The 43661-nt window shown below is 69.1% G+C and carries 38 protein-coding genes; 13 read left to right on the top strand and 25 right to left on the bottom strand.

Going from position 1 to position 43661, the window contains the following annotated elements; all coding sequences use genetic code 11:
* From ACWELJ_RS15830 to ACWELJ_RS15820, 3 genes are all read right to left on the bottom strand, one after another.
* A partial coding sequence (locus tag ACWELJ_RS15830) for a beta-ketoacyl synthase N-terminal-like domain-containing protein (protein WP_452366862.1) occupies nucleotides 1-1683 on the bottom strand: 1683 nt, incomplete at its 3' end.
* A 136-nt stretch (nucleotides 1684-1819) separates the two neighbouring features.
* Entirely contained in the window at nucleotides 1820-1987 is a 168-nt protein-coding gene (locus ACWELJ_RS15825) for a type II toxin-antitoxin system VapB family antitoxin (RefSeq protein ID WP_357098794.1), read from the bottom strand.
* Nucleotides 1988-2133: 146 nt separating this feature from the next.
* Entirely contained in the window at nucleotides 2134-3108 is a 975-nt protein-coding gene (locus tag ACWELJ_RS15820; RefSeq protein WP_452366861.1) for an NAD(P)H-dependent flavin oxidoreductase, read from the bottom strand.
* Between the two features lie 283 nt (nucleotides 3109-3391).
* Here ACWELJ_RS15820 and fadD5 point away from each other — a divergent pair, with 283 nt between their 5' ends.
* Entirely contained in the window at nucleotides 3392-4957 is a 1566-nt protein-coding gene (gene fadD5, locus ACWELJ_RS15815; RefSeq protein ID WP_452366860.1) for a fatty-acid--CoA ligase FadD5, read from the top strand.
* Nucleotides 4958-4982: 25 nt separating this feature from the next.
* Here the strand turns inward: fadD5 and ACWELJ_RS15810 are convergent, their stop codons facing one another.
* Nucleotides 4983-7424: a lysylphosphatidylglycerol synthase transmembrane domain-containing protein gene (locus tag ACWELJ_RS15810; RefSeq protein WP_452366859.1), complete on the bottom strand. Its 2442-nt coding sequence runs from the start codon at nucleotides 7422-7424 to the stop codon at nucleotides 4983-4985.
* 195 nt (nucleotides 7425-7619) lie between these two features.
* Between ACWELJ_RS15810 and ACWELJ_RS15805 the strand changes: the two genes are divergently transcribed.
* Entirely contained in the window at nucleotides 7620-8246 is a 627-nt protein-coding gene (locus tag ACWELJ_RS15805) for a GDSL-type esterase/lipase family protein (protein ID WP_452366858.1), read from the top strand.
* On the opposite strand, the gene ACWELJ_RS15800 is transcribed toward ACWELJ_RS15805, so the two are convergent.
* Nucleotides 8192-9619, bottom strand: coding sequence for a threonine/serine ThrE exporter family protein (locus ACWELJ_RS15800; protein WP_452366857.1), 1428 nt, complete (start codon nucleotides 9617-9619; stop codon nucleotides 8192-8194). The genes ACWELJ_RS15805 and ACWELJ_RS15800 overlap by 55 nt on opposite strands.
* Nucleotides 9620-9875: 256 nt before the next feature.
* Between ACWELJ_RS15800 and ACWELJ_RS15795 the strand changes: the two genes are divergently transcribed.
* The gene (locus ACWELJ_RS15795) at nucleotides 9876-10796 is read left to right on the top strand and encodes a LysR family transcriptional regulator (RefSeq protein ID WP_452366856.1); all 921 of its coding nucleotides are present in this window, start codon (nucleotides 9876-9878) and stop codon (nucleotides 10794-10796) included.
* 35 nt (nucleotides 10797-10831) lie between these two features.
* Nucleotides 10832-11476 (top strand): class I SAM-dependent methyltransferase, encoded by a 645-nt coding sequence (locus ACWELJ_RS15790; protein WP_452366855.1) that lies wholly within the window; start codon nucleotides 10832-10834, stop codon nucleotides 11474-11476.
* Between the two features lie 10 nt (nucleotides 11477-11486).
* Here the strand turns inward: ACWELJ_RS15790 and ACWELJ_RS15785 are convergent, their stop codons facing one another.
* The 3 genes from ACWELJ_RS15785 to ACWELJ_RS15775 form a co-directional block, all read right to left on the bottom strand.
* Nucleotides 11487-13040: a phytoene desaturase family protein gene (locus tag ACWELJ_RS15785; RefSeq protein WP_452366854.1), complete on the bottom strand. Its 1554-nt coding sequence runs from the start codon at nucleotides 13038-13040 to the stop codon at nucleotides 11487-11489.
* Nucleotides 13041-13160: 120 nt separating this feature from the next.
* Nucleotides 13161-14735, bottom strand: coding sequence for an FAD-binding protein (locus ACWELJ_RS15780; RefSeq protein WP_452366853.1), 1575 nt, complete (start codon nucleotides 14733-14735; stop codon nucleotides 13161-13163).
* A 68-nt stretch (nucleotides 14736-14803) separates the two neighbouring features.
* Nucleotides 14804-15727, bottom strand: a complete 924-nt coding sequence (locus ACWELJ_RS15775; protein WP_452366852.1) for an NADP-dependent oxidoreductase — start codon at nucleotides 15725-15727, stop codon at nucleotides 14804-14806.
* 66 nt (nucleotides 15728-15793) lie between these two features.
* Here ACWELJ_RS15775 and ACWELJ_RS15770 point away from each other — a divergent pair, with 66 nt between their 5' ends.
* Nucleotides 15794-16216 (top strand): winged helix-turn-helix transcriptional regulator, encoded by a 423-nt coding sequence (locus ACWELJ_RS15770; RefSeq protein WP_452366851.1) that lies wholly within the window; start codon nucleotides 15794-15796, stop codon nucleotides 16214-16216.
* Between the two features lie 12 nt (nucleotides 16217-16228).
* On the opposite strand, the gene ACWELJ_RS15765 is transcribed toward ACWELJ_RS15770, so the two are convergent.
* The 10 genes from ACWELJ_RS15765 to rpsF all read right to left on the bottom strand — a co-directional run bounded on the left by ACWELJ_RS15765 (nucleotide 16229) and on the right by rpsF (nucleotide 27496).
* The gene (locus tag ACWELJ_RS15765; protein WP_452366850.1) at nucleotides 16229-16867 is read right to left on the bottom strand and encodes a class I SAM-dependent methyltransferase; all 639 of its coding nucleotides are present in this window, start codon (nucleotides 16865-16867) and stop codon (nucleotides 16229-16231) included.
* A gap of 9 nt (nucleotides 16868-16876) precedes the next feature.
* Complete coding sequence (locus ACWELJ_RS15760) at nucleotides 16877-18802, bottom strand: DUF6301 family protein (protein ID WP_452366849.1); 1926 nt, start codon at nucleotides 18800-18802, stop codon at nucleotides 16877-16879.
* Nucleotides 18803-18918: 116 nt separating this feature from the next.
* Nucleotides 18919-20799 carry a CocE/NonD family hydrolase gene (locus tag ACWELJ_RS15755; RefSeq protein WP_452366866.1) on the bottom strand — a complete coding sequence of 627 codons (1881 nt, stop codon included), beginning with the start codon at nucleotides 20797-20799 and terminating at the stop codon, nucleotides 18919-18921.
* 107 nt (nucleotides 20800-20906) lie between these two features.
* Entirely contained in the window at nucleotides 20907-21041 is a 135-nt protein-coding gene (locus ACWELJ_RS15750; protein ID WP_452366848.1) for a hypothetical protein, read from the bottom strand.
* A gap of 131 nt (nucleotides 21042-21172) precedes the next feature.
* The gene (locus ACWELJ_RS15745) at nucleotides 21173-22537 is read right to left on the bottom strand and encodes an LAGLIDADG family homing endonuclease (protein ID WP_452366847.1); all 1365 of its coding nucleotides are present in this window, start codon (nucleotides 22535-22537) and stop codon (nucleotides 21173-21175) included.
* A gap of 45 nt (nucleotides 22538-22582) precedes the next feature.
* On the bottom strand, nucleotides 22583-25228 hold the full coding sequence (dnaB, locus tag ACWELJ_RS15740; RefSeq protein WP_452366865.1) for a replicative DNA helicase: 2646 nt from the start codon (nucleotides 25226-25228) through the stop codon (nucleotides 22583-22585).
* Between the two features lie 489 nt (nucleotides 25229-25717).
* On the bottom strand, nucleotides 25718-26173 hold the full coding sequence (gene rplI / locus ACWELJ_RS15735) for a 50S ribosomal protein L9 (RefSeq protein WP_379276715.1): 456 nt from the start codon (nucleotides 26171-26173) through the stop codon (nucleotides 25718-25720).
* Between the two features lie 17 nt (nucleotides 26174-26190).
* Complete coding sequence (gene rpsR / locus ACWELJ_RS15730) at nucleotides 26191-26460, bottom strand: 30S ribosomal protein S18 (RefSeq protein ID WP_040814320.1); 270 nt, start codon at nucleotides 26458-26460, stop codon at nucleotides 26191-26193.
* Nucleotides 26461-26544: 84 nt separating this feature from the next.
* Nucleotides 26545-27102 (bottom strand): single-stranded DNA-binding protein, encoded by a 558-nt coding sequence (locus tag ACWELJ_RS15725; protein ID WP_120739211.1) that lies wholly within the window; start codon nucleotides 27100-27102, stop codon nucleotides 26545-26547.
* A gap of 103 nt (nucleotides 27103-27205) precedes the next feature.
* Entirely contained in the window at nucleotides 27206-27496 is a 291-nt protein-coding gene (gene rpsF / locus ACWELJ_RS15720; protein WP_357274669.1) for a 30S ribosomal protein S6, read from the bottom strand.
* 237 nt (nucleotides 27497-27733) lie between these two features.
* Between rpsF and ACWELJ_RS15715 the strand changes: the two genes are divergently transcribed.
* A complete protein-coding gene (locus tag ACWELJ_RS15715) occupies nucleotides 27734-29152 on the top strand; it encodes a hypothetical protein (protein WP_452366846.1) in 1419 nt (472 codons plus the stop codon).
* On the opposite strand, the gene ACWELJ_RS15710 is transcribed toward ACWELJ_RS15715, so the two are convergent.
* A complete protein-coding gene (locus ACWELJ_RS15710; RefSeq protein ID WP_452366845.1) occupies nucleotides 29054-29614 on the bottom strand; it encodes a CGNR zinc finger domain-containing protein in 561 nt (186 codons plus the stop codon). The two genes, ACWELJ_RS15715 and ACWELJ_RS15710, sit on opposite strands and share 99 nt — an antisense overlap.
* Nucleotides 29615-29698: 84 nt before the next feature.
* Between ACWELJ_RS15710 and ACWELJ_RS15705 the strand changes: the two genes are divergently transcribed.
* Nucleotides 29699-30643, top strand: a complete 945-nt coding sequence (locus tag ACWELJ_RS15705) for a DMT family transporter (RefSeq protein WP_452366844.1) — start codon at nucleotides 29699-29701, stop codon at nucleotides 30641-30643.
* Between the two features lie 103 nt (nucleotides 30644-30746).
* Nucleotides 30747-31709 (top strand): DUF389 domain-containing protein, encoded by a 963-nt coding sequence (locus tag ACWELJ_RS15700; RefSeq protein WP_452366843.1) that lies wholly within the window; start codon nucleotides 30747-30749, stop codon nucleotides 31707-31709.
* A 74-nt stretch (nucleotides 31710-31783) separates the two neighbouring features.
* Here the strand turns inward: ACWELJ_RS15700 and ACWELJ_RS15695 are convergent, their stop codons facing one another.
* Entirely contained in the window at nucleotides 31784-32893 is a 1110-nt protein-coding gene (locus tag ACWELJ_RS15695; protein WP_452366842.1) for a DUF475 domain-containing protein, read from the bottom strand.
* A 146-nt stretch (nucleotides 32894-33039) separates the two neighbouring features.
* A complete protein-coding gene (locus ACWELJ_RS15690; RefSeq protein WP_452366841.1) occupies nucleotides 33040-33615 on the bottom strand; it encodes a TerD family protein in 576 nt (191 codons plus the stop codon).
* Between the two features lie 285 nt (nucleotides 33616-33900).
* Between ACWELJ_RS15690 and ACWELJ_RS15685 the strand changes: the two genes are divergently transcribed.
* Genes ACWELJ_RS15685 through ACWELJ_RS15670 form a run of 4 tightly spaced genes read left to right on the top strand, consistent with a single transcriptional unit; the run spans nucleotide 33901 to nucleotide 39816 of the window.
* The gene (locus ACWELJ_RS15685) at nucleotides 33901-35103 is read left to right on the top strand and encodes a hypothetical protein (RefSeq protein WP_452366840.1); all 1203 of its coding nucleotides are present in this window, start codon (nucleotides 33901-33903) and stop codon (nucleotides 35101-35103) included.
* Between the two features lie 40 nt (nucleotides 35104-35143).
* Nucleotides 35144-36355, top strand: a complete 1212-nt coding sequence (locus tag ACWELJ_RS15680) for an HpcH/HpaI aldolase/citrate lyase family protein (RefSeq protein WP_452366864.1) — start codon at nucleotides 35144-35146, stop codon at nucleotides 36353-36355.
* Nucleotides 36352-38988: a phosphoribosyltransferase gene (locus ACWELJ_RS15675; RefSeq protein WP_452366839.1), complete on the top strand. Its 2637-nt coding sequence runs from the start codon at nucleotides 36352-36354 to the stop codon at nucleotides 38986-38988. The genes ACWELJ_RS15680 and ACWELJ_RS15675 overlap by 4 nt, the downstream gene beginning before the upstream one ends.
* A 21-nt stretch (nucleotides 38989-39009) precedes the next feature.
* Nucleotides 39010-39816, top strand: a complete 807-nt coding sequence (locus ACWELJ_RS15670) for an HAD family hydrolase (protein ID WP_452366863.1) — start codon at nucleotides 39010-39012, stop codon at nucleotides 39814-39816.
* 3 nt (nucleotides 39817-39819) lie between these two features.
* Here the strand turns inward: ACWELJ_RS15670 and dhaM are convergent, their stop codons facing one another.
* The 4 genes from dhaM to ACWELJ_RS15650 form a co-directional block, all read right to left on the bottom strand.
* Entirely contained in the window at nucleotides 39820-40545 is a 726-nt protein-coding gene (gene dhaM, locus ACWELJ_RS15665; RefSeq protein WP_452366838.1) for a dihydroxyacetone kinase phosphoryl donor subunit DhaM, read from the bottom strand.
* Nucleotides 40542-41153 carry a dihydroxyacetone kinase subunit DhaL gene (gene dhaL, locus ACWELJ_RS15660; RefSeq protein ID WP_452366837.1) on the bottom strand — a complete coding sequence of 204 codons (612 nt, stop codon included), beginning with the start codon at nucleotides 41151-41153 and terminating at the stop codon, nucleotides 40542-40544. The genes dhaM and dhaL overlap by 4 nt, the downstream gene beginning before the upstream one ends.
* Complete coding sequence (gene dhaK, locus ACWELJ_RS15655) at nucleotides 41153-42154, bottom strand: dihydroxyacetone kinase subunit DhaK (RefSeq protein WP_452366836.1); 1002 nt, start codon at nucleotides 42152-42154, stop codon at nucleotides 41153-41155. The genes dhaL and dhaK overlap by 1 nt, the downstream gene beginning before the upstream one ends.
* A gap of 102 nt (nucleotides 42155-42256) precedes the next feature.
* On the bottom strand, nucleotides 42257-42997 hold the full coding sequence (locus ACWELJ_RS15650) for a hypothetical protein (protein ID WP_452366835.1): 741 nt from the start codon (nucleotides 42995-42997) through the stop codon (nucleotides 42257-42259).
* A 111-nt stretch (nucleotides 42998-43108) separates the two neighbouring features.
* Between ACWELJ_RS15650 and ACWELJ_RS15645 the strand changes: the two genes are divergently transcribed.
* Nucleotides 43109-43661, top strand: a 553-nt coding sequence (locus ACWELJ_RS15645; RefSeq protein ID WP_452366834.1) for a TerD family protein, incomplete at its 3' end; no start/stop codon positions are given.

Below are 43661 nucleotides of genomic sequence, written 5' to 3'. Positions count from 1 at the left end.
TTCGGGCAGCCGGACCTCGACGGTCGAATCGTCGATGATTCCGTCGACGCCCTTGAGCGCCCACAACACCCCGCCGACGCGCTGATGCACCGAGCCGTCCTCGAGCGACAGCGCGCCGCACACGACCGCCGCGGCGACCTCGCCCGCACCGTGCCCGGCGACCCCGTCCGCGTGAATCCCCCACGACTCCAGCAGTTCCGCCAGCGCGTACTGGAATACGAACAGCGAAATCTGCCCGGAGACGACCCCGCCGCGGCCATCCGGGATGTCAGCGGTTCCCGCGTCGTGGCTGCCGCGATGCGAGGGACCGCTGTGGATCCCGCCGCCGGTTTCGGCGCTGGGAAGGTCGCCCGCGCACCATGTCTCGCCGCCTTTCTCGGCACCGGCGAGGTCACCATCGGGACTCGACGCGACGGTATGCGCGGACGGCGGTGAGTGGCCCGACGCCGTGCCCGGGTGGCTCGAGGTCGCCGCCGGACCATGCCCGTTCCGGCCGAATCCATAGCGCGGCGTCCACACTCGCGGGCCACCCACGGCGGCGACCGCGTCGACAGCCGTGGTGAGGGCCGCGGCGAAGACGGGGTAGCGCGCGGCGAGGGCGCGGCCCATGCGCGGATGGTCTCCGGTGCCCGGGAACAGGAAAAGCACGCCGCCGTCGGCATGTTCGAGGATCGGGGTGAAGACATCGGGCCCGGTGCCCGTCGCGAAGGGAGCGGCTGTCACGGAACCAGGACCGGGCAGCGGTGTCCGGGCGAGATCGGGGACGCGACCCGGCGCGGTGGTCGCCTCGATGCGGCGGGCGAGGGCGCGCAACTGGGCGGCGGCCTCGATGCCGTCGCGCGCGATGACGGCGGCGCGGGTGGGTTCGGGTACGAGTCTGGCGGTGGCGGCGGCGAATTCGCGCAGGGAGCGGTAGGAACCGAGCGCGACGGCCCAGCGCAGGGCCAGGTGGCGGATGGTGGCGGCGTCGGGTCCGGCGACCGGGATGAGGACGGGTGGTTCCTCGCCGCGATCGACCCCGGACGGTCGGCCGGAGCGCGCGGGATCGTCGAGGGCGATGTGTGCGTCCACCCCGCGCGCCTCGCGGAAACCGATTCCGGGGCCCCCGATTTCGGCGTAGCGGCGGGTGCGGGTGCGCAACGCGTCACCGGTGCGTTGCAGGACCAGGACGGTGCACACCCCGGCGCCATCGCTCGAGCGGTCGCCGTCGGATCCGGCGCCGGTGGCGCGCCGCAGCGGCAGGCGCAGGTCCGAGATGTCCGGGAGCAGGGTGAGATCCACGCCCCCGGCGAGGACGAACGGCACGGATTCGTCGGCCAGCAGCCGGACGCCCATGTCCACCGCCACCAGCGGCGACGCCCGCTGACTGTCCACGGTCAGACTGGGGCCGCGCAGGTCGAGTGCCCGCGACAGGTGGTGGGCGGTATTGGTGCCGCCGATCGCGCCGAACACCACCGCGGCCTGGGAACCTGTTGCCAGGCAGCCCAATCCGGAGTCGTCGAGGGCTTCGACGGCCGCTTCGAGGGTGGTGCGCTGGCGCGGGGTCAGGCCGACGGCGGCGAGCCGGTCCAGCCCGAACCACGCGTGGTCGAAGTCGGTGCCGGTGGCCCGGCAGCCGACGCCGACGATCGACACCCGCGTCGCCGGGGTCGGATCGGTGGTCGCTCTCGTACTGTGGTGCACAGGAATGCCCTCCCGTGTCCGCGCGCTGTCGGCCGTCGAGGTACTCCGGCGATTCTGCCAAGATTTCCTCGCGGTCTGAAGACCTTTCGTGCAGGCGCGGCCCCGCGACCCGCGCGGGGCTCACCGCCGCCTGTGATTACGAGGCGGTGCGAGAGTGAAAGGGCTGGTCGAAATCCTCGGCCGTGGCGTGGGTACTGAAGAACCGCAGTGCTAGGTTCACCGCGTCCTGTTCGGTGTACACCCCGGAGATGGCCATGGTCCGGCGCAGCGCGTCGTCATCGAGATAGATTCGAGTGATTGCCATTTCAGGCACCTCCGCCGCATCCGTCGTGTACTGAAAGCATGACGGATCCAGCGTCCCGGGATACCCCGAATGACAAGAGCCCCCGGCACGAATGCCAAGGGCCCTTGTCGTAATTGTCTGGGACGTACCGGCTTTCGCCGGAAGGCTCAGCCGAGCATGCCCGCCAGCCGCTGCCCGATCAGCGCCTCGGCCTCGGTGACCATGCGCGACACCAGTTCACCGCAGGTCGGGATGTCGTCGATGAGGCCCTGCACCTGACCGGCCGACCAGATGCCGGCGTCCAGATCGCCCTCCTCGAACACGCGGCGCCCGCGGGCGCCCGCGACCAGGTCCCGGACGTCCTCGAACTTGCCGCCCGCCTTCTCGATCTCGACGACCTTGCGGCTGATCTCGTTGTCCGCGACCCGCGCGGTGTTGTGCATGGTGCGGAAGATGAGCTGGGTGGCCCGCTCGGAGTTGGCGACGATCTGCTCCTTGACCGTCTGGTGGATGGCCGACTCCTGGGTGCACATGAACCGGGTGCCCATGTTCACCCCGTCCGCGCCCAGCGCCAGCGCCGCGACCAGGCCGCGCGCGTCGGCGATGCCGCCGGAGGCGATGACCGGGATATCGAGCGCGCGGGTAGCGGCCGGGATCAGGATCAGGCCGGGCACGTCGTCCTCGCCGGGGTGGCCGGCGCATTCGAAGCCGTCGATGGACACGCCGTCGACGCCGATCTTCTGGGCCTTGAGCGCATGCCGGACGCTGGTGCACTTGTGCAGCACCTTGATCCCGGCTGCCTTGTAGTACGGCAGGAACGGCTCGGGGTTGGACCCGGCGGTCTCCACGATCTTCACGCCGGATTCGATGATGGCCTGCACGTACTCCTGGTACGGCGGCGGGTTGATCGACGGCAGGATGGTGACGTTCACGCCGAAGGGCTTGTCGGTCAGCTCCCGTGCGCGGTCGATCTCGCGGCGCAGGTCATCGGGGGTGGGCTGGGTGAGCGCGGTGATGATGCCGAGGCCGCCGGCCTCGGAGACGGCCGCGGCCAGTTCGGCGCGGCCGACCCACATCATGCCGCCCTGCACGATGGGGTGCTCCACCCCGAAGGTCTCGGTGAATCTGGTCTTCAGTGCCATGGGCGCTGTCCTCTCCCTGCCTCTCGCAACTGACCCGATACTCGCATAGTTGCATATGGAGCGACAACCCTCATGTGAGCCGGAGTTTGCATGAACACAGTGTCGCCACCAGCGGGTCTGTGGATTAGGGCACGAGGGAAGGGGCGTGGGGCGTGCCCGAATACGGCCCCTGAACTGCTGGATGACTGGGTGAGAACCTATCGATGAATCCTTCTCTGTAACCCTTGTCACGTCAGAAAGTTAAGCGGTATTCTCACGGTCGATCAGCGTGAAAGGACACCGCATGACCTTCCAGCCGCTAGACGAGCCGATCCGGTCGGTTCGCAACCACTGGGTGAACCAGATCGCCACGCACGCGGCCATGCGGCCCGGGCACGTGGCCTTCAAGTTCAAGGGCGCGGAGACCACCTGGAAGCAGCTGCACGAGCGGTCGGAGAAGTTCGCCGACGCGCTGTCCCGTCGAGGGGTCGGGTTCGGCGATCGCGTGGTGCTACTGGCGCTGAACTACACCGAGTACATCGAGGCCGTCATGGGCATCAACGCCCTGGGCGCGATCGCGGTGCCGGTGAATTTCCGCCTCACCCCGCCCGAGGTCGCCTACATCGTGGCCGACTCCGGCGCCAAGGCGGTCGTCACCGACTCGGCGCTGCGACCGCTGGCGACGGGCGTGGCCGCACAGATTCCGGACCTGGCCACCGTGGTGGTGATCAACGGGCAGACCGGTGACGGCGTCCTCGGCTACGACGACGCCCTCGCCGAGCCGGGCGAACCCCATGCGCCGCTGGACATTCCGGAGGACACGCCCTGCCTGATCATGTACACCTCGGGCACCACCGGCAGCCCCAAGGGCGCGGTGCTCACCCACGCGAACATGAACGCGCAGGCGCTGACCTGTATCCGGGCTCTGGAGATCACCCCCGAGTCCATCGGCTTCTGCACCTCCCCGCTGTTCCACATCGCCGGATTGGGCAGTCTCACCCCGTATTTCATGCTCGGCGGCACCACCGTGCTGCACCCGCTGGGCGCGTTCGACGCCACCGAATTCCTCGACGCCATCGAGGCCGAGCAGGCCACCACCGCGTTCTGCGTCCCCGTGCAGTGGCAGCTCATCTGCGAGGAGCCCACGGTCAAGCAGCGCAAGCTGGCGCTGCGGGCGCTGTGCTGGGGCGCGGCCCCGGCCTCGGACACCGTGCTGCGGGCCATGGCCGACTGCTTCCCGGACGCCTTCAATGTGGCGGTCTTCGGGCAGACCGAGCTGTCACCCATCACCTGTGTGCTCGAGGGCAAGGACGCGCTGCGCAAGCTCGGCTCGGTCGGCCTGCCCATCCCGACCCTGCAGGTCCGGGTCGTCGACGACGAGATGAACGATGTCACCCCGGGCGAGATCGGCGAGATCGTCTATCGCGGACCGACTCTCATGCAGCGCTACTGGAACAAGCCCGAAGCCACCGCGGAGGCCTTCCATGGCGGCTGGTTCCACTCCGGTGACCTGGTGCGCCGCGACGCGGAAGGCTTCGTCTACGTGGTGGACCGCAAGAAGGACATGATCATCTCCGGCGGCGAGAACATCTACTGCGCCGAGGTCGAGAACGTGCTCTTCGCGCACCCCAAGATCCACGAGGCCGCCGTCGTCGGCCGCGCCCACGAGAAGTGGGGCGAGGTGCCGGTGGCGGTGGTGGCGCTGGCCGCGGGCGTCGACGAGCTGACCCTCGAGGAGCTGGAGCCGTTCCTCAACGAGTCGCTGGCCCGCTACAAGCACCCCAAGCACCTGGTCGTGGTGCCCGAACTGCCCCGCAATGCCAGCGGCAAGGTCGTGAAGGTCGCACTGCGCGAGCAGTATTCGGCCTGACTCGCGACGGTGGTGGTCGCGGGTCTCAGATCATGTCTTTGGCGGTGAGCCAGCGCATGATCGGCCAGCCGCAGAACACCGGCAGCCAGCAGGTCAGCACGCGGTAGAGGAGCACGGCGGGGACCGCGATCCCCGCCGACACCCCGAACGCGGCCAGACCACCGATGAGCGCGGCCTCCACCGCGCCCACACCGCCGGGCGTCGGCGCGGCCGAGGCCAGGGTGCCGCCGATCATGGTGACGATGGTGACGGTCACGAAAGTCGTACTGCCGCCGAAGGCTTCGATGCTGGCCCACAGGGCCAGCGCCATGCCGAGGGTGGTGGTGGCGCAGCCGCCCACGATCATGGCCAGCCGTCCCGGCCGCCGGGCCAGATCCTTGAGCTGGCCGACCACGTCCGCCAGCTGCGGACGCACCTCGTTGAGCAGCCACTTGCGCACCTTGGGGACGAACATGGTCACGCCCAGCAGGCCCAGCAGCGCGCCCGCCACCAGGTACAGCACGGTGGCGCTGGGCACGAAATGCGAGAGGTTCGTGGAGGTTCCGGCCAGCGCGCCGAAGATCAGCAGCAGCACCACGTGGGTCACCACCTGGACGGTCTGCTGCAACGCGACCGCGGCCGTGGCCCGCACCGCGCCCAGCCCGCCCTTCTGCAGGAAGCGCACGCTCAACGCCAGACCGCCCACCCCGGCCGGGGTGGTGGTCGCGGCGAAGGTGTTGGCGATCTGCATGAGCAGCAGGTTGCCGAACTTCACGGCCTCGGAGGCGCACGCCCACAAAGCCATCGCCGCGCCCACATAGGTCAGCGCCGACACGGTCAGGCCGAGCAGCGCCCACCACCAGTTCAGGTTGCCCAGTTCGGAGGCGAAGGTCGGCACCGCGCTGATGTACGGGTAGGCCACGTACACCAGGCCGATCAGCAGGACCAGCTGGATGATCTGGTTGCGCGAGAAGCGGTTGATCTGCGCGGCCTCGATCTTGTCCTGCCCGGTCTGCGCGGCCACCTCCTCGCGGATGGACTTCATCAGCTCGCCCGCGTCGGGCACCGCCTTGCGGACGTGGGTGGGCATGGCGGTCTTGGTGAGTCGCGCCGAGGCGTCGAGCACGGCCTGTTTGTCCAGCACGTCCAGCGCGGTCCGCACCGCCGGGCCGGTGCCGAACAAGGCGGCCGAGCCCAGCAGCAGCTGGGCCACGTCGGAGTCGAAACGCACCTGGTAGGCGCCGAATTCCGATTGCACGAAGCCGCCGAACAGCACGGCGTCGTCGAGGATGCGGATCTCGTCGGTGCGCAGATCGCCGTGCGACATCTGGGCCTGGTGCATGCGGTGCAGCGCCTGCCACACCCGGGTCAGCGCCGGTTCCCCGTCGGCGGCCGCGAGCGGGCGACCCTGGGGCACGGTGTGCGCGTACAGCGTCCAGCCGCGGTCCAGCGCCGCGACGGTGAGCGGTTTGTAGCTGGCCAGGCCCAGATCCGCGATGGCGAAACCCATCAGCGCCTTGTGCTCGACCGCGCGCCGCATGGACGCGAACGGGGCCGGATACTCGCCGCTGCGGATGGTCAGCCAGCGCCGCAACTGCTGCAGCATGCCGCGGCTGCGCTGGTTCGCGCCGTACAGCTCGATGATCAATTCGTCGTCCGGCGAATGGGATTCACCGGTGTCGTCCGCGCCGGCCGGGCCGTTGGGCGAGGCGCTGAGCTCGGGCTGCGGCGTCGTCGACGCCGAGAGCACCAGCGGCCCACGGGCGGCCGGGCGCAGCACGGTGAACGCGGTGACCCGGAAGCCGCGCTGGGCCAGCACCCGCACCGCGGCGGCCAGCGGCACCTCGAGCGCGGGGGTGCCGACCACCAGCACGATCACCGCGCCCACCAGCCAGCCCACCACCAGGCCCAGCGCCGCGCGGGCGGGCACCACCAGCGAGACGAACAGGTGGATCGGCACGAACGCCAGCAGCAGCGTCCACCACCAGCGCCGGGCGCGGGCGGGCAGCCACGGGCTGGCCACGGTGAGCGTCGCGGCCAGCATGGCGATCCAGCGCGGGTCGTCGAGGAACTGCGACAGGAAGGTGTTGACCTGCCCGGCCTCGGACAGATGCCAGCGGGGCGCGGAGAAGCCGCTGCCGGTGGTGGAGAACAGCGCCAGCGCGATCAGGCCCGCGGAGATGAAGCCCGCCAGCAGTTTCCATTGCCGGCGCAGCACCAGCCGCACCAGGATGGCGAAGGGCAGCACCAGCACGGCGATGCCGTAGACGATGTAGACCAGGTTGGACTGTTCCGGGGTCAGGAACCCCACGATGTTGGATACCGACCGCTCCAACGCCTCCCACTGCGGCCGGGTGATCAGCGATCCCGCGATGACCACGGCCACCGACAGCGCGGACAGCACGACGCGCAGAATGTCACTGGTCCGGCGGATCCGCGGCTGCAGCAGGCTGCCGGAGACGGGAATCTCCCGCCCGTCGACTCGCATGTCCTATTCGCGCTTTCGGATCGTGGGAACGGCTGCGGTCCCATGGTCGGCTGACGTCGCTAACCGTAACCCGTGCGTCGGACAGTGCCCGACAAGCCCGGCCCGAACTGCCCGCCGCGCCCGGTTCCGGCATCGGTTTTTCCGGCTTATTCCGAGCATTGGGCGGCGGTTCGACCGGCGTGCGAGGATCGGCCCGTGGTGCTCGATCTGCGTGTCTGTTTTCTGGGGGAGTCTTTCGTGGCGGGGGTCGGTGATCAGAAATGCCTGGGGTGGGCGGGGCGGCTGGCGGCCCGGGCCATCGCGGCCGGCCAGCCGTTGACCTACTACAACCTGGGGATCCGGCGGGAGAACAGCACCGAGCTACGCGGGCGGTGGGAGGCCGAATGCGCGCCCCGGCTGCCCGCGGGCGCGGACTGCCGGGTGGTGATCTCCACCGGCGTCAACGACACCCAGTTCGAGAACGGCCGTCCCCGAGTCGATTCCGCGGAGTCGGTGCGCAACCTGGCCGAGATCCTGCGCCGGGCGCGGGAAAGGGGTTGGCGGGCAATGGTGGTCGCGCCGCCGCCGAACGTCGACGACGAGCACAATGCCCGGCTGCTGGACCTCGACGTCCGCTACGCCGAGCTGTGCGACGAAACGCGGGTCCCGTATCTGCGGGCCCACCAGCCTTTACGGGAGAACCAGATCTGGATGCGCGATATCGCCGCCGGTGACGGCTTCCACCCCAGCGCGACCGGCTACGACGAATTCGCCGCCCTGCTCGCCCCTCACTGGCTGCTCTGGCTCGCCGATCCGGGCTCGGAACTGCCTGTCGTGCGCTGATTCTCGCCGGGGCCCAGCCACTCCTCCACCATGCCCTCGAGCCGCGGCTGCCGGGTGGAGGCCACCAGCCCCGAACCGACCAGCACCCCGAGCGCGATGGCCAGCACCGTCAGCACCGCGGTGACCAGGATGTGCAGGCTGTTGGGGTCGTTGCGGGTGATCAGATCCGACACCCCGCTCAGGCTCATGCCGCCGGGCACCAGCATCCAGAAGGCGGGCAGGAACACCGCCTGGGTCGGCGGCGCGTTGCGGTACCGCTGCACCAGATAGGCGACCGGCACCGCGATCATGCCGCCCAGGAACGAGCCGAGCAGCCCGCCCCCGAGCTGCGTGCCCACCTGCTGGCCCGCGAACGCCGCGTACAGCACGATCAACAGCCAGGGCAGGGATTTGGGTGGCGCGCTGGCCCGCCAGCTGTGCCCCAGCCCGATCAGCAGCACACCGAGTGCCGGTGCCCACCAACCCAATCCGTGGCCGGGGTGCGGCGCGACCGAGGTGGCGCGGTCGCCCAGCAGCTGCAGACCGACCAGCACCCCGAAGGCGAGCAGGATCAGCTTGTTGAAGCTGTAGATGGTGCGGCTGGCCCCCGCGATCATGGAACCGGTGGCCAGCTCGATCGAGCCGGTGGTCAGCATCGCGCCCGGCAGCAGGCTCGACACCGCGGGCACCAGCAGCTGGGACGGATTGCCGCCGCCCAGCGCGTTCGGAAAACCGAAGGACAGCAAGGTGACCACCGCGCCCGCCAGCACCGGCAGGCCCGTCGACACCAGCCGGAACCGGTCGGCCCCCATGATCAGCAGCTGCACCATCAGCCCGAGCACCACGTAGCCGAGCAATGCGGTCGAGGTGGGGTTGAGCATCAGGCCCAGACCCACGGTCAGCACCACATTGCCCAGCAGCAGCCGCCACACCGGCGTCGGCTGCGGGGAGCTGAGGATCTCCGCGAGATCGGCGGTGGCCTCCGCCGGCGGCGGCACCTCCCGCTTGATCCGGTCGATGAGCCGGTAGAGCTCGGCGATCTGATCCAGGCGCAGGGTGTCGGAGCCGGCCTCGAGCAGGTCCACCGCCGAGCCGCGCGAATCCTGCACGCGCACGAACACTCCCGTGGGGAGCACGAAGAAGTGCACCTCGGTGGCGTCGTAGCGGTGGGCCAGATCGTCGAGGATGTCCTGCACCATGGTGGTGGTCTCGCCGGAACGGATGAGCGCGACGCCCAGGTGCCGCAGCAGATCCAGCAGATCGGCCGAGATCGGCGGTTCCTCCGGCGACGGGGCCTGATCGGCGGGCGCGGCGGCGTCGGCGCTGACCCGGCGCAGCCAGCGGTCCATCGAACCGGCGGCCCTGCGGGTGACCCCGTACAGACCGCGCGACACCGCGGCCTGCCCGCGGGTGGCGCGCCGGTGCTGTGGATGGTGCCGGGGCTGACTCGTCGTCCTCGCCTTCCGAGTAGGGCAACGTCGTAGCAATTCGAATCTAGCGCGCCCCAACGCCCGAATCGCCGGACGCGAGCACCATCAGTCCCCGCGCGCCGCCCCTCCCGACACGGAACCGCCGGTAGCATGCCGCCCGAATCCCGCCTTCCAAGCCAGGGGGTATGCCTACCGGTTGCCCTGTTCCTAACCTGGTGGCATGGATATCGACACGCGACTGCTGCGTTACTTCCTGGCAGTCGCGGATGCGGAGAACCTGCCGCGGGCGGCGCAGCGACTGCATGTCGCGCAGCCCGCGCTGGCGACCCAGATCAAACAGCTCGAACAGCAGCTGGGTGTGGAGCTGTTCATCCGGTCCCGGGCGGGCTGGACCCTGACCGCCGCCGGCAAGGTGCTCGCCGAGCGGCTGCCCGCGCTGCTCGCGTCCTGGGACCGGATCCTGCGTGACACCAAGAGCGACTCCAGCCGCGCCTCCCGGGTGCTGCGGCTGGGCTGCGTGAACAGCGCCGCCGACGGCCATATCCCGGAGATCATCCGGGTCTTCCACCGGCTGCACCCGGACTGGCAGGTCGATCTGCATCAGGGCGGTTGGACCGACCCGACCGCCGGCCTCGACGAGGGCGATGTGGATGTCGCCCTGCTGCGCTTGCCCTTTCCCGGCCAGGACGAATACCACCTGCGCGAACTGTTCGCCGAACCGCGCTGGATCGCGCTGCCCGAGGACCATCCGCTCGCGGACCGCCACGACATCGCGTTCCGGGAACTGTGGGACGAACCCTACGTCGCCTCCCCCGCCGAAACCGGTTGGTGGCGCGACTATTGGATGGGCCTGGACTCGCGGCCCGCGGACACCGCCATCATCGGCGCCATCGCCCGCAATACCGACGAATGGCTGCGCGCCATCGCCAACGGCTTCGGGGTCAGCTTCACCCCCGCCTCCACCTCCCGCACCGAATACCCGGGCGTGGTGTTCCGGCCCGTGCACGGCATCGGCCCCACCCGGGTCGCGGTGGTGTGGCCCGACGCCTCCGAAGCCGATCCCGTGCTGCGCTACTTCATTCGCTGCTGCTCCGACATCATGGGCGGCCAGCACGGCGCGGACGGCCGCCGCACGTCCTAGCCCCCGGGACGCCGCCGGTCGGACATGATGGAACCATGAGCGACCAGCACGAACACTGGCAGCGCACCTACCGCACCCATCCCGGCATGTACGGCGAGCAGCCGTCGGAGGCCGCGGTGTACGCGGCCGACCTGTTCCGCGAACAGGGCGCCGTCGAGGTGCTGGAACTGGGCGCGGGCCACGGCCGCGACGCGATCTACCTGGCGCGCCGCGGTTTTCGGGTGACGGCCTCCGATTTCAGCGCCGTCGGGCTGGCCCAGTTGCGGGACTGGGCGGACACAGCCGGACTGGGCGCGCGCGTGACCACCCTGGAACACGATGTCCGCCAGCCGATTCCGCTGCCGTACCGCAGCGTGGACGCGGTCTACGCGCACATGCTGCTGTGCATGAACCTCAGCACCCAGGAGCTGCGCGACCTGGTCGCCGAGATCCGCCGGGTGCTCAAACCCGGCGGGGCGTTCGTCTACACCGTCCGTAACACCGACGACGCGCACTTCGGCACCGGCAAGGCGCTCGGCGACGACATCTACGAGCACGGCGGGTTCGCGGTGCATTTCTTCTCCGAGGCGCTGGTGGACAGTCTGGCCGCGGGCTGGGAACTGCGCGACCGGCACCCGTTCGAGGAGGGCGAGCTGCCGCGGCGGCTGTGGCGGGTCACCCAGCTGCTGCCCGCACGCTGAACGGGGGTTCTCAGTCCTGTTCGAGGACCGCCATGGCGGCATTGTGGCCGCCGATGCCACTGACCCCGCCGCCGCGCACCGCGCCCGCCCCGCACAGCAGCACATTGCGGTGCCCGGTCGCCACGCCCCAGCGCTGCGCCGGGGTGTCGGCGGGGCCGGTGCGGTAGGGAAAAGCCAAGTCCGCGTGGAAGATATGACCGCCTGGCAGGCCCACCTCGCGTTCGAGTTCGACCGGGGTGCGGGCCTCGACGCACGGGTTGCCCTCGCCGTCGAGCGCCAGGCAGTCGCCGATCGGCTCGGCCAGCACCGAATCCAGTTGCGCCAGTGTGGCATCCACCAGCCGCTGTTTCGCGCCGCGCGGGTCGTCGGCGAAAAGCCGTGCGGGCGTGTGGAGGCCGAACAGGGTGAGGGTGTGGAAGCCGCTATCGATCAGCTCCGGCGCCAGGATCGACGGGTCGGTGAGGGTGTGGCAGTAGATCTCCGACGGCGGGGCCGAGGGCAGCTCACCCGCCGCGGCCTCCCGATAGGCGCGGTCGAGCTGGGCCGCGGACTCGGAGACGTGGAAGGTTCCGGCGAAAGCGGTGCGCGGATCCACCCGCGGGTCACGCAGTGTCGGCAGCCGGCGCAGCAGCATATTGATCTTCAACTGCGCGCCTTCGGGTTTGTCGGCCGACTCGCCCAGCAGGCCCGCCAGCGTGTACGGCGCGGCGTTCACCAGCACGTGCCGGGCGCTCGCCGTGCCCGTGCGATCGCCCTGGGTGAAGCGGACTTCCGCGGTGTCGCCATCGGTGTCGATGCCGATGACGGTGCGGCCGGTCCGGATCTCCGCCCCCGCCCGGCGGGCCGCCGCCGCCAGCGCGTCGGTCAGCGCGCCCATGCCGCCGACCGGCACGTTCCAGTCACCGGTCCCGCCGCCGATCACGTGATACAGGAAGCAGCGGTTCTGCAGCAGCGACGGATCGTGGGCGTGGGTGAAGGTGCCGATCAGCGCGTCGGTGAGCACCACGCCGCGCACGGTGTCGTCGGTGAAGGCGGCCTCCACCGATTCCCCCAGGGGCCGTTCGAAGATCGCCTCCCAGGCGGCGGAATCATCGACCGTGCGCTGCAATTCGGCGCGGGTCGGCAGCGGATGGGTGAGCGTCGGGAACACCCGCTCGGCCAGGCGCCCGGTCATCGCGTAGAACCGCTGCCACGCTTCGTAATCCCGCTCCGACCCGGTGACTTGAGCGAAACTGGCGCGGGTCGCCGCTTCGGAGCCGTTGTCCACCAACAGCCCCGCAGCGCCGATCGGCGTGTACGAGGAGACGCGCCGCTTACGCGTCTCGAAACTCAGATCCAGGTCCCGGACGATCCGCTCGGGCAACAGGCTCACCAGATACGAATACCGCGACAGCCGCGCGTCGAAGCCGGGGAACACCCGCTCGGACACCGCGGCGCCGCCGGTATGGTCGGCGCGTTCGAGCACCAGCACCGACTTCCCCGCCCGAGCCAGGTAAGCGGCGGCCACCAACCCGTTGTGGCCGCCGCCGACCACGATCACGTCATAACCCGCCGCCTGCGTCATACGTCCATCGCATCACACTGCGTTCGATTTGCCCCTCCGCTTCGCTCCGGGGCGGGTTCGCGGCGCTGGAGGTCTCGTTCTTCCCTCCCTCCGCTCCTCCGCTTCGCTCCGTCGCTCCACTCAGTCCAGAACGAGACGCGCCGCGAACCTCGGGGTGTTCCAGCGGCCGCTCATGTCGAGCGCGGCGAGGTGGCTGAACAGCACCGACGCGCCGATCGGGTTGCCGCCACCGGGATAGACGGTGCCGCTGACCGCCGCCATGGTGTTGCCCGCGGCGTAGAGGCCCGGGATGGGTTCGCCGGCCTCGTTCAGGACGCGGGCGGCGGTGTCGGTGCGCAGACCGCCCTTGGTGCCCAGGTCGGAGATGCCGAAGGCGGCCGCGTGGAACGGGCCCTTCACGATCGGGGCCAGCGGCGGTTCGCCATTGGAGAAGGCGCGGTCGTAGGCCTCGTCGCCGCGGCCGAAGTCCGGATCGACGCCCGTGGTCACGAATTCGTTGAAACGGGCCACGGTGGCGACCAGCGCGTCGGCGGGGACACCGATCTCCGCGGCCAGCCCCTCCAGGGTGTCGGCGGTCTTCCACAGGCCCGCCTCGACGAAGCGTTCCGCCTCGACCATCGGCACATTGCTGGCCTTGATCGGCGGCACCACGCCCTCGGCGTCGTCGTAGATCATCCAGAACGGCAGGGTGGCCGAGCCGTCGTCCAGATGCTCGATGATGTCGCGGCCGAGCCGGTCGTAGGGCGCGGACTCGTTGACGAACCGCTCACCGGCCTGGTTGACGAAGATGCCGCCGGTGAACCACAGCGCGAACGCCGCGCGCCCATCGGGATGGATCAGCCCCGGCGACCACCACGCCTGATCCATCAGGTCGGTGTCCGCGCCCGCCGCGATCCCCGCCACATGCGCCTTGCCCTGATTTCCCCACGGCCCCATGGTGTCCCGGGCCGCGCCCGGCACGCCGTAGCGCTGCCGCAGCTCATCGTTGCCCTCGAAACCGCCGGCCGCCAGCAGCACGCCCTTGCGGGCCCGGATCGCGATCCGCCGCCCGTCGCGCTCCACGATCGCACCGGTCACCGCGCCGTCCTCGGTGACCAGCTCGACCAGCGCGGTGTTCAGGTGCAGCGCCACGTTCGGGTACTTCGACAGGCCCAGCAGGAAGCGGCCGACCAGGGCGCGGCCGCCGATCAGATACTCCGGCTGCGGGTCGCCGTGCCGTTCGGTGGCCAGCGGCCCGCGCACCGACTCGCTCAGCTCACCCAGCTCGGCGGCCGACAGCGGTGCGGGCACGATGTGCCGCTTGCCGTCCAGGCGCGCCTTCGGAGCCTTGCCGAAGTAGTCCGGCCACGGGAACATCTGGAACTCGAACGCGTCGTCCTGCTCCAGGTACTCGATGACCTTCGCGCCATTGCGGACATAGGTCTCCTGCAGATCCGCCGGGGTGCGGTCGCCGACCACCGCGCGGAAGTAGGTCAGCGCGTCCTCGACGGTGTCGTCCACGCCCGCGCGCCGCAGCACCGGGTTGCAGGGGAACCAGACGCCGCCGCCACCGGAGAACGAGGTGGTGCCGCCGAACTTCTCGGTGGCCTCGACCACCGCCACACTCAGCCCCTCGCGGGCGGCCGTATAGGCCCCGGCCAGGCCGCCGCCCGACCCTGCCACCAGGACATCGACTTCTTCGTTCCAGTCCGTCACCGTTTGCTCCCTGATCGACGCGGTCTCTTCGCGCGACGGTATGCGGCCGGACGCGGCCCGCGCATCAACTATCCCAATGGCCGGAAAGCCGATCCGTTCCAGGAGGTCAGCACGATTTTGCCGCGCACCCGGCCGGACTCGCCCAGCGCGTGCGCCACGGCCGCGTCGGCCAGCGGCAGCACCCGGTCGATCACCGCGCGCAGGCGACCGGCCACCACCAGCTCAGCCACCCGGGCGAGGTCCGCGCCGGACGGGGTGAAGTAGTGCCGGTGGTAGCGGGGATCGTCGAGCGGCTCCTCACCCTGGGCGTCGAGCACCCGGCCGTGCGGGGTGAGCACGCGCAGTGACCGGGCCGCGTAGTCGCCGCCGACCAGGTCGAAGGCCACGTCCACGTCGCGTACGGCGTCCGTGAAATCGCTTGTCGTGTAATCGATCAGCTGGTCCGCGCCCAGGCCGCGCAAGAATTCGTGGTTGGCGGTGCGGGCTGTGCCGATCACGTACGCGCCGCGTGCCTTCGCGATCTGCACCGCCAGATGACCCACACCACCCGCTGCCGCGTGCACCAGAACCCGTTGTCCCGGTGCGACGTCGGCGAGGGCCTGCCAAGCGGTGAGCGCGGCGGTGGGCAACGCGGCGGCGTGAACGCGCTCCAGTTCGGCGGGCTTGCGGGCCAGGAACTCCGCCGGGGTCACCGTGTACTCGGCGTTCGCGCCCGAACGGCTGACCACATTGCCGAAAACCTCGTCCCCCGGCCGGAATTCGGTGACCTCCGCCCCGACCTCGGTGACCACCCCGGACAGGTCCAGGCCCAGGGTGAACGGCGGCGGACCCAGCTTGGTGATCGCGCCCGAACGCAGTTTCCAATCAGCGGCATTGATCGAGGTGGCCGCCACCCGCACCAGCACCTCGCGCGCGCCGGGCCGCGGCCGCTCGACCTCCACCGTCTCCAGAACGCCGGGCCCGCCGAGGGTGCGCTGACTGATCGCTTTCATGAACTCGATCCTGCGCGAGATAGTCTCCATCGGGAAGAAGGCACTCTTGTGATCCCGAGGTACCTCATGGATACCGTCTCCGACTGGGAGCCATCCGGAAATCTGGTCGACAGCTACCTGCGGCGCTGCCCCGCCCGCGACGTGCTCGCGGTGCTCGCCGACAAATGGGTGCTGCTGGTGCTGGGCACGCTGCGCAAGGAAGGCGGCCCGATCCGGTTCAACGAACTGCGCCGCCGCCTCGACGGCATCACCCAGAAGGTGCTCACCCGCACCCTGCGCGATCTGGAACGCGACGGACTGGTCCGGCGGACCGTGTACCCGACCGTGCCGCCCCGGGTCGAGTACGCGCTGACCGAACTCGGCGCGGACCTCGGCCACATCACGCACGCCATGGGGCAGTGGGCGCTGCGGCACGCCGACGAGATCGCCGTCGCCCGAACGGCTTTCGACGAGCGCGCGGCCCGCGCCCCGGAACCGGTCAGCCCGTGAACCCGGGTCCGGTCACACCTTGACCGCCAATACCGTCGCCTGCGGGGTGCGCTCGTCGGGGCGAGCTTCTCGCGACAGCGTGGCCGTGGCCCGGAAACCATTGTCGGCCAAGGCTTCCGCGAAGAAGTCGGGTCGCCACCGGTACGAAGGCGCCACTTTGTGCGCGTAATCCTCGATGCCGGTCGGATGATCGGTGGCCTGGAAGGCGAACAGGGCATGGCCGCCGGGGCGCAATACTCGCGCGCATTCGGTCAACACCGACGGAACCCGCTGCGGCGGAGTGTGAATGATCGAGTACCAGGCCACGATTCCGGCCAGGGACGAGTCCTCGAACCGGAGTCGCTCCATGGCGCCGACCTCGAAGGGGATCTCCGGGAACTGCTCCCGGGCGAGCCGGATCATCTCCGGCGACAGATCGACACCCGACATGTCCAGACCGGCCGCCGCCAGATACGTGGTGATCCGGCCCGGCCCGCAGCCGATATCGGCGACCGGGCCGGCCCCGCTCTCCCGCACCAGTTCCGTGAAGGCATCCAGCATCACCCGATCGAACGGGCAGTCCTCCAAATAACGGCGGAACATGCTGGTATACAGCTCCGCCACCTCGTCGTAGCCGTCGCGGGTGACGCGCATGTCCTCACTGTCCACCATGATTCGACTCTAGGCGTCCGGCGGCTGCGCCCCGATCGCGCCGGTGGAGGGCGCGCGCACCGGCAGGTACTCGCCGTTCAACAGCACCCGCAGCCGGGCCTGCGGCGGCATCAGGGTGCGCAGCGGCAGAATGGCCAGCCGGGCCAGCCGGCGCAGGTCCCGCGGCAGCGCGGGCAGCGGCAGATCGATGTGCCACAGCGGATATCGGTGATCGGGATGCTGCCAGCCGTCGCGCAGCATGAACTTCAGGACGCGCGGCGACAATTCGCGGGCGGTGGCGGTGGCCAACTCCAGGCGCAGCAGGTCCCCGTCCCGGTCGACCCGAGCCCGATGCGGGTCCCCCGCATCCACGGTGAGCTGGCCGGAGTCCGCCAGATCGGCGATCAGCGCGGCCAATTCCGCATAGCACTGCGCCCATTCGCGATCGTGCGCGCGATGCGCGGCCCGCTGCTGCTCGATGATGAGGCGACGGTCGCGTTCACCCGGCCGCACCAGATACAGCTCCACCGTGTCCGCCTCCGGAACCAGGCCCAGGGTGAGGCGATCCGCCGGCCACGCCGGTCCGTGCGCCTGCCCCAGCACCGCGTGCCGGGGCGCCCCGAACTCGGCCCGGAACCCGTCCAGCGCACGCGCCTGGGCGGCGGTGCGCTGGGCCGCGACCTCGGCGGGCAGGCCCTCGTCATAGAGGAACGACTCGATGCTGTCGCTGAGCGTCACGCAGACCGCCTCGAGCCGGTCGCCGTCGAAGCAGAAACGGGCGCGTGGATCGTCCACCCGCAGATCGGTGCCCGCCCAGACCGTGCGCTCCCCGGCATCGGTGTCGTGCACCGGTTTCCAGCCCACCGCGGCGGCGAAACCATCCAGGTCGGCGCGGGTCCAGGTCCAGTCGAAGGCGCGCGCGGCGCGAGCGATCCCGACCCCGGCGGGCACATCCACCCGCAGCGGCCCGGCATCGAATTCGGAGACCGGGTGGCGGCGCAGGAACTCCGCGCGCTGGGTACGGGAGGTCGGATGCGGCGCGATGCCGAGCGCGGACAGGTCCAGATCGGCGCCGCCCTCCACCCAGGCGTCGGCCACCAGCTCGGTCTGCGCGGCCACCCCGACCGCGCGCAGGGTATCGATGGTGCGCAGGGCCAGTCCGCTCATGGCGACAGCGCCCGCGCGCCTGGACAGGCCGCGCGTCCAATTGCCCTCGCGGGGCGGCGTCCAGCCCAGCTCGATCAGCCGCTTCTCCAGTTCAGGGCCGTAATACCAGCCGGGATCGATGAATTCGCTGCGGGCCAGCTCGCCCGCCAGTTGCTCCGGCCCGGCCTCGAACTGCACGAAACGCCCGCCGGGCGCGGTCACCAGCAGCCGCCCGTCGACCGGCAGCGTCTCCAGGAATCCGGCCAGGCTCTCCGCCAACCGGATCCACGGGCCCGCGGCGGCGCGGCGGCGGGCGGCCTCGTGATTGCGCTCCATCCAATACCGTTGTGCGGTCGGGTTCACCAGCAGCAGGTCCACGGTGTCCGCACCGATCGTCAGACCCGCGAACACATTCGGGAAACGCCAGGCCAAGCCCTCGGCGGGACCCGCGGTGGTGGTCTCCGGATCGCCCCAGCGCGTGGTGAACTCCGCCGCGGCGCGGGCCATGGCGGCGGCCAGCAGGTCCCGGCTGCCCGGATCCGCGGGATCCGGGCAGTCGGAGATCGCCACCCGCACATGATCCAGGCCGCGGTCACTGCCCCAGAACATGGCCGAGTCCCACCACACCGGCAGGCCCGTGCGCGAGAACACCGGGCCGGTGCGCAGCGTGCCGACCGGCTGCGGCGCGGTCCAACCGACCAGCCGGGCGAATTCCGCGACATTCCCGGATCCCCAGCGCCAGCCGAACCCCGCTGCCGCACCGACGATCTCGACCGCACCCGCGATATCGATCCGCACCTCGAATCCCACCCCGCGACACTAACCCCGGCCCGGCCGTGCCGGGAAACTTCCCCGCCGCGACTATTATGTAAGCGGCCGGCGCTTCCCACGGGGCGGACAACTCACGGGAAGCCCGGCCACGGTCGTCAATGCCCGGTCGGGAATCGCGAACTTCCCGCGTCCCCGGCCGGAATGATCGGCAGCACCAGCGCCGACGGATGCTCCGGGTCGTGAAAGACGGTTTGCGTCGCCACCTGCGTATTCGCGTTCTCCCCGAACGGATCACCGGTATTCGGATTCGGTGCGAACTGCGGGAAATCGCTGCTCGACACCTCCACCCGGATCTTGTACCCCGCCTGCACCAGATAACTCGTCGGCCAGATATCGATCGAGTACTTGTACGGCTGCCCCGGCACGATCGGCGTCGGATGTTCCAGCGAATCCCGGAATGCCGCCCGAATGATCCCATTGTTGAGGTTCACCGTGGACCCGTCCGGCGCGACCGCCACCAGCTTCGCCGTGAAATCGGTATCCGGCGCGGTCGAGGACGCCCACAACGTCATTCGAACCGGTCCGGTGATCTCGGTATCGCCCGGCATCGGCGCCGTCGTATAGGTGAGCACATCCGACCGCTGCTCCACCACGAACTGATCCACCGGCCCCTGCGGCCCCGACGACGCCCCGCAACACGAATGCCCGCCCGCGCTCGGCACCGGATTCAGCGGGTCGTACTCGTATCGATCCGGCTGCTGCGGATCCTTCGGCGCCTCGGCGGTCAGCGCACCCACCCGCCCCTGCATCGAACTACCGCCCTTCCCGGACAGGTAGTAGGTGGTCCACCGGGTATTCGGCAACGGCCACGCCGACGCCGACTTCCACTTGTTCGCCCCCATCACGAAATAGTCGACCACCGGCTGCCCGGAAACCTTGTTGTCCTCGCCCTTCAGGAAATGATCGAACCAGGCCAGCATCAGCTCATTGATCGGACTGTCGCCCGCCTCGCCGGTCGCGGCCAGCATGGGCGTCGTGATCCCGCTCCCCGCCCGGCCCCAGCCCAGGTGATCCCACGGCCCCAGCACCAACCGCTGCCCGGTCCGCGCCTCCGGCGACCCGCCGCCCGCCACCATCCCCGTGAAGTTCTCCACCCCACCGGCCAGGAACGCGTCGTACCAGCCCTCGAAATTCAATACGGGGACTGTGACATTCGCGTACCGGTCCCGAATGCTCCACTGCTTCCAATAGTCGTCACGAGACGAATGCCGCACCCAGTCGTAGAACCACGGCGCGATCACCGGATCCCCCGGATGCAACGGCGGAAACTGTTGATACGGGCGAAAACCCAGCCACCGCGTGTAGTCCATCCCGTCGGCCGCCAGCTGCTTGGCGGTCCCGGTATCCCCCCGATTCGCGGCCGCGCTCGCCCCGATCGTCTCCATCGCCCACGGTTCCACGAACCCCAACCGGAACGCCCCGCCCTCGTAATTCCACCCGTCGTAGTAATCCGACGCGGTATTGGCCGGAACGATCGTCGCCAGATGCGGCGGCGCGCTGACCGCCGCGAGCCATTGCGTCGCACCGACATACGACGACCCGTACATCCCGACCTTGCCATTCGTCCCCGGCAACCCGGCCGCCCACTCCACCGAGTCATACCCGTCGGTCATGTCGTTCCCGAACTCGGTGAACACCCCGCCCGACTGCCCCTGCCCCCGAATATCCTGCACCACAACGAGATAACAATGCGAAGCGAACCACTCCGGCGTCTGATACCGATACGGCTGAACCTGCGCCGCCGCCTTCCCGTACTGCGTCCGCATCAAGATCACCGGTACCGACCCCGACGTCTTCGGCCGATACACGTCGGCCTTCAGCACGACCCCGTCCCGCATCGTCGCGGGAACATTCTCTTGCTTGTCCACCACACAGGCCCCGCGCCCCCCAGCCGGCGGCCAACTCTCCACCCCGACCTCCCCCGGCCCACCACTGCCGCACCCGGCAGCAACCAGCGCCACCGCGCTGACCACCACTCCCACCCGCGCGATCCGACCAGGCCCTCGCCCATTACGGGTCATTGGTCGACGGTAGCGCTCTTCCCCGCCCCACCGTCCGACAATCGATCATTCCATCGGGGTCATCACCGGGCGTCGCGGTCGGAGAACGCCTCCACCTCGGCGATGAGATACCAGCCGGCGAAACTGGCCAGCACCGCGACAATGATTCCGAGCACCAGGCTTTGAGTAGCCAGGCCGACGACCAGCCCGAGGAACATCCCAATCCGGATCCCATCGGGTGCATTGGTGAATCTCGACACCGTATTCCTCCCCCACAGCGTGTACGCGAGTTGCGTCCGACGACCACGGTACGCCGTACCACGCCGTAGTGAGAAGCATTGCGGTGCAGTCACGTTCGATGGCGCCCGGCGTAGACCGCGACCCCCTGGGCAATGAGGTTCCCGGTGCCGGATACGGATACCGCGAACACGGCTTGCTCTCCTCCATCGGTGACCTGTGTGATCCGGTCCCAGAAGACATCGCTGGTACAGAGCATCGCGAGTTCCGGTGCGTCCAGGATAGCTGCCGCCCGAGCCAGGCGTTCACGGCTGGGTGAGCGTTTCCACATGGCGGCGCCGCAGAATTTGCTGCCCATCGCGGTCTGGAATTCCCGATGCGTCATCGCGCGAGCGGGCAGGAGCGCGCGCACCTTGTCCCAGACCTCTTTGGGGATCGTATCCACGTTCGGGTTGAAGGTCATGGTGCCGAGTTCGGCCAGACACGCTCTCCCCGCGACACCTCGGGCACCATGCGAGTTGATCTCTTCGAGGAACGTGGTCTGGTTTTCACCGCCATCGATGGTGAGGTGCCAGCAGTCTCGATAGCCGGCCTTCGGCACCAGCCTGATACGGCTGTGAACTCCGAGTCGAAGCAGCAGGTTCGCCACGTCGTGAATCAATCGCAGGCTGGTGGAGGCGTAGTAGATCCGCGCTTGCCGCCCGACCTTGTCCCAGCGGATGGATCCATCGGTCGCCCACAGATGACGGAGGAAGATCGCGATCTGTTCTGTCGGCAGCGCGAAAATCCGCGGTGGAACGAACTTCTCGTAACTACGCAGACCGAACAATCCGAGTTCATCGAGCCAGGCCGCGATCGGATTGCGCCTGCCTCTGGCAAGGCGATAGGGGGCAGGCAGGCGAAGCGTGGTTACCTTCGCGGCCGGGTAGTCATCGCGGACGGCGGTGATACCGAAGTGGGTGGCCGCGGCTGCCACCGCGGCGAGATTGTCCTCGTCCACGCTCGCATAGCGGATGGGTTGGTGCTTGACGCAGGAGCCGTCGCCGATCATGTGGGCGAGCAGGACCACCTCGGAATCGGGCATCTCGTTGGTGTGCAACGTGTGCGGAATCCAACGGGGGATGGCAATCCGGTCGTTGGTTGCGAGGTCTCCCAACCGTTTCCAGCCATCGACGGTGAGCATGCGCACCGCCGGAGCTGCTTCGATGGTGTGGCCGGAGGCCAACTGCACGCGCATGGTCTCCGCGCGGCCGCAGGCGGAGATCTCCGAGATCGGCTGGGCGGTATAGCGCATCTGGTCGTCGAGCGACCACACCGCAGGGCGTTCACCGCTGTGTATCAAGGCCTCCAAGGATTCGAACGCCCCGGTGTCAGCACGCGCGATCCGAGAGGTCGCTGTTAGGCCACCCAGTCGGTATTCTTCAATAGTGTTGGTGCACTTACCCATTGCATCATTACGAGCCCGGTTCGACTGCACGCGTGGACTTTAGCTCGAATCCGTGTTCGAAACGCGCGAAACCTGCTAACCTCGTGCCATATCGACAAACCGGCTCAAGTGCAACTGATGCGCAACGGTAATGGTTGCGGTAGGACCGTTTCGATGCTTACCTAGAATCAGATCTGCTTCGCCGCCGCGAGGGTCGTCCCGCTCGAAGGCATCTGGGCGATGCAGCAGGATAACCATGTCCGCATCCTGTTCGAGCGAACCACTTTCGCGAAGGTCACTAACCATCGGCCGCTTATCGGTTCGCTGCTCAGGACCACGGTTGAGCTGCGAAATCGCGATTACCGGAACCTCGAGCTCCTTCGCCATCAGCTTGAGGCTACGGGAGAACTCCGAGACTTCCTGCTGTCGCGATTCGACCTTTTTGCCCGAACTCATCAGCTGTAGGTAGTCCACGACAATGAGGCGCAGATCGTGCCTCTGCTTGAGCCGTCGGGCCTTCGCGCGAATTTCCATCATCGTGAGGTTCGGTGAATCATCCACGAACAGCGGCGCTTCGCTGATCTCGCTCATGCGCCGCGCCAGCTTGGTCCAGTCGTCGTCACTCATACGCCCCGAACGCATATCGCCCAGTTTGATTTTCGCCTCCGCGGATAGGAGGCGCATGACGATTTCGGTGCGGCTCATTTCCAGGGAGAAGATGACGCTGGCCATGCCGTGCTTGATGGAGCAGCTGCGCATGAAATCCATACCCAGCGTGGAATTGTGGGTCGGGATCATCGCGCGGCTCGCGAGGTAGAGGTGATCCGCGTTGTCCACCTCCACACAGCGGACCGGGACCGAAGCGATCGGACGGACATCCACGATGAAACGGGAGCCGGAGCGCGAGGTATTGGTCGCGCCGCGCCGCTGCTTGTGCAGCAGTTCTTTTCGGCTCAGCCCGAACACCTCGTCCTCGGTCGCGAAGGTCAGGGTGTAGGCGGTCGAACTCGCTTCGGTGCGGCCTCGGACTCGTTTGGTGGACAGCTGGCAGCGGTAGCCGAGGCTCACAATCAGCTCCTCGGTATCCCGGGCAAGCTGCTCGTTGGTCACTGCGAATTGGACCGAGCCACCCTTGGTGACCGTTCCGTCGGTGTCGAGCAGGCCGGCGAGCAGAGCGCGTCGTTGCGTCTCGGAGGCACGCAGGTAGTCGACCGGAATGTGCTTGTCGTTGAGCACCCCGATGGTGCGCAGACGTGCTTGTACGCTGCCGACGGAATTGCGGCAGGACTGGCACAGGCGAAGTCCGATGGACGGGCTGCCGCACTGGGGGCAGGTCGGGCTGGGCGCCGGGCCGGAGACGAAACGGGCTTTGCCGCCGCAAGATCGGCCGCAGGTGCGGACCTCGCTGGTGAATGGAATGAACTCCGCGCCGCAGACGATGCAGTCGCGCGGCTCGATCGGTGCGTTCTCGGGTAACCGCAGGCTGTAGCGCAGCGGTGCGGAATCCGAGTGCGCCGCAACGATGCCCTCGTTCTCGATCCGATGCACGATCTCGGGGTCGGCCGTGGTCAGCTGCGCGCACGCCGAACTGCCGTCACCGAGCCAAGCGCCCAATGTGTATGGGGGCACGAGCAGCTCGCGCTCGGGCAATCGCAATGCCTCGGTGTTGACCACGGAGTGGTTGATCCGTCGATCGGCGGTCGCGCAACGCACGGTGGCCGCGATTTCGGCGGTGGTTCGTACCTCCGGGAAAGTCTTCTGATTCCGATACCGGTTGTGGCCGGTCGCGGCCTGCTGCGCCGAACGGCGCGAGGATCGGGTCTCGGTGAGCCATTGATGCTGCTCGTCCGCGACTATGACTGTGCCGTCGGAGAATTCGACCTCGTAGCAGGGGCGGTCCACCATCACCTCGGTGGCGCCGACCACGCGGGTGGGTCGGCCCTGCGCATCCAGCAACTCGTCTCCGACCTCGACCTCACCCATGGTGGTCCAGCCGTCCGGTGTGGGCAGCGGGGTGTCGAGCGCGAGAGCCTTGCCCACGCCCGGTCGGGCCGCGACGATGACCATCTGGCCGGGGTGCAGGCCGTTGGTGATCTCGTCGAGTTCGGTGAAGCCGGTGGGGACGCCGAGGGAGATGCCGCCGCGGGAGGCGATGGAGTCGAGTTCGTCCATCGTGGGCTGGAGGATGTCGGTGAGGGGGGCGAAGTCCTCGCTGGAGCGGCGTTCGGTGACGTCGTAGAGCTCGGCCTGGGCGCGGTCGACGACCTCGGCCACGTCCTGGCCGTCGGCGCCGGCGTAGCCGTATTGGACGATGCGGGTGCCGGCTTCGACGAGGCGGCGCAAAACCGACTTCTCGGCCACGATCTCGGCGTAGTAGCCGGCGTTGGCGGCGGTGGGGACGGTCTGGGTCAGGGTGACGAGATACGGTGCGCCGCCGATGCGTTTGAGTTCGCCCTTGCGGTCGAGGGTGGCGGCGACGGTGACCGGGTCGGCGGGTTCGCCGCGGCCGTAGAGGTCGAGAATGGCGTCGTAGACGGCCTGGTGCGCGGGGCGGTAGAAGTCGCCGGGGCGAATGACTTCGACGACGTCGGCGATGGCGTCCTTGGACAGCAGCATGCCGCCGAGAACGGACTGTTCCGCCGCCATGTCATGGGGCGGCTGGCGGCCGAAATCCTCGCCGGGGGCGTCGGGATAGTCGGAGGGCCCGTGATCGTCGTGGCCGCGATCGTCGATGACTGCCATGGGCTCGACCGTCCTCTCTGCTCGCGCCGCAACGGCGTGCAGAACCGTTGTACGCCAGCGCACCGACATGTTGGGACCGCCACGCTCGAGCCGTGGTCACGACCTCGAAGGCGAACCTAGGCGACCGGGCGGTGACCCGCCAAACCGAACTGTGTACACACTTGTGGATAACGTGGGTATTGTTCACCACCTGTTGTGCACCCCCTGTGGAAAACTTGGGGACAACAGGCGATGTCGCTGCTCAAAGCGCTGGTAGTGGCGGAATTCTCATTGTTCGCAACTGTGGATCAATTTCGTGCGGCGTGTCGCTGGACGACAACGGCCGGGCGTGTTGGGTAAACGAACGGTCACGCGTCTGTGACCGGGCACACAACGAAAACGGTTGGTTTGCTGGGCAATCCACAACCGATCCGAAATCTGGCGACTCCTGAGCAAACAAAAGAAATCGGAGGCCGCCCCCACGGGTGAGGCGGCCTCCGATCAACCGAATTACTCGGCGGCGGTGACCTGCAGGTCGACCTTGGCGATCACATCCGGGTGCAGATGCACCACGACACCGTGCTTGCCGGTGCTCTTGATGTGGGCCTTCGGCAGCTCGATGCTGCGCTTGTCGACGACCGGGCCGCCGGCGGTCTTGATCGCCGAGGCGACGTCGGCCGCGGTGACCGAACCGAAGAGCTTGCCGGTGCCGGCGGTCTTGACCGCGAGCGACACACCGGTCAGGCCCTCGATGGCCTGCTTCAGCTCGTTGGCGTGGTCCAGGTCGCGCACGCGACGGGCATCCTGTGCCCGGCGAATGCCCTCGACCTGCTTCTCCGCGCCACGGGTGGCGACAATCGCCAGGCCGCGCGGGAGCAGGAAGTTACGGCCGTAGCCGTCCTTGACTTCCACGGTGTCGCCGGGCGCACCGAGGTTGTCGACATCAGCGGTGAGGATGAGCTTCATAGCTGTGTCTTCCTTTCTCAGCGAGCGGTGGACACGTAAGGCAGCAGAGCGACCTCACGCGAGTTCTTCACGGCGACAGCGATATCGCGCTGGTGCTGGACGCAGTTGCCCGTCACCCGGCGCGCGCGGATCTTGCCACGGTCGGACACGTACTTGCGCAGCAGCGCGGTGTCCTTGTAGTCGATCTTCGCGCCGGCCGTGTTGTTCTTCTTGCCGGCCTTGTCTTCCTTGCAGAAGGTGCAAGCCTTCTTCTTCAGCACCTTTTCGCGTGCCGGTGCTTTGGCCATGGTCTTTCAACTCCGTAATTTTGGGAACCCTGCCGAAGCGGATTCCGGGGAAAGCCGTTCTGGCCGAGCCAGTTTGGTTACTGCCTAGAACGGCGGTTCGTCGTCCATGGGCCCGCCCCCGAAGGAGCCGGCCGCGGGGGCGCTGCCCCACGGGTCGTCGCCGGCGCTCTGGCCGCCACGACCCCCACCACTGCCACCACCGGAGAAGCCGCCGCCGCCTTGCTGGCCGCCGCCGCCCTGTCCGCCACCGCCGAAGCCGCCGCCACCACCGCCACGGGTGGTCTTGTTGACTTTCGCGGTCGCGTACCGCAGGGAGGGACCCACCTCGTCGACCTCGAGTTCGACGACCGTGCGCTTCTCACCCTCACGGGTTTCGTAGGAGCGCTGCTTGAGTCGTCCGCTCACGATCACTCGCGAGCCACGGGTCAGGCTCTCGGCAACGTTCTCCGCAGCTTCACGCCAGATGTTGCAGCGCAAGAAAAGCGCTTCGCCGTCTTTCCATTCATTGGTATTACGGTCGAACACACGGGGAGTCGACGCGACGGTGAAGTTCGCGACGGCCGCTCCCGCGGGCGTGAATCGAAGCTCGGGGTCAGCCGTCAAATTGCCGATGACGGTGATGACCGTGTCGCCCTGGGCCATGGTTCCTCCTGCTTTCCGGTGCAGTCCGCAATGCGCTCGCGTTCACCGGTCAGCCTAGAGATAGGCACCGACGGTTACGAGCGACGTCGCGGGAGGACTGGTCTTACTTCTTGTCGAGGCGCAGCACCTTGGTGCGCAGCACCGACTCGTTCAGGCCCAGCTGGCGATCGAGTTCGCTGACGGTCTCGGACTTGGCGGTCAGGGTGACGACCGCGTAGATGCCCTCGGCCTGCTTGGCGATCTCGTAGGCGAGACGACGGCGACCCCAGATGTCGACGTTGTCGACCTTGCCGCCCTCGGACCCGACAACACCCAACATGTTGTTCAGGTTCGGGCCGACGGTGCGCTCATCCATCGCTGGATCGAGAATAACCATCACTTCATAATGACGCACGGACCTCATCACCTCCTGTGGACTGTGAACGGCCCACGGACTGTCCGTGGGCAGGAGGGTTCGTTGCGTCAGCAACCCGACAAGGCTACATGAGCGGCCGCGACGAACGGAAAAGGGGTCCGGACCGCGTTCACGACGCCGGAGCCTGGGTAGATAACCAAGGCATGGCCTGCGAAATCGGGCCAGTCCACAGTTTGAACAGGCGAACACGCCGACCAGCCACCTAGGGTGATGCGCATGCCGAATCGACCTGTCGTCAGCGTTGCGGCAGCTCCCCGCCGTCGCGATGCGCGCCGGTCGATGATCGCGGTGCTCTCGACGCTGGCGTGCGGGGTCACCTTGTTGATCGCGTTCGTGAACAAGGCGCGCTGCGCGGTCGGCCCGTACGACGAATCCGGGCGCAGCGTGCTGTTCGACGTGATCAAGGATTCGGATGTCTGCTATTCCGATATCCAGTACCTGTGGCTGGGTCGCGGCATCGATCACCACGTCTTTCCGTATATAACGGGCGGCATCACCCCGGACGGTCAGCTGACCGGCGGTGCGGTGGAGTATCCGGTGCTCAGCGGCCTGTTCATGTGGATCGGCGGGATCGGCGCGCACACCGACGCGGCCTTCCTGTGGCATTCGGCGCTGCTGCTGGCCCCGTTCGCCTTGCTGACCGCGTATCTGCTGGCCCGCATGGCCGGTCCGGCGGCATTGTTGTGGGCGGCCGCACCGCCGTTGGTGCTCTACGCTTTTCACAATTGGGAACTGCCGGTGGTCGCCACCGCGGTCGCCGCGTTCTATGTGATGACGGTGCTGACGCGGTATTCACTGCAGGATCGCGCGATCGCGGCGGCGGTATTCCTGGCGATCGGCTTCTGTTTCAAGTTGTATCCCGGCATCTTCGTGCTGCCGTTGCTGATCTATGTGCTGCTGGGTGAACAACCCTTGCGGGAGAAGCGTTTCGATGTGCGCGGCGCGCTGCTGGTGGCCGCGACGGCGATCGGCACGGTGGTCGCGATCAATCTGCCGTTCGCGCTCGCCGGTTACGACGGCTGGCGCGCGTCGATCACCTTCCAGCAATTGCGGCAGGCCGATATCACCACGAATTCCATCTGGTACTGGGGACTGCGGCCGCTGTTCGGTCCGTCGCAGGAATCGGAATCGGCGTTTCAGCACCTGGTGTCGGTGCTGTCGCCGACGCTGGTGGTGGCGGCGTTCGCGCTGGCCTGCTGGCTGGGTGTGCGCCGGTATCGGCTGGCCGGGGTGTATCCGTGGATCGGGGTCAGTGGCGCCATGCTGTGTGGATTCCTGTTGTTCCACAAGGTGCATTCGCCGCAGTACACGCTGTGGCTGATCCCGTTCCTGGTGCTGCTGCGGGTGCCGTGGAGTCTGGTGGTCGCCTATCTGCTGGCGGACCTGTGCATCGGCGTCGGCGTCTTCCGCTACTTCTACGAGCTGGGGTCGGGCCACCCGTACGAGGTCGAGCAGTATCTGGTGCAGATCGGCGTGTGGGGCCGGGCGGTGCTGCTGCTGGTGTTCTTCTTCGTGTTCGTGTCCGCCCCGGAGCGGTCACCGTTCCGTATCGGCGTTGCGGGCGCGGAAAGCCTTGCCCTTGGCCCGGTTTCCGCAGACCGTCATATCGCACCACCTGCGCGAACCGCCGCGTGAGGTGTCCAGGTAGAGGCGGGTGCAGGCGTCTCGCCCGCATTCCTTGAGCCGTTCGCGATCCGGGCCGCCCAAGAGTTCGATGGCCGAGCGGGCGATCGCGGTCAATGCCGTGTCGATGGTTCCGGCGCGTCGTACCCGGCCGTCGGGCAGCAGCGTGAGTTCGGGGGCGGCGTCGTGTGCGCGCCGGTTGAGGAGGCGCCGGTCGGCGTCGGCGGGGGGGTGGCCGTGCAGGGTGGCCAGCATGAGCCGCCACGCCGCTTCGCGCAGTCGTAGCGCCGGTTCCAGGGCGTCGGAGCAGTCGGGCGCGGTGTCGAGAATGCCGGCCGCGACGACCCATTCGCCCAGTTCGGTGGCGGTGGTGAGCAATTCGATGAACGAGGTGCGCCGTTCTTTTGCCGTGCCGATGAAGTTCAGCGCGAGGTTGCCGCTGACGAACAGGTGCGGGTCGGCGAACGATGACATGTCCCGATCATAACCCCCTTGACAGGTTATGCGGCGCGATGCGACGGTGATAACCACCTGAACAGGTTAGTGCTTGGAGGGATCATGGAGAACCGGCTCTTGGACGTGGCGGGCCCACCGGCCCTGATCCTCATGTGGAGCAGCGCCTTCATCGCCGGGATCATCGGCGTCGGCGCGGCCCCGCCGATGCTGGTGCTCTTCGCCCGCTTCGGCATCGCGGGCGCGCTGCTCATCGGGTTCGCGCTGCTGTCTCGCGCGGTCTGGCCGCGCGGCAGGGTCTTCGCGCACACCCTGGTGGCGGGCCTGCTCATGCAGATGGTCCAGTTCGGCGCGTTCTACACCGCCATGCACGAGCACGTCACCGCCGCAGTCATCTCCCTGGTCCAGGGCCTGAGTCCGGTGGTGATCGCGCTGTTCGCCGGTGGCCTGGGCGAATCGGTGAGCGCGCGGCAGTGGCTCGGCTTCGGGGTCGGCGGCCTGGGCGTCGGGCTGGCGGTGGTGGATCAGTCCAGCTTCTCGCTGCCGGGGCTGCTGCTGTGCGTGGTCGGGCTGCTCGGGCTCAGCCTCGGCACGGTCTATCAGAAGCGCTTCACCCCGGGGATCGATCCGCGCACCGGCACCGCACTGCACATCGCGGTCAGCGCTCCGTTCGCGGGCGTGATGGCCTGGGCGGGCGGCGATTTCCACCTCGCCGATCCGGCCCGCTTCGCCGGTTCCATGGTGTGGATGGTGCTGGTGAACTCCATCGGCGCGTTCCTGCTGCTGAACACCATGCTGCAGCGCTGGGACACCACCCGCGTCAGCCGCTTCTTCTTCGCCATCCCGGCCGTCACCGCGGTCATGGCGTGGCTGGTCATCGATCAGCCGTTGCGCCCGTTGACGATCGCCGGGCTGGCGGTCGGCCTGGTGGGCCTGGTGCTCGCCTCCCGCCGTGCCGCCGCGCCCGAATCGGGACGTGTTCGGCAACCCGGCGTCCGCGCGGCCGTCGTCGACCACATCGCGGCCGGCGCGCAGCCGCAGCGGGTGTGAATCCACGCGCGGCCGGGGTGTCGCGGGCGCGAATTCCGTGACACCCCGGCCGATTCGTGGTTCCAGCGCCCGGTCCGGGCGCTGCGCCCGGCAGACTGTGCTCATGCTGCACCTGCGGATACTCTCCCCGGCCGCCATGACCGACGACATTCTCCAGGTCCTGGAGACCGACGACGCGGTGACCGGACTGGTCCTGGTCCGCGGCGCGGCGCTGCGTCCGCCGGGTGATCTGATCACCGCGCAGATCGCCCGCGAGGCCGCCAACGATCTGGTGGCACGACTGCGCGCGATGCGGGTGCACCAGGAGGGCAGCATCGAGATCGATCAGGTGGGTACCTGGTTGTCGCGCAGCGGTTTCGAGGCCGAGGTGCGGACGCCGGGTAGCAGCTCGGACTCCGTGGTCTGGGCGCAGGTGGCGCAGCGGGCCTATGACGAGTCCGAACTGAACTGGACCTATCTGAGCTTCTTGACGCTGGCCATCGTCATCGCGAGCATCGCGATCATCACCGATTCCCAGATCCTGACCGTCGGTGCGATGGTGCTGGGGCCGGAGTTCGGCCCGATCGCGGCGCTGGGCGTCGCCCTGGTCCGGCGGCGTTTCGTCCTGTTTCGACTGGCCTTGCGCACCTTGGTGCTCGGCTTCGTGGCGGCCATCGGCATGACCATCGTGCTGGCCGCGATCGCGCGGGCATCGGGCTGGATCACCGAGGCGCAGGTGACCGGGCCGCGACCGGCCACGCATTTCATCTACACCCCCGACAAGTGGTCGTTCATCGTGGCCGTGGTGGCGGGCGCGGCGGGCGTGCTGTCCATCACCTCGGCGAAATCCCTGGGCCTGGCGGGTGTCTTCATCTCGGTGACCACGGTGCCCGCCGCGGGCAATATCGCCCTCGGTGTGGCCGTCGCCGACGGTGCGACGGTGTGGGGCAGTCTCGCGCAGTTGCTGGTGAACATCGTGGGCATGGCGATCGCGGGCTGGCTGACGCTGTGGCTGCAGCAGGTGCTGTGGACGCGGGTGTCGGTGCGGCGGGCCAAACATCTGGCGATTCCCCGTCGCATGGTCTGAACCGGTCGCATGGTGTGAACAGAGAAGCCCGCCGTCCGAAATCGGGCGGCGGGCTTCGTGTTTCGAGTGCGGAGTCAGCTCAGGCTGGGCGACTTCTCCAGCTCGGGTTCCGCATCATCGGCTTCGGCTTCCTCGCGCCGATTGCGGATGATGCTGGTGATGAACGCCGCGCCGATGAACGCCACGCCGACCAGGCCGCTGATCACCTCGTTGACGTGCACGCCGATGGTGATGAGCAGGATGACCGCCAGCGCGCCGATGGCCCAGAACGCGCCGTGTTCGAGGTACACGTACTCCGAGAGCGTGCCCTTGCGGACCAGGTACACGGTGATCGAGCGGACGAACATGGCGCCGATCAGACCCAGGCCCAGGGCGATCAGGATCGGGTCGGAGGTGATGGCGAACGCGCCGATCACGCCGTCGAAGGAGAACGAGGCGTCGAGCACTTCCAGGTACAGGAACAGGAAGAACGCCGCCTTGCCGGTGGCCTTCACGACCTCCGAGGGTCCGCCCGCACCGTCCGCGTGTTCCTCGGTGTGGAAGAGCGATCCGAGTCCGTCGACCACGATGTAGGTGATGGTGCCGAGGATGCCGGCCAGCAGCACGGTGCTGCGATCGTCGTCGTGGGCGATGAACTCCGCGGCGATGACGATGCCGGCCAGGGTGAGCACCACCGCGAGCATGTCGAGCTTGCCGAGCTTGGCCAGCGGGCGTTCGATCCAGCCCAGCCAGGTGACCTCGTGCTCCTCGAGGATGAAGTTGAAGAACAGCAGCAGCAGGAAGGCGCCGCCGAAGGCCGCGATCTGCGGGTGCGCGTCGGTGAGCAGCTTCTCGTAGGAGGCGCTGCCGTCGGGGAAGGTGAGCGCGCCGTCGGCGGGCGGGTTCATGGCCAGGTCGAAGGCGCGAACGGGGCTGAGCCCGGCCGTGATCCACACGATGGCCAGCGGGAACACCAGGCGCATACCGAACACGGCGATGACCACGCCGATGGTCAGGAAGATGCGCTGCCAGAACTCGCTCATCCGCTGCAGGATGCTGGCGTTGATGACCGCGTTGTCGAAGGATAGGGACACCTCGAGGATGCCCAGGATGGCGCACAGCACCAGGGCCGTGGGTCCGCCGTACACCAGCGCCGCGATCAGCGACAGTACGGTGACGATGATGGAGAGGCCGAATATTCGCACCGCAGTGGGCCTTTCGTTGTGCCGGGGTCGGGTGACGTGCCGGTCGAGCGGGCACACGAAGAGGGCTCGTGCGACCGAGCCCTCGACGTGTCGCCGTGTGTTCTATTGAGACGCTGGTACTTCGCGCCGGTCGCGAGCGGGTCGCGTCAGACGTTGACGCCGAAGTCCCGGGCGATGCCCGAGAGGCCCGAGGCGTAGCCCTGGCCGATGGCCCGGAACTTCCACTCACCATTGTTGCGGTAGAGCTCACCGAACACCATGGCGGTTTCGGTGGACGCGTCCTCGGACAGGTCGTAGCGGGCCAGCTCGGTTCCGTTGGCGCGGTCCACGACCCGGATGTAGGCGTTGCGGACCTGGCCGAAGCTCTGGCCGCGCGAGTCGGCGTCGTAGATCGAGACCGGGAAGAAGATGGACTCCACGGCCGGCGGGGTGTTGGCCAGGTCGATGTTGATGACCTCGTCGTCGCCCTCGCCCTCACCGGTGAGGTTGTCGCCGGCGTGCACGATGGTGCCCTCCGGGGACTGCAGGTTGTTGAAGAACACGAAGTGCTTGTCCGACAGCGCCTTCTTGTCGCCGCCGGTCGCGATGGCGCTGGCGTCGAGGTCGAAATCGGTGCCGGTGGTAGTGCGCACGTCCCAGCCCAGGCCGACCGCGACCTGGGTCAGGTTCGGCGCCTGCTTGGTCAGTGAAACGTTACCGCCCTTGGACAAACTGACACCCATTGCGGGGATCCTTCCGTTGTGAAGCGTTCGAAGCGTTTCTTGTCTAACGGCTTCGCCCACTGTCCAGGTTCCGCCGACGTCGACAGTAATGGTTTCCCCAAGCCATGGGTAGGAATGGGTCAAGAACATCGTGCGACGACAGCCTGTCACAGGACAGGGTCACACACTCCATCGCCGCGGTCGCGGCAATTGTCAACGCGTGGTCGCGGCAATCGTCAACGCGCGGCCCGGATGTTGGCCGACGCGCGGTCGCCGAGTTCGTCCATGGTTGCCTACGATCGTGGCGTGGCAGGCCGTCGAAGCGGATGGTTCCGGGCACCCCGGAACAACGAATGGGTGCAGCAGGCCCGGTCGATGCTGACGGCGGCCTTCCTCGATATGGATCGGCGGCAGAGCATCGCCGAGGCCGCCGTCGCCGCGTCCGCCGCGCTGTTTCCCGAACGCGGCGCGGCCGCGCGCTGGGAACCGGTGCGCGCCCGCTGTTATGACGCGTCGGGCGCCTACCTGGCCCTCGACGAGCGCCTCGAGCAGGTCGAACGCGAGGGCGCCGGGGTGATTCCGCAGCCCGAGATCGACGGCGTGGTCCGGCGGCTCACCGACGCCGCCCGGGCCGTCGACGACTTCTACCGCGGTGATCAGGCCCACCTCGAGCACGCGGTCGCGGTGCTGGGCTCGGTGCCGCAACTGGTCTCGCAGACCCGCGCCGACGCGCAGCGGGTCCGGCGCCAGGCCGAGGACTCCCCGTACGCCGCCTACCCCTCGGTCCGGCAATGCGCGGCCGCTCTGGATGAGGCTCTGCTCACACTCGAGGCCGCCGCGATCGGCGGCGCCGGAGCCCCCGCCCGCGAGGCCGCGACCCGGCTCGAGTCCCGCACCCGGGAGCTGTCCGCCGCCCTGGAATCCGCTCCCGGCAAACAGCATTCGGCCACCACCGCGCTGGCGTCCGCGGCCACCCGGCTCGACGCCGCCCGCAACCGGCTCGACCGTGTCGCCCCGGCCATGTCCGCGCTGCTGCGGGAATTCGCGGCTGCGTCATCGAACGATTTGGCCAACAATGAGCGACAAGCCCGGGAGGCCGTCGAGGCCGCCGACGCGGACCTGTCCCGCGCCCGGGCCGCCCTGGCCGCGAACGACCCGGAGGACGCGCTCGATCTGACCACCACCGCCCGCGCCCGCCTCGCCACCGCCGAGGAGAGCGCCGAGGCCGTCACCGACCGGCTCGCCCAGCTGCGCGCGGTCCGGGAACAACCGGCCGAGCGCGCCAAGGCCGTTCGCTTCAAACTGCGCGACGCGCAGATGCTGGCGGTCAACAAGGGCGTCGTCCCGCAATGGGGTTCGGTGCTCGACGCCCAGGCCGAACGCCTGGACCGGGCCGCCGCGGGCCTGACCGGCCGCCATCCCGACTATTGGGCGTACGTGTCCGAACTCGACGCGATCACCGCCTTCGTGGCCGGAGTCGTCGAACGCATGCGAAATACCGACAGATAGACCGAAAGTCACCAGGAGGACGTCCGCGACGATGACCGCGATGATCACCAGCGACCCGGACGTCGCACCGGTCTCCTTGCGGAAGCGCTTCCCGCTGCGGCATTTCCGGCAGGTGCCTGGCCCGGAGCTGCGCCGGCTGTTCCACCGCCTGCCCGAGGCCTTCGGCGGCTCCCGCGATCGCGAGCTGCTGGCCATGGCGCTGGGCGCGACACTGTACGTGCCCGCCACCCGGGCCGACCTCACCGCCACCATCCTGCGCCGCGCCGAACGCGGGGTGTGCTCGATGGTCATCGACCTCGAGGACGCGGTCGCCGACCACGCCGTCGAATACGGGAAATGGCAGGCCGCGGTCACCCTCGACGAACTGGCGGACAGCGGCGAGGCGTACCCGCTGCTGTTCGTGCGGGTACGCGACCCGCAGAGCATCGGCGAGATCGCCGGCCGGCTCGGGGCGGGCGCGACGGCGCTCACCGGCTTCGTGCTGCCCAAGTTCGACAGCTCCTGCGCCGCGGACTACCTGCACGCGCTCGAGCTCGCCTCGGAACGGCTGGGCCGCACCGTCTTCGGCATGCCGGTGCTGGAATCGCCCGCGCTGGTGCACCGCGAGACCCGCGATCGGGAGCTGGCCCGCATCGGTGAGCAGCTCGCCACGCACCGCGACCGCATCCTCGCGGTCCGCATCGGGGCCACGGACATGTGCTCCACCTTCGGGATTCGCCGCGACCGCGACCTCACCATCTACGACGTGCGCGTGGTCGCCGACGTCATCGCCGACATCGTCAACTATCTGGGTCGTGCCGACGGCACCGGATTCACCATCACCGGACCGGTCTGGGAGTACTTCGCCGACCACGCCCGCATGTTCCGGCCGCTGCTGCGCACCGCCCCCTTCGCCGAGGTGGACGCCGTGCCCTTCCGGCAGTCACTGGTCAGCCGGGACATGGACGGGCTGCTGCGCGAGATCACCCTGGACCGCGCCAACGGCATCCAGGGCAAGACCGTCATCCACCCCACCCACGTCGCGGTCGTGCACGCGCTGTCCATCGTGACCCACGAGGAATACGCCGACGCCGCCGACATTCTCAGCACCGGCGCGGGCGGCGTGGCCGCGTCGGAGTACCGCAACAAGATGAACGAGATGCGCCCGCACCGCAGCTGGGCCGACCAGATCATGCTGCGCGCCCGGGTGTTCGGCGTCGCCAACAAAGGAGTCTCCTTCGTGGACCTGCTCAAGGCCCTGGTCGAATCGTGACCGCCGACCCCGCCCTACCCGCGACCGCCCGCGAACGGCCCTGGGCCACCCGCGAACTCGGACTCACCCTGCACCACACCGCCTCCTGGCTGCCCGGCCCGGAATGGCGCGTGGACACGCTCGTCGAACCCGGGCTGCGCCGCAATCCGCGCCGCGCCCACCTGCTGGTCTCGACGGTGCTCGGCAAGCATCTGCCGACCGATCCGCGGCGGGTCCTCGACGCGGGGAACCGGCTCGGTGACCTGGTGCTCGACCTCCTCGCCACGCCCGGTGACCGGCCTACCGCCACCGCCACCGGCGCGGTCGTGCACGGGTTCGCCGACAGTGCCGTCGTGCTCGGCTTCGCCGAGACCGCGACCGGGCTCGGCCACACCGTCGCCGCCCGCATCGGCGCGCGCTGCTACCTGCACTCCACCCGCCGCGACGTGCCGACCGCCGACACCCTCGCGGGCTTCGAGGAGGGCCACTCGCACGCCACCTCCCACCTGCTGCAACCCATGCCCGCCGCGGTCTTCCACAACGACCTGCCCATGGTGCTGGTCGACGACGAGATCTCCACCGGCGCCACAGCACTGGACGCGATCCGCGCCCTGCACGCGCTGACCCCGCGCACGCACTACATCCTGGCGTCGCTGGTGGACATGCGAACCGACGCCGACCGCCGCGCCTTCGAGCAGGCGGCCGCCGACCTCGGTGTCCGCATCGACACCGTCTGCCTGGCGGGCGGCAGCACCGTGCTGCCCGCGGACCTGATCGACGCGGTCGCCGCACTACCCGACCCCGTGCTGAACCCGGTCGCCGAACGCCGGGGCGTCTGCGCCCGGGTCGAGATTCCGTGGCCGCACGATGTTCCCGAGGGCGGTCGGCACGGCTTCCTCGACACGGACACGGCGCCCTTCGAGGCGGCGCTCGCGCGAGCGACCGCCACCCTCGCCCTCGAACTGGCCGCCCTGCCCGAGCGGAGTGGCGCCGCGCTCCGCCACGCGCCCGTCGCGGCACTGTCGCACAGCGGGTTTCGTGAGGATGATCGCCACCCCGCCGTACCGGCAGCCGCGGGCGAACCCCGGCCGGTGATCGTCATCGCCCATGAGGAACTCATGTACCTGCCGCTGCGCATCGCGGCGGGATTGGCGGACAACGGGATTCCCGCCCGCTACCAGACGACGACGCGCTCACCGGCCTATGTTCTCGACGAGCCGGGGTATCCGCTGCGCCGCGGCTTCCGCTTCACCGCGCCCGAGACCGGTGAGGACGCCCCGCGATACCTGTACAACGCCCGATGGCCGGAGGACCGCGGGCCGCGCGCCGAACGCCCGGCGGTCGATCCGATTCTGCTGGTTGTCGTGGACACCCCCGCCGACACCGAACGACTCACGGCCACAGGCGGACTCGTCGATGTGCTCACCGCCTCGGGGTCGGACGTGCTGCTGGCGGTGCTGAGCGAGGCGGATCCGCGGGCGCTCGCCACCGTTCGCGCCGATGTGCGCCCCGCGGACTTCCGCCGCGCCCGAGGCGGCCGGGTGCTGCCGGAGCCGCTGCGGGGACCGGAGTTCGGGTCGTACGCCCGCGAGGAAGTGTCGTGGCTGCTGACGGATCTGTCCGGGGTCGCCCTGGAAGCCGAGGTGGCGGAACGGGAACGGCGGATCCAGGCCGGCGTCGCGCATTACGCGGAATCGCTGCCGGTCGAATACCAGCCGGACGCCGCCTACCGCGAACTGTTCGACACGGTTCTCGAGGAGAGCGCCGAACGGCTCGCGCTGGCGGTGGCGACGGTGACCGAACTGGTGGTCGCCGAGCGCGGGCCCGATATCGTGCTGGCCTCGCTGGCGCGGGCCGGAACACCGGTGGGTGTGCTGATGCGGCGGTGGCTGGGCAGCCGGGGGATCGAGGCCCCGCACTACGCCGTGTCGATCGTGCGCGATCGCGGAATCGACGCCGCGGCCCTGGATTACCTGGCGCGGCACCATGATCCGGCGCAGGTCGTCTTCGTGGACGGCTGGACGGGCAAGGGTGCGATCACCCGGGAGCTCGGCGCGGCGCTGGCGGCCTATCGCGCGGCGGGCGGTGCGCGGTTCGACGACGACCTCGCGGTGCTCGCCGATCCGGGCGGCTGTGCGCGGACCTTCGGCACCCGCGACGACTTTCTCATCGCCTCGGCGTGCCTGAATTCCACCGTGTCCGGGCTCATTTCGCGGACCGTGCTCAATGCCGAGCTGATCGGGCCCGGACAGTTCCACGGGGCCAAGTTCTATCGCGAGCTCGCCGGCGAGGACCAGTCCAACCGGCTGCTGGACACCGTGAGCGGCCGCTTCGCGCGGGTGCGCCCGCTGGTGGACGCGCGGGTGGGTGAGCTGCTGGCCGCCGATCGGACCCCCACCTGGGCGGGCTGGGCCTCGGTGGAGCGGGTGCGCGCGGAGTACGGGATCTCGAGTGTGAACTTCGTGAAACCCGGTGTGGGAGAGACCACCCGGGTGCTGCTGCGGCGGGTGCCGTGGCGGGTGCTGGTGCGTGATCGGGACGCGGCCGAGCACGCGCACATCCGGCTGCTCGCCGCGGCGCGCGGCGTGCCGGTCGAAGTCGTGCCGGATTTGGCGTACGCCTGTATGGGTTTGATCAAGGAAGTGAAGGGGTAGCTGGTGCGGCAGCGCGAGGTGATGGTGGCGACCGATCTGGATCGGACGCTGATCTATACGCGAGCGGCCTTCGGGAACGCGTATCCGGACACGGTGTGCGTGGAAGAGTATGAGGGACAGCCGCTCTCGCATATGACGGTGACGGCGGCCGAACGGCTCGAACTGCTGGCCGGGACCGCGGCCGTGGTGCCGGTCACCACCCGCACCATCGAGCAGTTCCAGCGCATCCGCCTGCCCGGCGCGCCGTGGCCCTACGCCGTCACCAGCAATGGCGGCAGCATCCTGCGCAACGGGCTGCCGGATCGGCGCTGGCGGTCGGCCCTCGAGGCCCGGGTGCGCGCCGAATGCGCCACCCTCGTCGAGGTGCGCGCGGAACTGCGGGCCCGCGTGGACGAATCGTTCGCGCTGCGGCTGCGCGAGGCCGACGACCTGTTCTGCTACCTGGTGGTGGACCTGGACCGGCTGCCCGCCGGATTCCTCGCCGACTGGGACGCCTGGTGCCGCCCGCGCGGCTGGTCGGCCTCGCAGCAGGGCCGCAAGATCTACGCCATGCCGGCCCCGGTCTGCAAAAGCCATGCGGTGCGCGAAGTTCGGCGCCGCCTGCTCGACTCGGGCGAACTGCGCGCCGAGGCGCCGCTGCTGGCCGCGGGTGACGGCTCGCTGGACGCGGAGATGCTGATCACCGCGGACGCCGCGATCCGGCCCCGCCACGGCGAGCTGGAGCAGCGCGGCTGGAGTCATCCCCGGGTGGCGGTCACCGCGGCGTCGGGGATCCTGGCGTCCGAGGAGATCGCCGACTTCTTCCTGAGCGCGCGGGTTCCGCGCTAGGCGTCAATGCGCGGTCAGCGCACGGACTTTCGACACGGCCAGGGCCGCGTCGGGTCCAGTCGCGCGCACCTCCAGCCGATGCCCGGGAAGGACGCCGAGGGTCAGCACCCGGGTCAGGCTGTCGCCGGACACCGGTCCGACGCCGGTGGTGTCATTGCGCAGTTCGACGCGCGCGTCGAGATCCCGTAGGGCCGAGACCAATTCGGCGGCGGGCCGGGCATGCAATCCGTGCCGGCCGGTCACCTCGAAGATATCGGAGACGGCCGAGTTATCCACAGGTGGATTACCTGTGGATAGATGTGGATCGTTCCCGACCCCCGGTTCTGCGGCGGCACCGAGCTGCGACCGCTTCGCGGCCAGCGCGCCGTCGGCCTCGCGGGCGACGGTCTCCAGGTCGGCACCCCCACCCGCCGCGGCCAGCGCCGCCACCAAGCCCTCGACCAGCGGGGCCGTGGAAAGGCGCACCCGCACTGGGGATTCGAGCAGATCGAGCGCGGTCTGCGCGGACAGTAGGGCGCTCCCCAGATCCATCAACACCAGCACCCCATCGCCGGAATCGACCGCCTGGACGGCCTCGGCGACCGCGACCGCGTCGGTGCCGAACTCCTCGGCGGACAGCCCCGCCGCGATCCGCACCGCCACCCCCTGATCGGGCAGCAGCCCGGCGGCCAGGGCCACCGCGGCCGCGGCCAGCGCCCGGCTGTGCGAGACCACCACCAACCCGATCATCGCAGCGCCCGGCGCGCGGCCCGGACCAGCAGGGCGGCGCTGGTGGCACCCGGATCCTGGTGTCCCGCACTGCGTTCACCCAGATACGACGCCCGGCCCTTGCGCGCCACCAGCGGGGTCGTGGCATCGCGACCGGCCGCCGACGCGGCGACCGCGGCATCCAGGGCGGCCGCGGCCGAGGCGCCACCCGCGACCAGCTCGTCGAGGGCGTCGGCGGCAGGGCCGAGGGCGTCCACCATGGTCTTGTCCCCGGGCTCGGCCTTTCCGCGGGCGATCACACCGTCCAGGCCCGCCCGGAACGCCCGCGCGAAATCACCGATCTCCGAACCGCTTTCGATGGAACCGGCGAAGCGCAGGAAGAACGTGCCGAACAGCGGACCACTGGCGCCGCCGATGGTGCGGATCAGCACCAGGGCGGTCCGCTTCATGGTCTCGGCGGGCGATGACGAATCATCGAGCGCCGCAACGGCGGCCGCCATGCCGCGCCGCATATTGGTCCCGTGGTCCGCGTCGCCGATGGCGGCGTCCAGCGCGGTCAACTCCGCCGCGTGCTCGTCCACCAGCGCCGCGAATCCGCGCACCCACGCGGCGAGGTCGATCACCGTCATCAGACACCCCACCGCAGCGCCGGTGTTCGCACCGGCGCGTCCCACAGCGCCGTCAGTTCCTCGTCCAGCCGGGTCACGGTGACCGAGCAGCCCGCCATATCGAGCGAGGTGATGTAGGGGCCGACCAGGGAGCGCTCGAGGTGGAGGCCGCGTTCGCGCAGGATCCGTGCCACCTCGTCGAACATCAGATACAGCTCGATGAGCGGCGTCCCGCCCATGCCATTGAGGAAGCACAGCACCCGATCGCCCGCCGCGAAGGGCAGATCCGTGAGGATCGGTTCCAGCAGCATCCCGGCCACCGCGCGGGCCGGGGCCAGCGGCACCCGCGCGCGGCCGGGCTCGCCGTGGATGCCGATGCCGATCTCCATCTCGGTGTCGCCGAGCTCGAAGGTCGGGTGTCCGACCGCCGGGACGGTGCAGGAGGTCAATGCCATGCCCATGCTGCGCGAGCACGCGTTCACCGTCTCCGCGATGCGCGCCACCTCGTCGAGCGGGCGGCCTTGTTCGGCGGCCGCGCCCGCCATCTTCTCCACGATGACCGTCGCGCCGACCCCGCGCCGACCGGCGGTGTAGGTGCTGTCCCGCACCGCCACATCGTCGTTCACCACCACCGCGCGGACCCGCGCGCCGGATTCGGCGGCGGCCAGTTCGGCGGCCAGCTCGAAATTCATCACGTCGCCGGTGTAGTTCTTCACGACGTGCAGCACGCCCGACCCGGCGTCCACCGCCGCGGTGGCGGCCTGGATCTGGTCGGGCACCGGGGAGGTGAAGATCTCGCCCGGGCAGGCCGCGTCGAGCATGCCGAGGCCGACGAAGCCGCCGTGCAGGGGTTCGTGACCGGAGCCGCCGCCCGAGACCAGGCCCACCTTGCCCGGCCGCGGCGCGTCGGCGCGCACCACGATGCGTTGTTTCGCGTCCACCCGCAGCTCCGGGTGCGCCGCGGCCAGCCCGGCCAGGGCGGCGTCCACCACGTCGGCCGGATCGTTGATGAGCTTCTTCACCGAAATCTCCCGTCGGAAGGCCGGTTCGGGTCCCTGTGAGCCAGACTCGCACCGCCGGTGCCGCGGCGCCGTGGTTTCGGGGCTTTTGCGCCGGGATTCGCGCTAGGCCAGCGGTTCCGCGGGTTCCTCGAGGGTGCGGGCCAGCTCGATATCGGTGACCAGCTGCACCATCAGATCCCGCAGTTCACCGTCGGGCAGATGGTCGGCGGCGAATTCGAAGGGCTCGGAGACGTCCAGGCCGCCCTGGGTGGCGGCCAGGATCACCCACGGAATCCCCACCTCCGCCACGCCGAGCCGTTCCCGGATCAGATCGGTGGTGTCCTCCACCAGGGCGGTGCGCGCGGCCACCGCGGCCGTCATCCGCTCGTCCAATTCGACCCGGCGGCGCTCCAGCAGGCCGGCGTCCGCTTGCGCCTCCTGCTGCGGGGTGGTGCGGACCGAACCGTCGTCGTAGACCTGGAAGCCCTCGTTCACGCACAGGGTGCCCAGCGACACCTCGGCCTCGGCCAGCTCCGGCAGGGTGCGCAGGCAGTCCAGCACCGCGTCCAGCGCCGCCACCAGCCGGTCGCGAATATCGCGGCGGCGCACCAGCTCCCGATCGGCGTCCTCGCGCTCGGAGAGGACCTGCTCGACCGCGCGCCCGATCTGGAAGGCCATGGCCGTGGATTCCGGGGCCCAGCCGCCGCGCGGAGTGAACTCGCCCTCCTTGGGCGTGATGGTGTCCAGGAAGGCGTTCACCGCGTCGAGCAGGTCGCGCAGCTGGTCACGGGACACGGCCGGGTGCCGGAAGGCGCGTAGGTACTGTTCGTGCGCTTCCGCGGGTTCCACCTCACCGTCGCTCACGGTGCCGATACTGCCACGCGTTCCCGGCATCCTCGGCCACCACGCCTCCGGCCCGTGTCGCCGCGTTCTCGTAGAGTGGCAGCGACCGCACCGTCAAGCGAAGGGTCGATCGTGTCCGCAGTTTTGGTGAAGGGCCAGAACGGTCCGCTGAGTGTCCACGAACTGGTGATCAGCGTGGAGGTGGCCGCACCGGCCGATCTGTCCGCGCTCCTGGTCACCCCGGCGGGCACGGTGCGTACCGACGCCGACTTCGTGTTCTTCAACCAGCCCTCCGGGCCGGGGGTGACACTGCGCCCCGGCGCGCCGGGCGCGCCCGCCGTGCTGGCGGTGTCGCTGGACGCGATTCCCGCTGATATCGAACAGCTTCGGGCCGTCATCACCCTCGACGACGCCAACGGTAGTTTCGGGCAGCTGTCCGCGCCGGTGGCCCGGGTCTCCGACACCGCCGGAAACTCGCTGTACGAGTACCGGATCGAGGGCCTGAGCACCGAATCCATCGTTATCGCACTGGAGTTGTACCGCCGCCAGGGCGGCTGGAAGGCCCGCGCGGTCGGGCAGGGGTACGCGGGCGGCTTCGCCGCGCTGGTCACCGACCACGGCGTGCGCGTCGACGACGCGCCGCAGCCCGCACCCGCGCAGGCCGCCCCGGCAGCAGCCGGCGGAT

The organism is Nocardia sp. NPDC004582 (genome assembly GCF_053602115.1).
Note: the sequence above shows the minus strand (reverse complement) of the source record. Positions and strands in the feature narration are given on the sequence as shown.

What these genes read in the sequence shown, in the direction of transcription:
- ACWELJ_RS15700 (WP_452366843.1), top strand. Translation starts at nt 30,747, where the DNA reads ATGCTGCACCTGCGGATACTCTCCCCGGCCGCCATGACCGACGACATT.
- rplI (WP_379276715.1), bottom strand. Translation starts at nt 26,173, where the DNA reads ATGAAGCTCATCCTCACCGCTGATGTCGACAACCTCGGTGCGCCCGGC.
- ACWELJ_RS15785 (WP_452366854.1), bottom strand. Translation starts at nt 13,040, where the DNA reads ATGACGCAGGCGGCGGGTTATGACGTGATCGTGGTCGGCGGCGGCCAC.
- ACWELJ_RS15750 (WP_452366848.1), bottom strand. Translation starts at nt 21,041, where the DNA reads ATGTTCCTCGGGCTGGTCGTCGGCCTGGCTACTCAAAGCCTGGTGCTC.
- ACWELJ_RS15670 (WP_452366863.1), top strand. Translation starts at nt 39,010, where the DNA reads ATGGTGGCGACCGATCTGGATCGGACGCTGATCTATACGCGAGCGGCC.
- rpsR (WP_040814320.1), bottom strand. Translation starts at nt 26,460, where the DNA reads ATGGCCAAAGCACCGGCACGCGAAAAGGTGCTGAAGAAGAAGGCTTGC.
- ACWELJ_RS15715 (WP_452366846.1), top strand. Translation starts at nt 27,734, where the DNA reads ATGCCGAATCGACCTGTCGTCAGCGTTGCGGCAGCTCCCCGCCGTCGC.
- ACWELJ_RS15775 (WP_452366852.1), bottom strand. Translation starts at nt 15,727, where the DNA reads ATGAAAGCGATCAGTCAGCGCACCCTCGGCGGGCCCGGCGTTCTGGAG.
- ACWELJ_RS15680 (WP_452366864.1), top strand. Translation starts at nt 35,144, where the DNA reads ATGATCACCAGCGACCCGGACGTCGCACCGGTCTCCTTGCGGAAGCGC.
- fadD5 (WP_452366860.1), top strand. Translation starts at nt 3,392, where the DNA reads ATGACCTTCCAGCCGCTAGACGAGCCGATCCGGTCGGTTCGCAACCAC.
- ACWELJ_RS15705 (WP_452366844.1), top strand. Translation starts at nt 29,699, where the DNA reads ATGGAGAACCGGCTCTTGGACGTGGCGGGCCCACCGGCCCTGATCCTC.
- ACWELJ_RS15710 (WP_452366845.1), bottom strand. Translation starts at nt 29,614, where the DNA reads ATGTCATCGTTCGCCGACCCGCACCTGTTCGTCAGCGGCAACCTCGCG.
- ACWELJ_RS15690 (WP_452366841.1), bottom strand. Translation starts at nt 33,615, where the DNA reads ATGGGTGTCAGTTTGTCCAAGGGCGGTAACGTTTCACTGACCAAGCAG.
- ACWELJ_RS15790 (WP_452366855.1), top strand. Translation starts at nt 10,832, where the DNA reads ATGAGCGACCAGCACGAACACTGGCAGCGCACCTACCGCACCCATCCC.
- ACWELJ_RS15825 (WP_357098794.1), bottom strand. Translation starts at nt 1,987, where the DNA reads ATGGCAATCACTCGAATCTATCTCGATGACGACGCGCTGCGCCGGACC.
- dnaB (WP_452366865.1), bottom strand. Translation starts at nt 25,228, where the DNA reads ATGGCAGTCATCGACGATCGCGGCCACGACGATCACGGGCCCTCCGAC.
- ACWELJ_RS15820 (WP_452366861.1), bottom strand. Translation starts at nt 3,108, where the DNA reads ATGGCACTGAAGACCAGATTCACCGAGACCTTCGGGGTGGAGCACCCC.
- ACWELJ_RS15765 (WP_452366850.1), bottom strand. Translation starts at nt 16,867, where the DNA reads ATGGTGGACAGTGAGGACATGCGCGTCACCCGCGACGGCTACGACGAG.
- ACWELJ_RS15795 (WP_452366856.1), top strand. Translation starts at nt 9,876, where the DNA reads ATGGATATCGACACGCGACTGCTGCGTTACTTCCTGGCAGTCGCGGAT.
- ACWELJ_RS15810 (WP_452366859.1), bottom strand. Translation starts at nt 7,424, where the DNA reads ATGCGAGTCGACGGGCGGGAGATTCCCGTCTCCGGCAGCCTGCTGCAG.
- ACWELJ_RS15770 (WP_452366851.1), top strand. Translation starts at nt 15,794, where the DNA reads ATGGATACCGTCTCCGACTGGGAGCCATCCGGAAATCTGGTCGACAGC.
- dhaL (WP_452366837.1), bottom strand. Translation starts at nt 41,153, where the DNA reads ATGACGGTGATCGACCTCGCCGCGTGGGTGCGCGGATTCGCGGCGCTG.
- dhaM (WP_452366838.1), bottom strand. Translation starts at nt 40,545, where the DNA reads ATGATCGGGTTGGTGGTGGTCTCGCACAGCCGGGCGCTGGCCGCGGCC.
- ACWELJ_RS15725 (WP_120739211.1), bottom strand. Translation starts at nt 27,102, where the DNA reads ATGGCCCAGGGCGACACGGTCATCACCGTCATCGGCAATTTGACGGCT.